The sequence below is a fragment of the Acidobacteriota bacterium genome (assembly GCA_019347945.1).
In the GTDB taxonomy this organism is placed as follows: domain Bacteria; phylum Acidobacteriota; class Thermoanaerobaculia; order Gp7-AA8; family JAHWKK01; genus JAHWKK01.
On the sequence record JAHWKK010000013.1, the window covers coordinates 1 to 57,671 of the forward strand.

Genomic DNA, 57,671 nt, shown 5'->3' on the forward strand with positions numbered 1-57,671 from the left:
GAGGTCCTTCGCCTGCCCGCCCGACCGCCCGCTCAGGATGACGTTGGTTTGAGTACGCGAGTTCGGTTGTTTCCGCACTCACGGGTGTCATTTCGGATTCACCGTCGCAAGGCGCCGGTCACTTGCTCAGGATGACGAATGTTTAAATTTCGCGAGAGCAGCAAGTCTTTACCACGCTCCTGCCCTGATCCCTGATCCCTGATTCCTGCTTTTCCTGATCCCTGACCCCTGATCCCTGCTTTTCCTGATCCCTGACCCCTGACCCCTGATCCCTTCCTCTCCAAAAGCAATACTTCGCCATCCCGCATCGTTCCCCCGTCTCGATGGCCGAAAAGTCTTTTGTTGGCAAGCTCAAGCGCGGTCTGTTCATGACGCACACGGAGATGATCGAGCGCGTCCGCGACGCCTTCACGCCCGAGCTCGGTGTCGATCAGTCGGTTCTCGATGCGCTCGAGGAGAGCCTGCTCGGAGCCGACGTCGGGGCGGAAATCACGGTCGAACTGATGGACTCGCTCGAGGAAACGATCCGGCGCGGGGAAATCCGGAACATCGAGGATCTGACCGTAAGACTCAAGGCTGAAGCGCGGGAGCTCATCCCCGACAGGGCGATGAGAACGCTCGATCCTTCGGCCGAAAAGCCTTTCGTCGTTCTGGTGGTCGGAGTCAACGGGACCGGCAAGACAACTTCGATTGCAAAGCTCGCGCGCCTCTGGAAATCGGAGAACCGCGAGGTGATCGTGGGAGCAGCGGACACGTTCCGGGCGGCGGCGATCGAACAGCTGCAGGAGTGGACGGATCGGGTCGGGGTCCCGCTGGTACGTCACAAGGAAGGCGCCGATCCCGGTGCCGTGGCGCACGATACCGTCGCTGCCGCCAGATCGCGCGGATCCGACATCGTTCTGATCGATACGGCCGGCAGGCTCCACAACAAGGGACACCTGATGGCCGAGCTCGCGAAGATCCGGCGGGTGGTCGAGAAGGAGCTTCCCGGCGCACCCCATGAGGTTCTTCTGGTTCTCGATGGAACCACCGGCCAGAACGGCATCGCTCAGGCGAAGGCATTTCTCGAGTCGGCTGGTGTGACGGGGTTGATCGTGACGAAGCTCGACGGGACGGCGAAGGGGGGCGTGATTCTCTCGATCATGCGGGACTTCGAGATCCCCGTCTATTACGTCGGAGTCGGCGAGGGAATGGACGATCTCATCCCGTTCGACCCGGAAGCCTATCTCGATTCGATTTTCGCATCCGAGCACCCGGTTGCCGCGAGCTGATGCGATACCCATTCGAAAGACACGTACTCGTGTGCATCGGCGGTCGTTGCAACGACGAGAAGCAGGGGCAGAACCGGGGGGAGCTGATCCGAGCCGAGCTGAAGGATCTCAACAAGTCCCTCGGGCGGAAGAAACTGGTCCGCGTGTGCGGGGTCACCTGCCTCGACATGTGCGACGACGGTCCCAACATGGTGGTCTGGCCGGGCGGGGAGGCTTACAATCACCTGACGATCGAGACCGCGAAGGAGCACTATCTCCGCGAAACCGAGAATCTCGAGGCGAAGACGAAACCGCAATAACGGCAGCGCCGGGCGCGTTGGTGCGAGTCGGTTCCGCCCGATCCGATCCGTTTTTCCGAGGTGAATTTCTCTTGAGCGCCACAGGCACGACTCCACGTTCTCTTCGACGTTTCACCAAACTGACGGCGGTGTACGTTCTCTTTCTCGTCTTCGCGGGAGCGATGGTGACGAGCACCGACTCCGGGCTCGCGGTCCCCGACTGGCCTCTCTCGTACGGAATGGTATTTCCGCCGATGAAGGGGGGCGTCTTCTACGAGCATGGCCATCGGATGATCGCCGCGATCGCGGGTTTCCTGACCGTGATTCAGGCGATCTGGCTGCAGATGAGGGGCTCGAAGGTTCTGCGTCGACTCGGGTGGGCAACCGTCGGCGTGGTCATCGCCCAGGGCATCCTGGGAGGCGTGACGGTGCTTCTCAAGCTACCCACGTGGACCTCCGTTTCGCACGCGATGCTCGCCGAGGCCTATCTCTGCATGCATGTTGCGATGGCGTTTCTCGCTTCAGATGCTGCGGCTCGATGGAAGGCACGGGACAACGTCGAAGGATCGAATCGAGCGGCCCGGTTTGCAATCATTGCATTCGCGCTGATCTCGATCCAGATTCTTCTCGGCGCGATGACCCGGCATATGGGAGCGGGGATGGCGATTCCCGATTTCCCCCTGGCTTTCGGGCAGATCGTCCCGGCGTTCACGAGCGCGGCCATCGCGATACACTACGCGCATCGCGTGGGTGCTCTGATCGTTACCGTCTATCTCTTTCTGATTTTCCGGCCCGTTCTCGCTTCGGGAAAGCCCGCCTCGATCCGCTTTTACAGCCTCGCACTCGCGCTCGTAGCGGTTCAGATCGCGCTGGGCGCCTTCACCATCTGGACGGCGAGAGATCCGATCATCGCGAGTCTCCATCTTCTCGGCGGCGCATCGCTGCTCGTAACGACGCTTCTGATGGCGATGGCGCTGCGGACGGAGCCGTCACGAGAGATGAAATCGGCAGATGATGCGGCGACCCTTCCAACAGGGGCGATGGCATGAGTGACACTGCCGTTCTGGAGCGGGCAGGATTCGGAGCGCCGAGAGACTATCTGGAGCTCGCTAAGGCACGGGTTCTTTCGCTGATTCTGGTCGTCACCGCCGCGGGGTTCATCGTCGCGAGTCCGGTCAGCGTTTCGGTTCCGCTGCTCGTTCTCACGCTCGTGGGAACCGGGCTGGTCGCGGCGGGAACAAATAGCTTCAATCAGATCGTGGAGCAGGACTTCGATCGGCTGATGGAGCGCACGATGGGGAGACCGCTGCCATCAGGAAGACTGAGCGGGGCCGCGGCCGTCACCTTCGCCGTCTTCACGATCGCTCTCGGGTTTGCGTTGCTGAGCATCGGTGTGAACCTGCTGGCCGGCGCCCTGGCGCTGACGACGACCGTGGCTTATCTGCTCCTTTATACGCCGTTGAAGAGAAGGACCTCGTTGTCGACGATCGCCGGTGCGGTTCCTGGAGCCATTCCTCCGATGATCGGATGGGCGGCGGCCACAGGAGCGCTCGAGCCGGGCGCCTGGATGCTCTTCGCGATTCTCTTCGTCTGGCAGCTTCCTCATTTCTTCGCCATCGGGCACCTCTATCGGGAAGACTACACCCGAGGAGGATTCAGATTGTTGTGCGTAGTCGACGAGGATGGCCGCCAGGCGGGGCTGCAGTCGGTGCTCTACAGTCTGATTCTGCTTCCGCTCACCCTCGGGCTTCCGATGGTCGGAATCGGCGGAAAGTGGTCTGCAGTCGGAGCGTTCCTCCTGTCGGTCGGGTTCGTGCTGTCGGCCTTCGGATTTCATCGCGAGAGGAGCAGGGATCGCGCGCGAAACCTTTTCAGGGCATCGATCTATTACCTGCTGTTGGTGATGGTCCTGATGGTCGTGGGTACCTGGATGGGCGGTTGAAGAAATTCAGCGAGCTCCTCGCCGTTCTCGCCGTCTGTCTGTCGATCGCGATGTGTGATCGCGAACCCGATCTCGATCCGATCAAGTCACTTCCTTCTTTCGATCTCGTCGATCACGAAAACCGCTCGTTCTCTCTCGAGGATCTCCGCGGGCACGTTTCGATCGTCGATTTCATCTTCACCCGATGCGGGGCGACCTGTCCCGTGCTGACGGCGGAGATGAAGAGGCTGACGGATGATCTTTCCGACGACGATCTGCGGTTCGTCTCGATCACGGTCGATCCGGCCTACGACACGCCGTCGGTGCTCTCGGAGTACCGTCAGAAGGTGACGAACGACCCGCGATGGACTTTCCTCACGGGCGAACGGGATGAGATCGAGCGGCTTTCGATCGAAGGATTCAATCTCGCCGTCGGAACGTCGCAGAACCCCGCTGAGCCCATCCTTCATAGCAATCGCTTCGTCCTGGTCGATCGGGAGGGCGTGATCCGGAACTACTACGACTCCGGCAGGCCCGAGGTGATGGCCGATCTCCGGAGCGATGCCCGCTGGCTCGCGCGGAAGAGTGAAGAGTGAAGAGTGAAAGAGTGAAAGAAAAGAGTGAAGATCTGAGCGAGTTGGAGACGATCTACGCAACGCGTCTGGTTCTGTCGCCCGCTGAAGCGGGCTCGATATTTTGAGAGGCGCTGCCACTGTCCCCGGCTGAAGCCGGGGGCTATGATCTGTCGCCGCCTTCGGCGGCTGCGTCGGCTTCATCGATTCAGCGAGTTGGAGCCGATCTGCATTTCTCGTTTCGTTCTGTCGCCCGCTCCGCGGGCTCGAAAACGTTCATCTCCGATCAGCCCGCGCCAGCGGGCGACAGGTGCGCCGGCCATCTCCGAGAGACGTTGTTCGTTCTGTCGCCCGCTGAAGCGGGCTCGATATTTTGAGAGGCGCTGCCACTGTCCCCCGGCTGAAGCCGGGGGCTATGATCTGTCGCCGCCTTCGGCGGCTGCGTCGGCTTCATCGATTCAGCGAGTTGGAGCCGATCTGCATTTCTCGTTTCGTTCTGTCGCCCGCTCCGCGGGCTTGAAAACGTGCATCTCCGATCAGCCCGCCAGCGGCCGGAAGATCGAGCGGTCATCTTTGAGGCGTCGAATCTTTGCGAGACCGTTCATCCTCGCTCAGCCCACGGCAGCGGGCGAAAGGACGCCGGCATCTTCGAGGCGTCGAACCCTGCAGGAACGCTCATTTGCGATCAGCCCGCGGCAGCGGGCGGAAGACCTTAGCCCCCGGCTTCAGCCGGGGGATAGTCGTGCTTTCTTTAAGAGATGTCGAGCCCGCGGCAGCGGGCGACAGGTGCGCCGGCCATCTCCGAGAAAACGCCGGTCCGGGAAGAGTGAAGGGCCTCGTTTTCACTGCGCCTCGGGACTTTGAGGTTCGGACTTGCTCCCGCTTTTCTTCGCCGAACCCTTCTTCGCGCTCTTCTTCGCGCTCTTCTTCGTGGCCTTCTTCGTGCTCTTTTTCGTCGCGCTCTTCTTTGCCGGCTTTTTCTTCGCCGATTTCCGGGCGGCTTTCTTCGTCCCGCTCTTTTTAGCGCCGCTCTTCTTCCCCCCGGTTTTCCTCGGCGAGCCCTTGGCCGTCTTCGCCGGTTTGATCTCGCCGGTCAGCGCCGGCGGGGTTGCCGTCGACTTCATTTTGAAGAGATTCTCGTAGTAGTCGGTGGCGAACTTCGCGGTCGACCGTACCGCGGCGAAATTGATCACACCTCCGGCGACCCCGCCGATGATCGGTCCGATCGCGGTCGGCGCTTTTCGCGCGAAGTACCTGCCGGCCACCTTCTTCATCAGACCCTCGGAGGCGCGCTTCTCCAGGCCTTTCTGAATGAGCATACGCGCGCCGCGACGGCCGACCGACGCTCCTGTGGAGATCGCGAGTGTCCCGAGGACCTCTTTGAAGCGGTCCTCGAGGTGTGGCTCCTGTTCGTAGAGAAATGCGATGGAAAGAATCAACCTGCTTTGCTGGCGCACGAGGTTGAAGATGTCGGGACCCATCGCCAGAAGTCCGATGGCTCCTCCCGGCGCTCCCGCGGTGATGCCACCGACCGCGCTCTTGATGGCCGCCCGTCTCGTGAGGACCTTCGCAATCTCCCGCCGGCTGGCCTTCGGCATCTTCTCCTTGAGGGCTTCGACTTCCAGCTTGATCGCGTCTTGGTCGAGCTCCCTGAAAAGGAGCTCGAGCATCGTGTAAAAACCGTCATTCAGCTTGTTCGCGGTCGATTTTTTCAACGGAATCCTCCATTGCCTGGTTCAGTGCCGGCTTGATCGCTTCCTCGGTCTCGGTCCAATGCCGAATCCATTCCGGGAGGCGTTCGGACTCGACGACGATCCCCATCTCTTCGAAGAGCCGTACCGGAGGAACCGTCTGCCGCCGCTCGAGAAAGACCGCCTTCAGAAGGATCGTTGCCGCCGCCCGGCCATCGACCTCGAACCAGTGGACGATGTAGAGCCACTTCGCATCCCAGCCGACGATTCTCGTCCTCAGAGTGAACCGCTGGAAGAGGTCGATCGAGAACCTGAAACGAGCCATCGAGGTCGCGACGACCGGAAACCACCGGTTCTTCATCATGACCGAGGAAAACCCGTTTCCCATCGCCAGATCCAGCCGCCCCAGATCGGAGATGCTGAGATAGCGGCCGTTGTTGAGGTGAAAGTAGAGGTCGGCGTCGGTCGGCAGGACGCGCAGCCGGATGACGGAATCCTCGAAAAGCCCCCGGCGATTCTTTCGACGCAGGCCTCGTATCACCCCGAGAATGATTCTGAAGATGAGCACCATCAGTCGCCGACCTCGATCTTCATCCCCTTGAGATACCGTCCCTCGGGAAAGGTCAGCGGCACGGAGTGATCCGGCGATTCCTCGAGTCGCATCAGGATTCGAGTCTCCCGTCCGGCGTCGATCGCGGCGTCGGCGACGACCTTCTGAAAGAGCTCGAACGCGATGGCACCCGAACAGGAGAACGTGAAGAGAAGACCGCCCGGTGCGAGAAGCTGGAACGCGAGGATGTTGATGTCCTTGTAGCCCCGGCATGCGCGATCGACCTGAGCTCTCGCCTCCGCGAACTTCGGCGGATCGAGAATGACGCAATCGAATTTGCGTCCCTCGCTCCGCCAGCCCCGTAACCGTGAGAAGACATCTGCTTCGTGGTTCTCGAAATCGGCCGTCACGCCGTTCAACGCGGCATTTCTCGAAGCGAGCTCGAGCGCCGGCGCCGATGTGTCGACATTGACGATCTCCGAGGCACCGCCGATCGCCGCGGCGATGCCGAATGCGCCCGTGTAGGAGAAGCAGTTGAGTACGGACTTCCCCGCGGCGGACTGGCGGACCAGAGCGCGGTTTGCTCGCTGGTCGAGGTAAAAGCCGGTCTTGTGCCCCTCCCGGATGTCGACCAGGTAACGACAGCCCTCTTCGCTGATCTCGATCAGAGGCTCCGGCTCGCGGCCCGCGATGAGTCCCCGTCTCGGCTCGAGCCCTTCTTTTTCCCGGATCGTGGCATCCGAGCGTTCCCAGACGGTCGAGATCTCCGCGCGACCCATCAGCAACGCGGTGATGACGTCCCGATGGTGATCTGCGCCCGCGGAGAGAAATTGGCAGACCGCGACGTCGCGATAGAGGTCGACGATGAGGCCTGGAAGGCCGTCGGATTCCGCGTGAACGATCCTGCAGCCTCCTTCGGGTTGAAGCAGCCCGAGCCGGCGGCGCAGAGCGAATGCACTTTCGATACGGCGCTCGAAGAAAGACCGGTCGACCGCCTGATCCGGATCAGGCGACCAGATCCGGACCCGGATCGATGACTCGGATGACCAGGCGCCGATGGCCAGAGGCCGGTCGTTGCTGTCGCGAAGCTCGACGTTTTCCCCTCTGCCGGGGTTCCCCGACACGCTCGAGACCGCGCCCGAAAAAATCCAGGGATGACGCCGGATCACCGACTTTTCGCGGCCGGGCCGGAGCGTGACGACCGGAATGTCAGGACGCCGTGACGAGGTCACCCGACCCTCCCCGGGTTTTGACAATCGCTGAACCGACGAGGTAGAGGGCGAGGAGAATCAGGGCGAGCGACGACAGGCCATTGAGCAGCTCGACGCCGCCTCCACCGGGACCGGTGAGATATCCGATCGTCATCTTCGCCAGAGCCCACATGGTGATCACGAGAACGAAGAGCATCGGATAGAGGGTGAAGGCGATCCGCTTACGCGACTGGTGAAGCCAGTATGTGATCGTCAGGAGCGTCATAGCTGCGAGCAGCTGGTTCGAGGCTCCGAAGAGCGTCCAGAAATTGATCCAGCTTCCGGGTGCGGCAAACGAGACGAAGTACACCGGGAGGGCGATCGTCAGCAGTGTGCCCGCAACGGCCCCGGCCCGCGTCGTCGAGCGGAAAAGCTCCTGAACGATGTAGCGCCCCAGGCGCGTGCATACATCGAGCGTGTCGAATACGAACGTCGAGAACGCCATTGCGCCGAAGGTGATGGCGAAGTTGAGGTGCTCTTCGCCGATGATCAGAGTCAGGAAGCGGCCGATGCCGTTGCCGTAGACGGTTCCCGGCTTGAGTCCTTCGAGATCCGGCTGCGCGACGATCATGACGGTCACCAAAGCGATGAGGGCGACGAAACCCTCGGCGAGCATGGCCCCGTACCCGACCGGTCGGATATGGCTCTCACGGTCGATCTGTTTCGAGCTCGTACCGGAGCAGACCAGTCCGTGGAAGCCGGAGCATGCTCCGCAGGCGATCGTGACGAAGAGAAACGGGAAGAGTGTCCCGGTCATACCGCCGACGTCCCACGACTTGAACATCGGCTGCTCGATCTCGTAGCCGCCGAACAGCACGCCGATGACGCCGAGACCGAGTGCAAAATAGAGAACGAATCCACCGAGGTAGCCTCGCGGCTGGAGCAGAGCCCAGACGGGGACGAGGGAGGCGACACAGCAGTAAACGAGAATCAGAAGCGCCCAGCTCTTCGCGTCCATCACCAGAAGCGTCGAGATCCTGGTTCCGAGGAACACTAGGAAGAACGTCGCCGGTACGAAGATCACGGTCAGTAGCCAGAGGGGAGGGTCGAGAAACTTCTGGATGAAGCCCATGACGACGGCGAGGAGCAGGTAGAGAATCGACGCCGCGGCGACCGCCCCTCCCGGATTGAACTCGACGTCGGCGCCGGCGAGACTCTCGGTCACTCCGGTGAAGCTCCCGGCCGTGATGTCGGCGAATGCGACGATCACATAGACGAGAGCGATCCAGATGAACGCCATCATCGCCATCCCTGCTCGCGACCCGAGATGTTCGCGGACCATGTCGGCGATCGACCTTGCTCCGTGACGAACGCTGCCGACCAGAGCTGCGAAATCGTGAACCGCCCCGATCAGCACGACCCCGAGGGAGATCCAGAGGAGGCACGGAAGCCAGCCGAACGCCTGGCAGGCGATGATGGGGCCAGCGATCGGACCCGCCGCGGCGATCGCCGAGAAATGCTGACCGAACAGGTAGAAACGACGCGTCGGGACGAAGTCGACCCCGTCGTCGACGAGATGAGCCGGCGTCTCGCGCGTGTCGTCGAGCGCGAACTGGCGGGCGACCCATCTCCCGTAGACCGAGTAACCGAGGACAAGGAATGCAATGAACCCGATGGCGATCGCCGTCAGCATGCGGCGCTAAGATTAACGGGAGACGGAAGAAGAGTGAAGAGTGAAGAGTGAAGAGTGAAAAAAAGGCGAGACACAGTCACCTCCCACCGGGAGGGCGAGGCTCCTGCCGAGCCGCGATCCTCGAAACCGAACCTGAAACCCGCAATCATCACGGGCGGGGGGAGTTGCTCGATAGTAAGCCCTCGTCATCCTGAGACCAGCGAAGCACGGGCGAAGGATGCGGGCGGGGCTCGGGGTTTTCAGCAACAGTCTGTGAAAAATGAAGAGCGAAGGGGTCGTGTGGGAGGGGATGCCGTGTGGGAGGGGATGCCGGGTCCGACCGGTCCGACGTGCCTGACGTCTCTCTTCCTCTTGTTCTATACTCAGCCGACTCCAGGGGAGGGGCGACTCTGACAGATGGTTTTATTCAATCACGCTACCCGCGAGATGACCGCGAAGATCGTGTATTACGGTCCCGGTCTGTGTGGCAAAACGACCAATCTGATGGTCATTTTCGACAAGCTCGACGAGAAAAATCGGGGCAAGATGCTCTCGCTGGCCACCAAGACCGACCGGACCCTGTTTTTCGATCTGCTGCCCGTCGAGATCGGTAAGGTCGGGGCTTTTAATCTCAAAATCCAGCTTTATACGGTCCCGGGACAGGTCTTCTACAACGAAACGCGAAAGCTGGTGCTGAAGGGAGCGGATGCGATCGTTTTCGTCGCCGACTCGCAGGCCTCGATGGCGGAGTCGAACAAGGAGAGCTTCGCCAACCTCCTGGAAAACATGAAGGAGAACCAGATCGACTTCTCCCAGACTCCGATTCTGATCCAGTACAACAAGCGCGACATTCCCGGCGTCCCGCCGATCCCGAAGCTGCAGGAAACGCTCGGGTTCGAAGCGCTCCCCTGGGTGGAAGCCTCGGCGCTGGAGGGGACGGGCGTGATGGAGACATTCAAGGCGATCTCCAAGCTGACCGCTCGACACCTGGTCAACAAGGTCAAGGGGAAGGAGTCCAACGCCAAGACCCTCGGCCGAATCGAAGATGCGGAAGTGAAGAAGGGAAAGACGACGCCGGCTGCGGCGCCGGTTGCCACGGCCGGAGCTGCGCCCGAAACGGCCGCCGAGCCGGAAATTGAGGAGGCGCCGGAAGAGGGAGTCTCGATCGAGAGTCCCTTCGGCGATTCGATGACCCCTCCACCCGACGTCGCACCATTCGACGAGTCCGCCGTCGAGAAGGATTACGAGAACGTCGAGGAGGTCTCGCTCGATCAGCTCCTGGCCGAGCGGGAAAGACCGAAGACGCTCTCCGGGGTCGCAGTCCCCGCGGACGACGACGAGATCGAGGAAGTCGAGGAACTGACGGAAGTTCATCTCGAGCCGATGGATGACTCCTCCGGTCTGGCCGAAGAAATCAAGTCACTGAAGGCGGAGAATCAAAGATTGAAAAAAGGACTCAGAGCCGCAATCGCACAACTGGAGAAACTCGCAAAATGAACCGCACAGCCTGTCTGCTCGCCCTCCTGACTGCACTCTCTTTCGGCTGCGGCGGCGAGAAGGACGTCGCCGAAAGCCTCGATGACAAGAGCTTCCGGGACGTTCTCTCGGAAGCGGAGGAAGACGTTTACACCCCTCCCGAGGATGGAAAACTGACCCGGCAGCAGATCGAGATGTATCTCGAAGTTCGGGAGCATGAGAGGGCGATCGCGGAAGCAGCGAGAAAGAAGCTCTCGGAGACGGCGGAGAACATGAAGGAGCGGAAGGGCTCGTTCGGGGAGCTGATGGAGGGGATGAAGGGCTTCGGTGCCGTCGCCGACTTCGTCACCGCGGACATCCGCGCCGCACAGGACCTCGGTTTCAATACCGCCGAGTACCGGTGGGTCAAGGATGCGATTCACGAAAGCCTCTCGGCGGAAATTGCCAATCGAGCTCGCGTACAGTTCAGAAACCAGCTTGCAACGCAGAGAGCCGAGATGGAAAAGCGGCTGGCGGAAACCGACAGCGAGGCGGAGAAAAAGATGTACGAAGGCTTTCTCGCGCAGCTCGACGAGGCGGCCGTCGAGGATGACGAGCCGGAGAGTGAGGCGACCCGGTACAACCGGGCGCTGCTCTCGGAGTACGAGGATACGATCGAGACGCTGCGGCGGGAGCTCGAGCGATGGGGTGGGGAAGGCTCCGCCGACGACCTCGACGAGTCGCTTGCTTCCGAAAATTGAGCCGGTTCGAGCACGAGCTGGTCTGCTCGAGCTGCCAGTGGAGGTCCCCCCCGGATCGACTCTACGGCGTTTGCCCGGCTTGTAACGATGCCCCCATCCTCGTCGACTGGCATCTTCCCTCCGACCTCGCTCTGGCAGACGAGATCGACCAGAGGCGCCCGGCCGGCATATGGCGGTTCGGCGAGGTGCTTCCCTTTGAGGCCGACGGCATCACCCTCGGGGAAGGAGGGACGCCACTCGTTCCCACGCCCCGGCTCGGAGCCGAGCTCGGGCTGGATCACCTCTGGTTCAAGGACGAGTCGCGAAATCCGACCCGGTCGTTCAAATCGAGGGGAATGGCCGCCGCCGTGACCGCGGCGCGAGCACTCGGCGCGAAGGCGCTCACGATTCCGACCGCCGGCAACGCCGGCTGCGCGCTGGCTGCGTACGGCCGGAAAGCCGGCCTTCCCGTGTTCGTCGCGATGCCTCGCGACACCCCCACCTCGATTGAGCAAGAGTGCCGCGAGTACGGAGCGATCGTCGAACGGGTCGAGGGGGTCATCACCGATGCCGCGATCCGTTCCCGGCAGTGGGCCGAAGAAAATGGGGGATTCGATCTCTCCACTCTGAGGGAGCCCTACCGGGTCGAGGGGAAAAAAACGATGGGTTACGAGCTCTTCTTCGACCTCGGGCGACAGCTCCCCGATCTGATTCTCTATCCCACCGGTGGGGGGACCGGGCTGATCGGCATGTGGAAGGCCTTCGGCGAGATGGAACGGCTCGGGTGGCTTGGACGGCATCGCCCCAGGATGATCGCCGTGCAGGCGGCGGGGTGCGCTCCGGTCGTCGAGGCGTTTCACAGCGGTGCGGCGAGGATGACCCCCTGGGAGAAGCCACAAACCGAGGCCTGGGGCCTGCGCGTCCCGCGCGCCTTCGGAGACCGGCTGATGCTTCTGGCTCTGAGAGAGTCCGGCGGTGACGCCGTCGCCGTCCCGGAGGAGAGTATCGAGCCCGCCGCCGCGCGAATCCGGGAGCGGGAAAAGATCGATGCCGGCCCGGAAACGGGGGCCGCGCTCGCAGCTCTGGAACAGCTCGTCGCGAAGGGAGTGGTCGAACGTTCGGAGAAGGTCGTCGTCTTCAATACCGGAGGAGACAAATACCGCGCGTGACTGTCTGGTATCTGGACGGATTGTGAAATTCAGACAGAGGGGTATAATCCTAAACATCTGATGTAAACTTAGTTAAGCTGTTTTCGAGTCGGCGGCGAACGTGAAGTATCGGGGTGGTCATGAGAGCCACCACACGCCGAACCAACTTCCTTCTTCTCTTTGTTCTTCTTGCCGTCAGTGCGGGAGTCCCCGCGATGGCCGGCAGCCGGGACAGCAACTCGATCGGTGTCACCGCCCGGGTGATGCCGTATTTCGAGTCGGAGTCGATCGACAGTGTCGAGACGCTCCTGATCACGGAAGAGGACGTCGCGCGAGGATTCATCGAGGTCCGGACGGCCAGCACCGTGAAGGTTCGAACCAATGCCCGGCACGCACTGGTTTTCCGGATTGGCGACGCGCGGTTCTCTGAGGTGCGGATCGGCGGACTCGAGCGGGAAGTGGTCGTGAGTCGGGCGGGAGGCTTCGCGCCTCAGCCGCTGAGGCTCGGATCGACGACTTACGAGCTGGACTATCGGATCGCGCTGAACGACCTGGTCGCTCCCGGAACGTATGAAATTCCGGTGTCGGTTCAGGCCCGCAGCCTCGGACAGTAAGCGGGTTGCCGATGGCCGGTTGCCAGTTGCCGGCAGAGGGCGGTCGCGCATCTCTCAGTCATCAAGCCCGCACCGCGGGCGACAGGTCTTAGCCCCCGGCTTCAGCCGGGGGACAGAGAGCGGCTTCTGTTCCGAGCCCGCTTCAGCGGACGACAGAATCAAGCTCCCCCATGCGTAATCGTTGCAGGCTCCCTAAAACAAACGCAGTCGGGGAAGCCGCCGAAGGCGGCGACAGGTCTTAGCCCCCGGCTTCAGCCGGGGGACAGATCAGCGGCTTCCCTGTTCCGAGCCCGCTTCAGCGGGCGACAGAATCAAGACACATCGAACGGATCGTTGCAGCTCGCTCGAACCAACGTTGTTGGCGGCAGATGTCAGCTTCGGGGTTGTCGGTCGCTCTGCCGCCCGCCTGAGGCGGGCTCGATGTCCTTTTGGGGAGCAACCTCTATCCCCGGCTGAAGCCGGGGATAGGATCTGTCGCCCGCTGGCGCGGGCTGAGCGGAGGTCAAGATCTCGCGAGCTTCAGGGTCCCGAACCGGTTGTCGAGCTCTGTCGCGCGTCTGAGGCTGGCTGGCGAGGAGAGGGCTTCAGCCGGGGGACAGATGAGCGGCTTCCCTGTTCCGAGCTCGCTTCAACTGGCAACTGGCAACCGGCAACTGGCAACCCCCACTTCCGACGCTTCACCTCGCAATGGTTACCTTGTAGAATCCCCCCGACACACCCAGATGGCGCTCGAGTGAAGGGGGGTAGGCATGCGGTTCAGGTTGATGTCGTTGGTACTGGCACTGGTGGTGGGAGGTACTGCACTCGCACAGCAGACCGGACGCATCGAGGGGACGATCACCAGGGACGACGGAAGTGGGCTCCCGGGTGTGATCGTGGTGGTCGACGGTACGAACGCGGCCACTCTGACCGATTCGAACGGGAGGTTCTCTCTCACGGCGCCGGTCGGGACCCATACGGTGCTTCTCACGGGCGGCCAGAACGTCGAGGTCGTCGAGGGCGTCACGGTGAGGGAGGGACAGACAGTCCGGATCGATCGGGAGGTCGTATGGGATCTGTCGTTCGCGGAGACGATCACGGTCTACTCCGCTTCGCGTGAGCCGGTGCGAATCGTCGAGGCGCCGGCGGCCGTGACAGTCGTGGCGCAGGAAGACATTCAGCTCGCGGCTCCCACAGGGCAGCTCCCGAGCCTGCTCGAGGACGCCCCGGGCGTGGATTACGCGCAAAGCGGCCTCTACGACATCAACTTCAACGCGCGTGGCTTCAACAGCTCGCTCAACAGACGAATCCTCACACTGATCGACGGCCGCGATCCCTCTGTGCCGTTCCTCGGTGCCCAGGAATGGGCAGCGGTCTCCTTTCCAATCGATCTGATGGCCTCGGTCGAATTCGTCAGAGGTCCCGGATCGGCGCTTTACGGCGCAAATGCCTACAACGGCGTGCTCAACATGGTAACGGCCCGTCCCGGAGACAACCCGGGAGGAAAGTTCACGCTCACGGGCGGCGACCTCAGCACGGTTCGAGCCGACCTCCATCACGCGGGTTCGTTTACGGACTCGACCCATTATCGAATCGTCGGCGGCTACATGCAGAGTGATGACTTCACCCGTTCGCGGAACGTCTCGGTCGAGTACGCTCAGTGTCCGCCTGGAACGCCCACCGGAACTCCGAACTGTCTCCCGAGAGAGGCCGTGCCGCTGGTGCTCACCGAGAACGAGATCATGTTCACGGGGCTTCGGCTCGACCAGGACTTCAGCGGAAACCTTCTGACGCTCGAGGGAGGGTATGCCTCGCTCGAAGGGCCCACGTTCCAGACTGGTATCGGCCGCGTCCAGACGACCGACGTCGCCCGACCCTGGGTTCGCGGTAATTTTTCGACTGACAACATGAACGCGCTGGTCTACTGGGATGGCCGAAACGCGGACAACCAGGTGGCACTCGCATCGAATGCACGACTGTACGAGGATTCGTCGAACCTTCATGGAGAGCTTCAGGGCAACGTTGGTCTGTTCGACGGGCGCGCCCGGCTGATCGGCGGTGTCTCCTACACACAGGAGGAAGTCGATACCGCGAATCCACAGGGATTCCACACGCTGATGGCCGAGGCGAAGGACGAAGACATGCAGGCAGTCTTCGCACAGATGAATCTCGACGTTACCGACAGCCTCAGGCTCGTCGTGGCCGGGCGGTACGACGACAGCTCTCTTCACGATTCGCAGTTCTCACCGAAAGCGTCTCTGGTCTACTCTGTCACTCCCGATCACGCCGTCCGTCTCACATACAACGAAGCGTTCCAGGTGCCGAACTACTCGGAGTTCTTCCTTCGAGCTCCCGCCGCGGCGCCGATCAATCTTTCTGCGCTCGAGGCTGCCTTCGGACTTCCCGCCAACACGCTCGGATTCGCGTCGATCCCGATCCTCGCTCTCGGCAACGACGACCTGATCGTCGAAGAGATCACGAGCTACGAGGCGGGATATGCGGGGATTTTCGGCAGCAAACTCTTTCTCACGCTCGACTACTACCAGAATCGTCAGGACAACTTCGTCACGGATCTTCTCCCCGGAGTGAACCCGGACTTCGCACCATACGCGCCGCCCGGCTTCCTGCCGCCGGCGCTGCAGGCGGCCCTGCTCGGCGCTCTTCAGGCGAATCTCCCGGCGAGAGTCTTCGCGGGCTTCACCAATCTCCCGGACGGTTCGCCCGCCGTCGTGTTCTCTTACACGAACGCCGGCAAAGTCGAGACCGAGGGATTCGAAGTTGCAGCGAATTTCTATCTGACCAATCAGTGGGTTCTCGATGCGAACTTTTCCTGGTTCGACTATGAAGTCGTCGAGGCGGCGCCCGATCTGCTCTTCCCGAATGCGGCGGAGAGAAAGATCAACGTCGGGCTTTCCTACCGCGGGATCCGATGGGACGGATCGCTTTCCTATCGATGGGTCGGTGGTAATCCGGGTGACGTCGGAGCGTTGGGGAGCGTTTTCGACACATCGGACGACGCTTTCATCTGGGCAACCGGCGTTTTCATTGGCGTGGTTCCCTCTTTCGACGTCATTTCTCTGGCCGGCAGCTACCACGTGAACGATGCGTTCACGATTGGCGCAAACATTCACAATCTCGCCGACAGCGACCATTACGAGTCGTTCGGCGGTGACCGGCTCGGACGCCGCGCGCTCGGCTACGCCTCGTACCGCTGGTGATCGACCCCGGCCGCCTTCGCTTCGGCGAGGGCGGTCAGCGTGGCTTCGAATGGGCAAGGGAAAACGACGCAAAAGAGACGAATCGGATCGCCCGTCTCTCTTTTTCATGATCGCACTCGCTCTCGGAATCCTTTTCCTGGTTCTTATCTACATCTTCGCTTCGCTGGGAAACCCGACGCCGTAGGCCGATAGAGACACTCGCCGGGTCATGGATCGTGGAAACATGCGAAGTCCCCTCCATGTTCTGTATCAGTGATCGAGGTCTCGCCTGACATCGAATGAACGGTGTCCGGCGAGCTCGGAACTGGAGGCTTTGATGGCCCGATCGATCGTTTTGCCCGTTGTGATTCTGCTCATGGTCGTCGCCAGCGCCGCGCCTGCGAATGAGAAAGCCGGGACGCGTGAGGAAGCGATTGCGATCGTCGAGAAGGGTGCCGCCCTTCTGCGCGATGCCGGACCGGCGCGACTGATCGAGGCGGTCAACGCCGGCGAGGATGGCTTTCGCGACCGTGATCTCTACCTCTTCGTCCTCGGTCCCGACCAGAAGATCGTTGCCCACGCGTTCGACAAGGGGAGGATCGGTTTGGCCGCCAGCGAACTGTATGACGGCGATGGTCAGCCCTATGGAAAGCTGTTTCTCAAGCTGGCGAACGAGAAGGGACAGTGGGTCGATTATCGAATCCACAATCCGATGAGCGGCAGAGTGGCGAAGAAGTCCACCTTCGTCAAGAGAGTGGGGGACTACATCCTGGGCTGCGGCTATTACGAATAGACCTCGATATTGCCTCTGAGATCCTCGATTCCGATCGATCCGGATTTCAGCGGACCGAGAAGCGCGATTGCGACTTTTTCAGGGTCGACGATCTTGCGGGCGACGGCGCGCACGTCGTCCATCTCGACGGCGTTGATCCGATCGATGATCTCCTCGGGCGTGTACTGGCGATGGAAATAGTGTTCCTGCCGGAGAATCGCGGACATGCGGCTCACGGTCGATTCGAGTGAGAGAAGAATCGACCCTTTGACGTAGCGCTTGGCAGCAGCCAGCTCCGCTTCGGACACACCGTCATTGCGAACCGAACGGAGCTCCGCCATGGTCAGCTCGATCACGCGGCGAACGTTCTCGGTCGAGCAGGCCGCGTAAATCGCTTCGAAGCCGCTCTCGGCGTGGGCGGTGTGGTAAGACGAGATCGTGTAGACGAGCCCCTCCCTCTCCCGGACATTCTGGAAGAGCCGGGACGACATCCCCCCACCGAGGATCGTCGAGAAGAGCGCCGCCGCGTAGCGCTCATCGTCGGTCTGGCGGTAACCAGGCATGCCGATGACGAGGTGCACCTGCTCGAGATCCGGCTTTTCGACAATGCGAACGAACTGTCGGGTCTCCGGATTCACCTGCGGAGCGAGATGACCAGCAGGCTCGGCCGCAGACAGCATCGAGAGCCGCTCGAGCAGGTACTCGGGCTGGATGTTGCCCGAGGCGCAGAAGATCGTGTTCGCCGGCGTGAACGAGCGGCGGAAGTGGCCTTCGATCGCTTCGCGCGTGAGCGTCCGAACCAGTTCCGGCGGACCGAGTATCGGCCGCCCGAGACCGTGAGCCGGCCAGAAGTCCTCCGCGAAGATCTCGTGAATCAGATCGTCCGGAGTGTCTTCCACCATCCGGATCTCCTCGAGAATCACGCTTCGCTCCATCCGCAGATCCTCGTCGGTGAAGGAGGGATTGCGGACCAGATCGGTCAGCAGCTCCAGCGCCTCCGGTGTCTGCTCATCCAGGACGTGAGCATGAAAGGTGGTGTACTCCTTTCCGGTGTAGGCGTCGACTTCGCCGCCGAGCTCGTCGATCTCCCGGGCGATCTGCTGGAGGGATCGGCTGGGCGTTCCCTTGAAGAGGAGGTGTTCGAGAAAGTGCGTCGCGCCGTACAGCCCCTCCGGCTCGTTCACCGATCCGAGGCGGAACGAGTAACCGAGCGCGACCGATCGGACGAAGGGCAGCGGCTCGAGAATGACGGTCAGGCCCGAGGGGAGAACGTGACGTTGTAGCGTGTCCGCGGCGAGAGCGAGGGCCATGAGAGCGTAAGTTTACTGCAGGGATCAGGGATCAGGGATCAGGGGTGTAGGGGTGTACTCTCGGCAAGAACGCTCGTCTCCTGAGCTCGTATAAATGGCGCTGCTCGCCGGTGAGGCGGAAATGACACCCGGATCCCGGAAAGGTCCGCATCCGCATACTCAAACCGACGTCATCCCGAGCGGGGGGTCGAGCGGGCAAGCGAGGGACCTCGCAGGTTGGTACGACCTCAAGCGAAGCGCCTCGTGACTCGGCGCTCCACGTGGCACGATTGAAAACAACTTTATACATCCTCTGCCTACGGATTCGGATTCGGGTTGGGTTGAGGATTCTGACCCTGCGGCAGATTCCGTGCGGCGATCGTCTCGGTCGTGATCAGCCAGTCTTCGTAGCTGCTCGCTCCGTCGTATTCGACAATGCTTTCGCCGCTCTGAGGGGGGCGGACGCCGACGAATGGTCCGGTGTGCTCCGACGAACCGGAAAGTCCGGGATTGGTGGTCTCGAGCGGCTGGCCTGGCTGCCCTTCATCAGGCTGAGGGGCTCCTCCTGGCTGGGTACCGGGCGGGACGAGAATCCAGTCCTCCTCTCCCGACAGCGGATTTGGCCAGCGCTGTCTGAGGACTCGCGGATTGTTGAATTCCTCGAGCTGATCGAGCGAAGTCGGAAGCCCGCCGTTTCTCTTGTTGAATTCGCTGATCGCGGCAGCGTACTGCTCCATCACGAAAATCGTCTGGTACTCCCTTTCCCGCTGCATGATCAGCGACCACTGCTGCGGGACGGTGTACGCGACGAAGACCATCAGAATCGACAGGATCACGAGAACCGCCGCGAGCGTGAAGCCACGTTCTCCGTCGCGGGGTCTGGGTGCGCCGAGGCTCACAGATCTCCGTATGGAATCGAGTCGGGCGGCAGCGTCTCTCCCTCGGCGCCGCTTCGAACGTCGACGACTCCTGGCCCGGCCGAGGCGAATGGATCGGAGAAGTCGTCGCTGAAAGGATCGGAGGAATCGAACGACGGCTCGTCGAAAACCTCGACCCAGGTCGTGTTCGACTCCGTGATCGGATCGGACGGAATGCGCTGCAGATAATCGGGTGCGAGATCCTGGATCGATCCAGGATAGCGCTGTTTGTCGGCGTAATAATCGTTGATCGCCTTCCGGATGTCTTTGAGGTTCGCCTGCAGCACGACTTCGCGCGCGCGACGCTGGTGGTTCTTGACGCTGACCATCGCCATGCCCGCGAGGAGGCCGATGATCGATACGACGATCAGAAGCTCGATCAGAGTGAATCCGCGCTGTCCCGATTTTCGATGCTGGATCAATTCAGTCACCATTCACTGTATTTGGTACGGCCGTCGAGTGCGGTGCGCTCCGAGGTCGAGTGGACGTCGAAGACGTTGTTGCCGTCGGTGAAATTGGAATCGCGTTCATCGGTAGTCGATCGGGTCGTCCACTCCGCCTTGCCGGTCATCGGGTCGATGAGATCTCTCTCGCGGAGGAGTTTGACCGAGGTTCCGTCCTTGAGCTCGATCGGCTCGACGAGGACTTCCAGCTCTTTCGGCCAGCCGTCTGCGCCGTGGACCTCGATCTCGTTGATCATCTGATTCACACGCAGCTCATGGTAGCGATCGATTGCCCTCGTGATCGTCCGCAGCCGGTCCCGCAGCTCGACTTCCTTCTGGCGCTGGAGCGTGAACTTGGCGACGGGAAGCGCAAGCGACGCGAGGACCCCGATGATCGCCACGACGGTGATCATCTCGGCAATCGTGAATCCTTCCTCGCCGTGCGTCCGCTTCCGCATCATCGGTAGTTCACCTCGATCGCTGCTCCGCTGACGACGGCCGGAACGATCTCGTCCTGCTGATTTCTGAGCTCGAGCGCGGGTACCTCCAGCCAGCTCGAGCCGGCGAGAACGGCCCGGAAGTTCACCGCTGCAACCTCGCCGCCGGGAGCGAAAGCCAGCGGGCTTCCATCCGCCGAGCGGATCGTGATGATTCCCTGGTCCGACTCGATGTTCACCAGCGGAGGCGTCGCAGGATCGTGAAGAAACGCTCGTCCGAAGCTCACCGACGTGATGTCGATGGTCGACGGGTCGTACTGCAGACGCAGCTCTGATGTCGTGAGCCCGTCGAGATCAAGCCCTACGATCAGCCATGAACCCTCCTGACCGGCGCCAAAGGAGGCGCTGGCGGGCTGGATCGCGACCCGAGGGGTGCGATTCGCAACAATTGACGAGGACGGCGAGTCGCGCGGTTCGGACTCTTCGGAGATCTGCTGCGGCAGCGTCGCGGCGGCCGAAGCCTCCACTGGTTCCGGCTCGGATGCGTCGGGGACGTAGTTGGCGGCGACGATCCCGGACGCCGAAGCAGTTGTCGTGACTGACGTCACTGGCGCCCCTCGATCCGTGCCGAGCTCGGAGCTGTCCGGGACTGGCGGATACGGTTCGGTCGGCGGAGTCGGGGGAGGGACCGAAGGCCCTTCCTCCGGAACACGCGGAGCGGGGGGAGGCGCGACTTCCATTCCCGGAACCGGCTGCTGCTCGAACTGCCTTCGTGTCGGGGGGTCGAACGGATCACCACTGGTCATCGACTCCATGCGAGGTGTCGTCCCCCGGAAGGTGAGGTTCGTCTGCGTACCGACCCACATCGGCGCCAGATCCTCTTCGGTGATGTCGGGAATCCGAATGATGTGAGGGGTCATCGTCAGGACGAGATCGGTCGCCTGGCTTCTCGCGCTGCTGTTCGAGAAGAGCCGTCCGATGAGTGGCAAATCGGACAGGAAGGGGATGTCCTGATCGCTGTCGGCCTCGTCGCGGCGGATGAGGCCGGCGAGGAAGTTGGTCTCCCCGTCCTTGAGCCGGATCGTCGACTCGATCGAGCGCGTTCCGAAGGTCGGCTGATCGCCGGTGCCCTGCTCCGCGATGTTCGAGACCTCGACCGAGAGCTTCAGCGTGATCTCGCGGTTATGGTGAACGCGGGGCTCGATCGTGATTTTGATTCCGACGTCGCGGTACTGAAAGGAGGTCGGGGGGGCGAAGACCTGACCCGTGCCGGGCTGCTGAGCGATCGCGTTGTACGTCGTGACTGCGATCGGAACCTGCTGCCCGATGAGCAATGTCGCCGACTGGCCCTCGCTGATCCGAAGCTGAGGCTTTGCGAGAAGGGTGGCCTGACCGGAGGTCTTCATCAGGTTGTAGGTAACGGTGGGAACGGTGAGTGACCAGTTCCCGGAAGTGAGATCCCGAAAGCCACCGAGGGGAAGCGCAGTGATCGCCGTTCCCGCCTCGTTCGAAAGACCGGCGCTGATCGAGTCTGCGCTGAGATCGAGTCCGATCTCCCGCAGCTTGCTGGCGTCGATCTGAAGCAGTTCGACCTGTACGACCACCTCGGCCTGCGCCTTGTCATTCGCCTCGATGATCTTTTCTGCGATCAGAACCCGGTCCGCGGTATCCCGGATCGTGATGGCGTTCATCGCCTTCAGCGCGAACACGTGACGCGCTTCGAGCATCGTACGGACGATGTTCTGTACCTGTTCTGCGTCACCGTTCGAGAGGTAGAAGGTCCTGATGACCAGATCCTCGTACTCCCGTCTCGTATTCGCGTTATCCGGGATCACGAGGATCGTCTGCTCGTCGAGCACCTTGTAGAAGTGGGTCGACGCCTGCATGACCCGTTCGAGCGCTTCCTGAGCGGTGACGTCGCGAAGCTCGATCGAGATATTGTCGTCGGGGAGACGCTGATCGAACATGATGTTGATGCCGAAGGCGCTTCCGAGCGCCCGATAGATGTCCTTGACCGGTGTCTCGCGTGGAAAGGAGAGCGAGATCGGCTGGTTCGATGCCGGATTGAGAATCGGAGGCCGTGAGGTCTCGGTGACCCGCCGCTTCATCTCTTCGATGTCCTGGTACTGCCGGGTGCTCGCTTCCCTCACGGAAGCCATCGCCTTCGCGAGCTCGATCGCAGCGTACTGATTGGTCGGATCGAGCTCGACCGCGAGCCGGAGCTCCAGAACCGCCATGTCCGGATGGCCCGCGGATCGAAGCTGTTTCCCTTTTGCGAAGTGCTGCCGGGACGCTTCGAGGCGTGCGTGCTGCAGAGCGGCGCGGAACTTGACGTTGCCGGGATCGAGTCGCAGCGCCTCTTCATACGATTCGACGGCACGGTCCCAGTCGCCGGCGAGCTCGTACTCCTGCGCATTCTGCCATGCGCGAAACGTAGTGCATGAGAACGTCATCGCCGCGATCAGCGCGACGAGCAGAGCCCGGATCAGTCGTGATTGAAATGGCACAGTGGGTAAATCCTTTCCTTGCTCAACTTTGGGACGAGCGGGATCTGAATAGGTCACGGTCATTCGCCGATTTTCACTCTCGTCGTACGATCGGGAGCATATCCTTTGTAGCCGATGTCGACCGATTCGAGCCCTATCCTTCTCAGGATGAACTTCTCTCCGAAGGTCTGACCCTCGAGAACGTTCACGATCTCACCTCCGCGTGAAAAGACGGCAATCTGGTTGGGCTCGGTGCCGAATCTTCCGAGATACTTGAAGTCGAATTTCGGCAGCGGCGGGGGAGGTGGGATCTCCTTTTCCGTCTCACACGCCGTCCCGATCCCGTCCCGATCGATGTCCCTCTGGTCCGGATTGGGAAGGTCGGGGCAGTTGTCGACGGCGTCCGCGATCCCGTCCCCATCCCGGTCCGGCGGAGGAGGTGGGGGCTCGGGGGGCCGTTCGACGACCGGTTTCGGTGGGGGAGGGGCGGGGGGCCGGACGAAGTCGAAGAGGTTCCGGTCGCTGTGAAACGACGAAGGCTCCCGCGTGAGGCGATCGAGGTCGACGCGGCTCTGACCCGAGGCTGGGCTGGCCGCGACGAGCTCCCCGATGTCGTCCGTCCGCTCGATCCTCGGACGCTCGGCGATTTCCGGTTCCTGAAGCAGGCCCGTCGGGTTGGCGAACGCGTAGATCGCCACCAGCGCCAGGATGATGGCGACGAACAGGCTCCAGGTCTTCCAGTTCTTCCAGTCCATCAGGTTTCGCCCAGCTCCAGCGCATCGTCCGATTTGAAGAGCGTTCTGATCTGCAGGCTCAGGCCCAGCTCGTCATCGTCGGTCGAGGAATCGTTGAAGCTGATGCCGTCGATGATCACGAACTGAGGAGACAGTTCGATCAGGTTGATCAGTCGCCGGACTTCCTCGTAAGTGCCCGTCACCGCGAATGAGACCGTCATCGCCCTGGCTCCGAGGATGGCAGACTCGCGTTCGCCGACCTGGTCCCAGTTGTAGTTCCGCGTCGCCGGCTGAAGTCCGCTGCGCCGGGCGAGCTCCTGAAGCTCGATGATCATCGGTGCGAGCCTCTGCGGTTGCGTGGCCCAGTGTTCGTCGTAAACCATCTGGAGATCACGGACCGTGACGTCTCGCGAGGCGAGGAAATCGGCCGCGGCGTCTCTCCGCGCTTCTGCCTCGAGAAGCTCGGTACGGGAACGCTCGAGCTCTGCATTGAGGGTCTCGATTCGCTTCTCGTAGCGCACCCTGTAAGTGATGAAGAACGCCACGTTGAGGACGAGCAGGACGCCGAGCGAGATCAGCAACCATTTCCGTTCCTTCCAGATCACCGGGCCACCACCCCCGGCGGATCGGGCCGGTACGTCACGTTCAAGGTGAAGGCGACGCTGCCATCCTCCGACGTTCTCTCCGTCGTGGGGTACGGCTGAGCGAAATGCGCATCGGCGGTCATGTTTCGAATCATCTCGACGAACGCGTCCTGATCCTTCGCCACGCAGCGCATATTCAAGGAGATCGGTCCTTCCTCGCTGATCGACGGGAGCAGGGCCTGAACCCTGGCATCGGCGGGAACCACCCGCTCGAGGTGATCGAGAAGCTGGCTCCACGAGAAAGCTCGCTCACGGATTCGCGCGTTGACGTACTCGACACGCTCCTGGATCAGAGCCTCGTCCCGTCCCTCCTGAAGAGCTTCCAGCTCCTCGGCTTTCCGAATCGTTTCGGCGGTGCGCGCGGATATCTCGGCGATCTCGGCGCGGGTCTCTTCCGTTTCGACGAAGTACTCGATCGCGGCATCGACGTTATTCGCCAGCAGAGCCAGAATTAGAATGGCCGCGGCGGCGACGACCATCCAGAATCCCCGCGTCTCCTTCCACGGCTCGGAGGCCAGATTCAGATGGAGCGGTCTCACGCGGCGAAGACTCCCAGGGCGGACATGACCGTCGTAGGGGAACTGTCGAACTCCGAGGAACCTTCAATCCCCAGATCCGAAAGTGTGGGGCGCTCCGCGGCCGTACCGACCTCCCTCGAGATCAGTTCCACCAGCTCGTCGGTTGCGTCCTCCCCTGCAACCCACACCCGGGCGAAATCCGACACCCCACGCTGGGATCGAAGAAACGATGCGGAAAGACGGAGCTCGGTGGTGAGCGATTGCATGCCGTCGATCTTCTTTGACCTTAGAAAGAGCGGTTCGTCATCACGGAAGAGAATCATCGTCAGCTCGCCGGACTCCACGATCACCAGCAGGCGTGCGCCCTGCTCGTCTTCTCCCATGGCAATTGCGTTCCAGAGATTGAGCCCGATCGGCTCGACGAGGATCGGGGAGATTTCCGCGGCACGGATCGCGCTCTCGATCGCTTCGATCGACTTCTCGAGACCGAACAGAACCAGTACCTTGGTACGGCCGGAGCTTTTCGAGATCACCTGCCAGGCGAGGCGGACCTGCTCCTGGCGGTTCGGCATCGACTTCCGGAGCACCCAGCGAACCGCTTCTTCCTGTCGCGCGCGCGACTCGGGGAGGGAGTCGAGCTCCACGATCTGGGTCCGGAACCAGGAGTCGGGAAGAAGCACCGAGACTCGATCGAAGCGCCGGCGCGCCCGAAGTCGCTCGATCGCCGAGCGAAGCACCTCGGGATCGGTCAGCGCAGGCGTCCACGACTGGTCGAACGGACTCTCCGGAAATACGGTCTTCGAAAAACCGGAGACCGTGACGGATTGACGCGACTGGACGAACCGGATGTGCCGGACGTCGTCCCTGTTGATCACAAGGACATCTGGAGGAAAGGATCTCATCGTGTATTGAACGGTTCGTCGTCAGTCGACGAACGTGACCTTGTTGACCTCGCGCAGCGTCGTGACTCCTTCGAGCACCTTCTGGACGGCGGTCTCCCTGAGAAACACCATTCCTTCATCGGCCGCGGCTTTCTTGATCTCCGATGCCGGGCGCTTCTCCAGGATCAGTCCTCTGATCCGATCGGAGAGGTCGAGAAGCTCTGCGATCGCAAGCCGACCGTGATAACCGGTGCCGTTGCACTCGAGACATCCCCTCCCTTCGTAGAAGGTGTAGTCGGCGTATTCGCTCACGTTCAGAGCGGACTCCTCCAGCTCCTTCGGATGCGCCTTGACCGGTTCTCTGCAGTCGTCGCAGATTCGTCTGACGAGCCGCTGGGCGAGAACGCAGTTGAGCGCCGAGACGAAGTTGTAGAGCTCGACCTTCATGTTGAGAAAGCGTCCGAGGACGTCGACCACGTTGTTCGCGTGAACGGTGGTGAATACCAGGTGACCGGTGAGGGCGGACTGGACTGCGATCTGAGCCGTCTCCTCGTCACGAATCTCACCGACCATGATCTTGTCGGGATCGTGTCTGAGAATTGCGCGGAGGCCCCGGGCGAAAGTCAGCCCCTTCTTCTCGTTGACCGGGATCTGTGTGATCCCGCGGAGCTGGTACTCGACCGGGTCCTCGATCGTGATGATCTTGTCGTCGGGGGACTGGATCTCGGAGAGCGAGGCGTAGAGCGTCGTCGTCTTCCCCGATCCGGTCGGACCGGTGACCAGCACCATTCCGTACGGCTCCTTGATGAATTTCCTGAACTTGTGAAGCATCCCCTCATCGAACCCGAGGATGTCGAGGCGAAGGTTCTTGAACTCCTTGTTCATCGACTCCTTGTCGAGAATACGAATGACCGAATCCTCCCCGTGAACGGTGGGCATGACCGACACACGGAAATCGATCGTGCGGGTGTTGATCCGGAGCTTGAACCGCCCGTCCTGAGGGACTCTCTTTTCCGCGATGTCGAGCTCGGACATGACCTTGATGCGCGAGATGATCGTGGAGTGGTGCTTCTTGTCGATCGGTTCGAGCGCCTGATAGAGAACGCCGTCGATCCGGTACTTAACCACCAGCTCGTTGTCGCGCGTCTCGATGTGGATGTCGGAGGCTCGCCGCTGAATGGCGTTGAAGATGATCGAGTCGACCAGCCGGATGATCGGAGACGAATCCTCCTTCGTGATCGTGTCGATCGTGAGCGTCTCGCCCTCTTCGTCCTCGGTGAGCAGCTGCATCCGGAAACCCTCGGTGGCCTCGTCCAGCACACGCTGGGTCGATTCCGACTTCTGGAGCTTCTCGCGGATGGCGGAGGGGGATGCGACCTTGACTCGAATCGGTGAGCCGAGATGAGCCTCGATCTCGTCGAGCCGGAGGACGTCGGTCGGATCGCCCACGACGACCGAGATCTGGCCATTCTCGCGCCGCTCGGGGATGAACTGGTAGCGGATCATCAGATCGAGCGGGACCTCCTTGAAGAGGTCATGATCGATGTGGAAATGATCCAGATCGACGAAGTCGAATCCGTACTCCGAGGCGAGCTCGCGCGATCGCGCGGCCTCCGCGAGGACGTCTTCGTGATTGATCATCGGGGTTTCAGACACGTTGCACCTTCATGACCTCGAACAGAGGGAGATAGAAAGCGATGAGAAGGGCTGCGATGAACAGCCCGAGAACGACCAGGATCAGGGGCTCGAACAGGGCCATCATGCGGGACAGTCTGCTCTCGATCTCCTCATCGTAAAACTCCCCCACGTTCTCCAGCATTTCGACGAGGGCGCCGGTCGACTCGCCGACCTTGATCATCTCGATCGCGACGTTGGTCATGACCCCGGTCGATTCGAGCGAGTGCCACACCGGCGCTCCCTCCCGTACATTCTGAACGATCCCGCCGATTTTCGTCGCAGCGTACCGGTTGGAGACCGAGTCCGCGGCGGTCTCGAGCGCCGGGACCATCGGGATGCCTCCGGAAAGGAGCGTCCCGAGCGCCTCCGAAAACTGCATCACCGAAAAGCTCCGGAGAAGCGACCCCATGAAGGGGATCTTCAGTTTGAAGTGGTCGAACATGATCCGGCCGCGGTCGGTCGCAGTCCACCTCCTGAAGAGCCACCACGCGGCGATGAGGCCTGCGAGGATTAAGAAGGTGTTGTCGCGCATGAAGAAGGAGACCGCGATCACGAGCTTCGTGAACGCCGGAAGCTGGGCCTCCATCCCCTCGAAAAAGCTCGTGAAATTCGGGATCACGCGCGTCAGCATGATGAAGATCATGATGACCGACAGCGAGATGAGGACGGCAGGGTAGACGAGCGCGCCGGTTACACGCTTCCGGATCGATACGATCAGCTTCTGATAGGCGAGGAACCGCTTGAGAACTCCCGTCAGGTCTCCCGACCGTTCACCGGCCCGGATCGAGTTCGAGTAAATCGGGGGGAAGATGTTCCCACGGGCGGCAAATGCGTCCGACAGCGCGACCCCCGACCGGACCTCGTCGCGGATTTCCCGCAGGACCTCCTGGAATCTCGGCTCGGACTGCCGCTCGAGCAGCAGGTCGAGCGACTGTACGATCGGAAGCCCCGCCCGGACCAGGGCGAGCAGCTCCTGGTTGAACAGGAGGAACTTCTCGGTGGAGATGACCTTGCCGAATCGAACCTGGGGAAGAAGGCTCGCCCTTCGTCCCTCGAAGACGTGAAATCCCTCGCCGCGGAGCAGGGTCTGGGCACGCTCGAGGCTCGGCGCCTCGATCTTCCGCTCCACGACCTCCCCCTCGGGCGTTCCCACTCTGAACACGTACGCAGTCATCTGATCCTTGCCGTCCGCTTGTTCGACGGGCCAGCGCGTGAAACGTTCGGGGACGGCGGGATTATTTTCTTCAAAAAACAGGGGTTGCCGGAACCTCCGGCAACCCCGGCTGCTTCTCGGGTGTGGACCGGGTTTCTTACAGGTCGGTCTCCATGCTGCTGATGATCGTCCGGGGGAGGTTTTCGAACCGGTCTTCCCAGTCGCCCTGGGCGAGCCGTCCGTCGAAGAAAATGTCTGGCGTACCGGATCCGCCGACCAGCCCCCAGATCAGGAGTGAGCCGTAATAGATCGGGTTACCGGTGCCCCCGTATTTTCCCTCGTTGTACATGACGCCGTCGAGAATCGGTCCCTTGTTTGGATCGAGCTTCATCAGAGGTCCGACCCTGTCGTACGCATTGGACGTGCAATCGGCCTGGCTCGATCCGGCGCTGCACGTGACCTCTACCTGATTGTCGTGCACCTTCGGCATCCGCGTTTCGGAGCCCGGCGGCTCCCATCCGACCTGGAACACCGCCGGAACTCCATTGCTGTCCTGAGCCAGGGTGGCCGGCTGAATGAGATTCAGGTAGGGTTCGTGAGGGTCTGAGCAGGTCGTTCCAATGTTGGCCGTGCCACAGGCGTCGGAGTAAGGGACGGGAAGATAGACGGAGTTCGCCATCAGCGTCGTGGTCGTCCCTCCATCGGTGATCACGACGTTGGTCGGCGGTCCGAGGGCGACGACGATATCGAACCTGTCGTTGTCGTTGAGATCCTGGTAGTCCCATTTGTAGTTCGTGTAGTTGACTTTCCACGGATTGGCTCCGGGTGAAGTGCTGCAGAGAATCTGATTCGTGGCATCGAGTGGATCGTGGCAGAAGCCTGTGCCGGTGACGGTGTCGTACTCCTGGAACCCCTCGTCCCGGAAAGGCTCGAACGGGGCGTTGTACCAGTAGTCGGGCCCGTTCAGTCCGGCGATCTCGAGCTCGGTGGAATTCACGTAGATGAAGCCCCTCATCAGAAGGTCGTTGCCCTGCAACTTGATCTGTGGTGTGAGGATGGACTCATTCGTCGAGCCATCGGCGTTTTGCGGATTCGCCGCGGTCGTCGTATCGAAGAAAAAGAAACCCTCCTCACCGGTGGTGAGCGTGTCGACCCATCCCCTGAAGTCTCGTGATTCCCCCCTTGGGTTGTAGTACTGGCCGGTGCCGGCGTTGTAGCGGAGGTAGTTGATTCCCTGCTGGGTCGCTCCGGTCATTGCGATCTGTTTCCAGAAGGTGTAGACGGGCCTGGTGAAGATCACCTCTCTCAGGTTCGGGGGGTTGTCCTGGATTTGTCCCTGGAACTGCCCGGAGTAGCCGGAGGCTGCACCATCAACGGTGCCGTTCTCGTCGTCGGTGATCGAATCGTAGAGCCACGGCTGGGTGGTGCCGTCCATGGCCGGGGTGCCGCCGGAGTAGGTGAGGTTTCCACGCGCTCGGGCCTGATACCATGGATCCTCGAACGTCTTTCCGATCAACTGATAGAAGTAGTCGGGTGTCGTCCCGTCGTCGTAGTACGGGTCGTAGCCGTGCTCGTACTTGATCTCGTCCCACGCGTCGACCCACGGTAGCGCCGACCAGTAACGTTTCTGGCCGAGATCCCCCAGCGAGATGACCTTTCCCCAGTGGACTCGGAAGGCTCCGTTCTGGCTGATGCCGGCGTTCGACTGCAGCGGTCCGTCGGGACCAGGGAAGGGAAATTCCCCGACGACGGCTTTGACGGTGCGTGTGGAGATCAGCGGCGTGGTCAGGTCATCGGGAGCGCGATGCTTCTCCGATTGAACCGCGATCGTGGCGATCCCGTACCGGGTGCCGCCGTCGTGGAAGTCGAATCCGTTGGTATGGGTGACGATCGTCGACCCGACGATCGGGGGGGCGTAGATGGCGATCCGAGTCACCTGGCCGCCCGATTCCGGGTCGTGGAAGAGGACATCGTTGAAATTGTCGAGAAAGTCCCGCCCCTCCTGATTGCTTCGATCGATCAGGATATCGGCACTCTCTTCGTCGACACCGTAAAAGCGGTCCGTAGTGGATGCTGTGAAGGGGGAGTCGAACAGCATCTCTTCGTCATCCCAGGGACGGTAGAAGTCGCCGGTATGTCTTTCCTTCTTGAACGCCGCTTCGTTGGCGGCGTTGTTGACCGGCATGATGCCGTTATCGATCGCCCAATCCGGACCATTGAACCATTCCGCGACGGTCCGCGTCCCCGCCTCGGCGACCTGGAGGGTCTGGAGGTAGTTGCGCTCGTTGACCGAGATCGCGCTCTCGGTCTCGGATACCGCAACGAATCCGAGCCCGAGAAGTGTCAGCCCCACCATGACCATCAGGCTGACGAGAAGAGCCGAGCCCTTCTGATTCTCTTTCACACTTCTGTTTTTCGATCGCATTGTTTTGTTCTCCTCGCCTCAGGGGATGGTGCAGACGCCTGCCGTCTGAACGACGGTGCAACTGTCGGTCGAGACTCCGTCGGTGTATTCTGCGCAGAAGCTCGTGAGATCAGTGACGGGACGATTGTTGGTTTCGAAGCGCAGATCCATCGTGGTCGAGCCGTTGCTCGGAACCACGACCGTCGTCGCCGGCGTGATCGTCAGAGCTCCGGCTGCGCTGTTGAACGAAGTCACTGTGCCGTCGGCGTAGGTGACTGTCTTGAAGGTGCTGAGGTTGGCTACGCTCCAGGCGATGTTGAAGCGCTGGAGCGTCACATCAGTGCCGCACTGATTCTTCAGCGTGACTATGTAAACGGTGTCGCCAGTCTGGGAGGTACTCGTGATGATCGTCGCGTCGAAGACAGTGCCGAAGGCGTCTTTGAAGGGAATCAGGCAGCAGCTCGAGACCGACCCTTCGACATACCTGGTGATCGTGGTCGCGCAACCGAGTGTGTCGGTCAGGATCATGTCGACCTTGTACCAGGTACCGGTGGTCATCGGTGCGGAGAAGTATGCCGTGACTCCGTCGGGCTGCAGGGTCGCGCTTCCGCCGGCGACGTTGCCGCCGCCCGGATCGGTGACGACCATCGAGACGGTGGCGACCTGTTTGCTGGCCACGACCTCGAAGTCCGCCAGCGACGATCCGCCGCTCATGTCGACCAGATAGGGGCTCGCGCCGCTGAGGCCGTCTCCTTCGATCGTCGTCTCGAGAAGTGTGACGGTCGCCGAAACGCAGGGGAACTTCGCTTCGGGCGAGGAATAGCCGCTCTTCAGAACGCCCCCCACGCAATCACTCTGTCGGACTGCCGCAACATAGTAGGTGTAGTAGTCACCCGTGGCTGGTTCGGGAAGGCCAGCATCGACGTAGGAGTACTGCCCGCCGGCCGAGGGGTTGGTGTCGGTCACCGGGATCACAGTCTGGGAAGTTTCGGTGCCAGTCGCGGCGACGTAGAGGTACCGGACGATCTCGTATTCTCCGACGAGGATCGCCTTGCCATTCACATCGGTCGTGACGCGATCCCATTGGAGGGTGACGTCGCAAACTCCTCCGGTGCATGACGATCCGGCATCGACTGTCATGACGTTGCCGGGAATGGCCGGCTCCACCGATGCCGTCGAGACCGACGCGCTACTCACCGCGGAGTAATCGCTGTAGGCCTGGGCCGTGTCGTTAGCGGAGTTGAGGGCCGGGTCGGAGGCACATTCCTCCCTGATCCGGGCGCGATAGTAATACGTCGTGCACGAAACCTTCGGATCGTCATCGAGCACCTGGCCGTCCGACGGGACGACTCCGTCATAGATGAGGTCCCCCTGCCCGAGGGCGGGGTCGAAGGCCGGATCGGTCGATCGGTAAACTTCGTAGTACTCGAGCTCCTGTGCCGACTCGATGTCGACGGCGCTGTCACCGCAGGCGTTCACGGGAGGATTTCCATTGAAGTCGACGTTGAAAGCGGGCAGCTGGAGAGTCACCGTAATATTGTCGTCAGTCGGTGGAACCGTGCCATCGCCGGTCACAGCGGTGATGATCGGAACATCCGGCTTCGTGTAATTGATCGGCTGTACCGAGGACAAGCTTGGGTCCGAGCGTTCGCTTCCATAGCTGTTCTTCGCGACGACAATGAAGTAGTAGCTGGTATTCGGATCGAGACCGCCGACGAAACCGAAGAGGTTCGAACCGGCCGAGACGGGACTCGAGCCGAAGGGTCCGGCAGGGTTCGTGTCGTAGAGAATCGAATAGGAGTCGACGATGCCGTACTCCGGAGCCTTCCAGTCGACCCGGACGACGCCGCAGCCGATCGAGCATACGTTGGTGATGAACGGGGCGCCCGGGGGCGTCGTGGTCGGCTCCTGCAGGCCACGACGCCCGAGGTTGCGAGGAATGACGTTGCTCTGAAGCTGATACTGCCGGTGCTGGGCGGCCGAGGCCACCGAGTCTGTCTGCGCGGCCTCGATCGGGTCGTTCCAGTTCTTATCAGCGAACTCGGTCATACCGATCAGCTCGACATGAATCGACTGAACGGTTTCCCGCAGATTCCGGGCTTCTTCAGCGGTGGCCGAGGTCGTCACACCGGTTCCGCTCACGGTGTACTGCCCCTCCCCGGCGTTGGGCGTGATGACATTCGCCGCGAGCGCATCCGAGAAGTAGGTGAAATTCAGGGTCCGGATATTGGTCGCCACGGGAACTCCCGCTTCGGGGGTGCCGTCCTCTTTCAGAGTGTACCGATAGAGCGTGTAGGGAGGATTCTCGCAGCCCTTGCCGTCGTTGCAGAGGTCGACACCGGAGATGGTCACGAGCGACTCGCTCGATCCCCCGGGGTACGCAGCGCGAGGTTTCGCAACGTCCGCGTAGAAGGTGATGCTGTCGGTGTTCGCGGATGGGTCGTCGGATACCAGAGCATAGGTGACGATCTCGTCATTACCGGTGGTGACGACTGGAAAGAAGTCGTCGTCTTCCGCCGTCGTGTTCCAGCCGGGCTGATACTCGAGCTCGACACCGTTGTCGGATCCGGGGTCGGTTTCATAATCGAGGTTTGCGCGAAAAGTGATCGCGTGCTCTCCGATGTACTCGAGCTGTTCATCCGGCTGCTGGAGTGCAACCGAGCCGGTGGGAAGTCCGTCACGGTCGAAATCGAAACCAGCCATCCGGATCTCGGAAACGAGCGTCTCGAAAGCGACCCGTGTGTTCTGTTGCAGATCACTCGCTTCCATCGAGTCTCTAAAGATGATGTTGCTGCGGTCGTAGATCATCAGCGTGGCCACGAAAATGATCGCGAAGATCGCGACGGCGACCATGATCTCGGTCAGAGTGAAACCTCTGGCTTGGCGTCTCATGTCTGGCCTCCTCACAGCGTCCGGTCGACTTTCGTCGTATCGAACATCACGAATCGATCGCGCAGTCGTTCGTCCCATTCGACGAAGACCCTGATCCTGAAGATAGGGACTTCATCGAATTGGAAAGGCGCGGTACCTGTGGGATTGACCGCGCTGATGATCACATTGATATCGCCGTTGCCGAGCCCCTGCAGTGCCAGGAGATCACTCCAGTTCTGCAGATACCCGTTTGCGTCCTTCGTTGCGTCCCCTTTGTCCGTCGACGCGACTCGAATGACGCTGTTCGGATATGTCTGGCCTCCGAACGTGACGTCGGCCCCGGTGACGTCCGTCAAGCCGAAGGAATCCTCGACCGTCACACGCGTGATCGGGGAGATGTCCTCCATGATCCTCGTGCCGACCGAGATCGCCCGAGTCATCTGCTTGCCGCTGTAGACGTTTCTCTGTCCCATGAAAAACAGACTCATGATCGAGATCAGGACCATGCCGAGAATTGCCATCGCGATGAGAACCTCGACCAGGTTGTAGCCGAGTTGGGACCGCCTCTTATGTTCTTGTCTCACGTTCTCACTCCATCCTGATTCGTCCGGACCTGCTGACCGTGACGGTGTAGATTGGCCTTGCGACGTCAAGATCGGTTCTCACCTGTAGAGTGCTCTCCACACTCGGCATCGAAACCGATCCGTTCGTTAGAAAGATGATGTCGAGATAGTCGTCGGTGTCGGCGCTGTCGGGGAACGTCGTGGTGCCGAAGTAGACCGTCTCGAACATCTCGGTCTGCCCGACTTCAGTCCACGCGATCCCGCCGTCCGCACTCGTGTCGTAGACCCCATCGAAAAGTCTGTAGGTCCGCTTGTCGGTGCCCGACTCGAAGGCAATTTTCGTCGGGTGATACTCCGAGATCGCCGTCTGCCGCGCCTCCCTCAAATCCATCACGAACTCTCTCGCGGCGTTCTTGACCCTCTGCCCGCGCATGTATCCCACGAAATTTGGAATCGTTACCAGTGAGACGAGTCCGATGATCGCGACGACCACGAGCGCTTCTGCCAGCGTATATCCGGCCTGACCTCGGTTTGTTCTCTTCATCGGACCTCCTGGGCATCCCCCATAACGCATTGGAGGTGCCACGCTCGATATTCATTAGCAAACGTCGGCAAAAGTGTGGGTTAGCTGACCACTTTCTCATCGATCATCGGTTTTGGAGCCGAGCGCATTGTTACTAAATGTACCAAGTCAGCCGCCGAAATGCAGCGGGAACTCCATCAAAACCGATGTCCCCCCCTCCGGACGGGCTTCCACCCGGACGTCTCCCTGATGATGGAGAAGGATCTTCCTGGTCAGGGCCAGTCCCATCCCGGTTCCCGCTGGCTTGCTCGTCGCGAACGGAAGGAAAATCCTCGGGAGGAACTCCGGGTCGATTCCGGGCCCGTTATCGTCGATCTGCACCGACGGAACCGGATCCCGGACGACCTTCACCCGCACCAGGGGCGAATCGGTCGATTCCACCGCTTCGGCCGCATTCCGGACGATATTCTCGATGGCGCTCGCGATGAGCACCCGGTCTCCGCGAACGCTCACTTCGGCGGCCTCGATCTCGACCGGTATCTCGACTTCGAGTCTGTCGACGACATTCCGGACGATCTCATCGAGGCGGACTTCCTCCATTTCCGGCTCGATCGGCCTGGCAAATCGGAGGAGAGAAGCCACGGTGTCCGAGATTCTGGTTCCCTCCGACTCCGCTTCGACGATCCGACGCTCCCGATCCTCCTCGGAACCACGCCGGGCCAGACGGAGGTAGCCGAGAAGAGTCGAGAGCGAGTTCCTCAGCTCGTGCGCGATTCCCGCCGAGATCTCACCGAGCGAAGCGAGCGCCTGAATGTCGTGCATCCGGCTTTCGAGACGTTTCACTTCGCTCAGGTCGCTGAACAGGGCGAGCATGCCGAGCGACTCACCGGTCTCGCTCCGCACGGGGACGGTGGTGAGTCCGATGGTGATCCCGGATGGAAGGAGCATCTCGTGCCGGGTCAGGGGCAGCTGTTCGAGATGGGAGCGCTCGAGCGTTCTCGCGAGAGCCGTATCGCCAAGCACATTCTTCAATGGGCGTGGCCCGTCGGTCGGCGATACGTCGAGGATCTCCTGTCCGGCGCGATTGATCCTGGTGACGTTCCCCTCACGATCGATTGCGATGAATCCGGAGCTCAGATTGCGAGTGAGCAGATTCGTGAGCAGGTCGAGGTCGTCGGCCCGGATCCTTTCGGACTCGTGCAGGCGGCGAAGCTCTGTTTCCTGACGCTTGAGAGTTTCGATGGAGCTCCGAAAGGTCTCGACCAGAAATCGCTCGTCGGTCGTCGCGGAAGCGCGCTCTCCAAGGAGCGCGGAGTCCCTCAGCATCGTATCGATCGGGCGCGTGATTCGAGGCAGGAGCACCAGGAGGAGCACCAGACTGCCGATCGTTGCGGCAATCACGAGCCCGGCGATCCAGAAAAAGCGACGCCTGGCCTCGTCGAAAGGGGAGGAGTCGAAATAGAGAAGGAGCCGTCCGTGGGAGCTGCGCTGTTCCACGACCGCGAGGCCAGGTCCGGCGAGCCCTGATCTGATTGTGCCACGGCCACTTTCCAGCTCGACGGCGACCGTTCCCGACTGCGCCCGGATCGAGTCGAGAACCCGTCGCAGGCGGTCGGGCGAGGGCTCCGAGACCGCTTCGACCGAGCGTTGCGCGGCGAGAGCGATCGCCTGCTGCTGTCGATGACTCGCCGCTCCCACCTCTGCCATCGCCGTCTGCAACTGAAGAAGAAGGAAGAGGATGATGAAGATCAGAAACCCCGTCAGGGCCGCGATGAACCACCGGACATTCCGGCTGAAGCTCACCGGACCGACCGTCCGCCTGGTTTTCTCCGTCGGAGCTCCGTTCTCGCTCATAGGAAGAGGATGTCGTAGATCTCCGGACCGAAAAAGATGACCCCTAGAAATGCCAGTCCGAGAAACGGGCCGAAGGGGAGCGCCACGCGCAACCCCTGCCGCTGACTCAACCCGAGGCTGATGCCGAACACCGCGCCGAGGATCGAGGCGATGAAGATCACCGGGACGATTGCCTTCCATCCCGATACGGCACCGATCATCGCCAGCATCTTGATGTCTCCGCGACCCATGCCCTCCGTTCTCCGCAGCAGCCAGTAGACCAGCGAGATCAGGATGAGGATGCCGGCGCCGACCGCGGCTCCGATGAGCGAATCATTCAAAGAGGTCGACAGCAGCAGGCGCGAATGGAACCGGCCGATCTCGAGCGCGCCGATGAACAGCCCGATGATGAACCCCGGGAAGGTCAGTGCATTCGGAAGGAGCTGGGTATCGAGATCGATGAAGATCAGAGCGATCACGATCGCGAGGATTGCGGCGAGCATGAGGCCCGGTACGGTCGCTCCCGCGAACAGATACGCGGCGACGAACGCGGCTCCGGTCGCAATCTCGACGAGCGGATAACGGATCGAGATCGCAGCTCCGCACGCCCTGCACTTTCCGCCGAGAATGATCCAGCTCAGAACCGGCAGATTGTCGTACCAATGAATGCGCTGCCCGCAACCGGGGCATCGGCTCGGGGGAGCATTCAGCGACTCACCGATCGGAAGCCGGTGGATGACGACGTTGAGAAAGCTTCCGATGATCAATCCGAGTACGAACGCTGCGCCGATGAAAATCGACCTCTCCACGGAGTGGATTGTTGCACACGGTCAGCAGGCGGGAGTGGCATCGCGAGGGCTGGTGGAGCCGATGGGGATCGAACCCACGACCTCCTGAATGCCATTCAGGCGCTCTCCCAGCTGAGCTACGGCCCCACACGCGACGCTGCGACCGGTCACTAACCCGGCACAACGCAGTGAAATTTCTGGGCGACGGGGATTTCGTGGCCCTCCATATGTGTCACGATCATCGTAACGATGTTTGCGGATTCACTCATCGAATCGACCAGCAGGCGAAGGCCGGCCGGCTCGGTCGCGACCACCGGCCTCTCCATCGGTCTCCACGCGGCCATTCTTGGAGCCCTGATCGCAGCCGGACTCTCGGCTCGTGAGGCGGAGAAGCCGATGGAACCGATTCGCGCATATCTCGTCGGTTCCGAACCGGCTCCTCCACCGCCCCCGCCTCCGCCCCCGGCGGCGGTCGAGTCGAGGCCGGAAACGGTGGTCCGTGAACGCGTGCCCGTCGACACGAGCTTCGTGCAGCCGACCGAGATCCCGGAAACCATCCCCGAGACCGAGCTCGTCCCGACCGAGACCACCGATCCGGCGGGGGTGCCGGGAGGCGTCGACGGCGGAGTCGAGGGAGGCATCGTCGGGGGAGTCGTCGGCGGGATCATCGGTGGGGAGATTGGAGGCGTCCTCGGCGGCGTTCCGGGCGGGCGGGGCGAAGGTCCCTACAGGCCGGGCAACGACGTCTCGGCGCCTGTGGCGATCTACAAAGTCGACCCTCCATACACCGAGGAGGCGAGGAAGGCCCGCGTTCAGGGAATCGTCATTCTCGAGGCCGTGGTGGACGTCGAAGGAAACGTCACCGATATCGAAGTTCTCAAGCCGCTGCAATACGGTCTGGACGAGACGGCCGTCGAAGCTCTGAGACAATGGAAATACGAACCTGGTAAGAAGGATGGTCAACCCGTCCCGGTTCTGATGACGGTGAGCGTCAGCTTCCGTCTCCAATAAAAGCGAGGAGTACACAAAACCAATGCAGGAAGCATTCGCTTTATCGACAATCTGGGAGACCATGGGGTGGACGGTACGCGGCGTCGTGCTCGTGCTCTTCCTCATGTCCGTCTGGTCGCTCGGTCTTTCGATCGAGAGATACATGAGGCTCAGGAAGGCGCGGGCTCAGTCGCTCCGGCTGGTCGACAGGATCGGCAAACTGCTCGATTCCCGCAGACTTGCCGACGCGGAATCCGAGGCGCGGAGAAGCGACTACGACAAGAGTCATCTGGCGAAAATCGTCGCGGCGGGGATCGCCCGCTACCTGGAGCTCAGGGGTACCGATCGGGAGGAATTGAACCCGGCGGGGGCTGCCCGGCGGGCGATGGCGCGGGAGCAGGCTTCGATCAATGCCGACTTCCGCCGCGGACTGACCAGCCTGGCCACCATCGCGACGACCGCTCCGTTCGTCGGACTTTTCGGAACCGTCGTCGGGATCATCAACGCGTTTCGCGGCATGCACGCAACAGGATCGGGGGGGCTCGGTGCGGTCTCGGGCGGCATTGCCGAAGCGCTCGTAGCCACGGCCTTCGGGCTCTTCGTCGCGATTCCCGCCGTGTGGCTGTACAACTATTTCATCGGACGGATCGACCGGTTCGAGGCTGAGATGGACAACACTTCCTCCGAGATGGTGGACGTTTTCGTGGAGGACAACGCTCGCACCGAAAGGCCGCACGCGGTCGACGGAACCCGGGAGACGGCCGGCTGATGGCATTCAGCTCCGGATCGGGTAACGGCGTCCGAGGTGACATCAACGTCACTCCTCTGGTGGATGTCGTGCTCGTTCTGCTGATCATCTTCATGGTGGTCACGCCGATGCTCCAGCAGGGAGTCGAGGTCCAGCTGCCCGCCGGCCCGCACGCGGATCGGAAACCGGGAGAAGAGGACGACCTCGTCGTCTCGATCAAGCAGGATGGAACGGTCTTCGTCGGACAGAGCTGGATCGCCGATGCCGATCTCGCCGGGTTTCTCGGCGAGAAGAAGGGTTACGGGGATCCGACCGTGATGCTCAAGGCCGACGCGAGAATCGAGTTCCGTCGCGTCCGCGAAGTCATGAAGGCAATCAACGAAGCAGGGCTGAACAGAGTGGCCGTCCTGACCGAGCAGCGGAGTGGAATCGAATGAGGATACTCAGTGAATTCGAGCACGACGACGATCCCTCCCCCCGAAGAGGGCGAACTGCTCCTCAGGGCGAGATCAACGTCACTCCACTGGTGGACGTCGTGCTCGTTCTGCTGATCATCTTCATGGTCCTGACGCCCGCTCTTCAGATGGGGATCGACGTCGAGATCCCGCCGAAGGTCGAAGTCGAGAATCCCGAGATGGTCCCCGACGAAGAACAGCTCGTCGTCCGCGTTGCCGCTGATGGGTGGTGGCTCAACAGGACGTCGTTCGCGACGCGCAACGAGCTTCGGGACGCGCTCGCGCCCATCCTCGCTTCACGCGAAGAGTCGGAACGGGTGGTGTTTTTCGATTCGGCCGACGAGCTTGCATTCGAGCGGGCTGTCGAAGGACTCGATGTCGCCAGGGCGGCGGGTGCGACGCGGATCGGATTCCTCACCGAGCCCGTCGGGAATCGGCCAGCAGCCGGGAGCCCGTAAGCGCCCGCTGTCGCGTCGCAGAATGGATCGGAATCCTCGCCGCGGAATCCGCGGGGGTCCGAATCGTTTCTTCTCCGTGCCCGGATACGGAGGCGAATGGGGTCTGGCGGCCCCCGCGGTCTTCAAAACCGTTGCGTCGGCGCGAAGGCGTCGATGGGTTGGTTCGATTCCGACACGCCTCCGCCATTTCACCTGAATTGAGGGTTCGGATGGCCGAAGTCGCAGCCCTCATCCCAGAGCTCCGGCTGGTTGCCGTGGGCGGGGACGCCGCCGGCATCCGAGAGCATTCTCGCCATGTGCATCAGGTTCCAGCTCATGAACGTCGTGTTCCTCTGGGTGAAATCGTTCTCCGGTCCGCCGGAGCCGTCATCGAGGTAAGACGGACCCGGGCCCGCCTCGCCAATCCAGCCGGCGTCGGCCTGCGGGGGGATGAGATATCCGAGATGCTGGAGTGCGTAGAGGATGCTCTGACTGCAGTGCTTGATGCCGTCCTCGTTTCCCGTGACGATGCAGCCGCCGACCCGGCCGTAATAGATGTACTGCCCCTTCTCATTGGTTCGCGCCGATTCCGCGTAGAGTCGCTCGACCAGGCGACTGCAGACCGAAGAACGCTCGCCGAGCCAGATGGGCGTTCCGATCACCAGAATCTGGGCGGACATCACGCGCTCGCGCAGCTTCGGCCAGGCATCGTCGGGCCATCCATCGCCGGTCATGTCCGGCTGGACGCCCGGCGCGACCGGGAAGTCGACAGCTCGGATGTAGTCGACCGTAACGCCCGCCTTCTCCATGATTTTCATCGAGACCCGCATCAATCCTTCGGTGTGAGACTGACGCGGAGATTTCTTGAGAGTGCAGTTGACGAAGAGCGCTCGCAAATCGCTGAAATCGGTTTCGATGGTCGGGCAGGGCTGCGGTCCTTTGTCCATCGGTGGCCTCCTTCCTTCAATTGGCTGAAGGCAGTGTACGTCCGACGGCAGCACGGCCGCTTGCGAAGCGGCGGACCACTGTAGCGCCGGTTGGCGGGGTGAGTCGGACCCCTGCCGGAGTCGCTCAGGCGCGGGGGTCCGAGAACTCCACGACCGTTCCCTGCTCGATGGAGTCGGCAAGCGTTGCGGCGTCCCAGTTCGTCAGCCGGATGCAGCCGTGCGACGAGGTGTATCCGATCGTCGAAGGTGCCGCGGTCCCGTGGATTCCGTAGTTCTCTTTGCTGAGCTCCATCCAGACGATCCCGACTGGAGAGTTCGGGCCGGCGGGGAAAATCGCGGTCGGCTCATGATCGGGAACCTCGTGAAAGAGCTCGGGCTGATAGTGGTACGTCGGATCATGCGCGATTCCGACGACTTCCAGCGTCTCGGAAGGGGAGGGGTCGAACTGTGAGCCGACGGTCACAGGTGCATGAAAGACGATATTGCCCGATTCGTCGAGCCCGTGGAGGTACTGACCGCGGACCGAGATGTTGATCCTGGCGACATTCACGGGCTGATTCGATCCGGCGTTGGGAACGTACAGCGGCTGGCCTGCCGAAAGGTTTTCGAGATTGGCGTCCGGATTCAGGGTTCGGAGGAACTCTTCGGTGGTCTGAAACTTTTCGGCGATCCCCTCGAGATGACTCTCATAGCAGAGGCAGTCGAACTCGGCCTTGCCGTACGGATCCTCCGGGATGCTCACGGTCTTCTTTGCCAGATCGGAGCTGCTGATGTTGTAGCGGGAGATCGGATTGACGTTTCCCGAGTGCTCGACGAGCTTTCGGAACGTCGGTTCATCGATCGTTCCCGTAGGTTCGATCCCGTTCTCACTCTGAAACCACCACGCAGCAACAGCGGTGTTTTTTCCCCATTTTCCGTCGATGACGCCCGGAGAGAATCCCGCGCGGTCGAGCAGAAGCTGGGCCCTGAGGACCGAAGGCCCGGAGACATCGCCCTCGATCGGGACGCGGACGGGCATGTTGGTGAGCTGGCTGGGATCGAGGTCGTCGAACGACTCCGCGGCCGCGCCCCCGGGTGCGAACCTCACCGCGGCGGCCTGTTCCGCGTACTGACCCCGCCGGGCCTCGCGTGCGCGTCGACGGTTGAAGGATTCGACGTTTCTCCATTCCGTCGAGCGGCGCTGGCGCTCGATCTCTTCCGGGCTCGGATCCTCACCGAGATAGGTAGAGACCGACGTCGACTCCCTCGGATCGGTGGCGGTCGTTGCAGGGGCCGTCTCCTCCTGTTCCCCGCCACAGGCGAACAGCGTGATTGCGATGGTTGCGATGGCTGAGTGAACCAGTGCTCTCGTCATGAACGGGCACTGAAGCAATGTTTTTGCCGGGTGGCTGGCAACGGCACATATAATCCGCGGATGATCGAGCGAATCGACGAGGCGGTCGCCTGGATCGGCGCCCGTGTCGATGCGCGGCCGGACATCCTCGTCGTCCTCGGTTCGGGTCTCGGCGGCGTCGTCGACGGGCTCGAAACGGAGCCGGCGATTCCCTACTCCGAGATCCCGCACGCGCCAGTGGCCAAGGTGCGGGGCCACCACGGACGGATGGTCTTCGCGAAGTCCGGCTCGAAAAAAATCGCCATTCTTCAGGGTCGCGCTCATTACTACGAGGGTTTTTCGATGAGCGAGGTCGTCTTTCTGGCGCGAGTCGTCGGACGGATGGGCGCAAAGTTCGCCATCGTGACGAATGCGGCCGGGGGCATCAACGTCGACTTCGCGCCGGGAGATCTCATGCTGATCTCCGACCACATCAATATGTTCGGCGACAACCCCCTGCGAGGCGAGAATCTGGATGCGCTCGGGAGCCGGTTCCCCGATCTCAGCGAGCCGTACCCGGAGGCCCTGCGAGGTATCGCCAAGGAGATCTGCGAGCAGAAAGGGTGCGGGATCAAGGAAGGGATCTACGCTGGCCTCCCGGGACCCTCGTATGAAACACCGGCGGAAATCCGGGCGCTTCGGACTCTCGGTGCCGACGCCGTCGGGATGTCGACCGTTCCGGAGGTCATCGCGCTGTCGCACATGCAGATTCCCGTGATCGGAATCTCCTGCATCACGAACATGGCGGCCGGGATCCTTCCTCGTAAGCTCACTCACGAGGAAGTGATCGAGACGACCGCGAGAGTAGAGCAGGAGTTCGGCAGCCTGCTGATCGACCTGATCGCGCGCCTTCCCAACGACTGATGAGGAGGAGTACGGCTTGGAACGGATGACTGGATTGCTTGGGATCGGTGTGATCATTCTGATCGCATGGGGCCTTTCGCTGGACCGTCGGGCAATTCGCTGGTCGACGGTGGGGTGGGGGCTGGGGTTGCAGGTCGTTCTCGCGATCCTCGTTCTGAAGGGCGCAGCGATCGCGAGGGCGCTCGACTGGTTTCTTCCGGGGGTGAGCCGGCCCATCGCGGCATTCGTGGTGATCTTCCTTCTCGGCGTGGCGGTGGTCGTGGCGAGAAAGCTCCCTCCGCCGTCCCGAAAGTCCTTCTGGCTGGTCGTTGGCGTGCTGGCGGCTTTTGCGGCGCTTCGCTTCAACCTGCTCGCATACGCATTCGCGACGGTTCGCGACATCGTGACGCAGCTGATCGGATTCACCGAGGAGGGAGCGGATTTCGTTTTCGGCCAGCTCGGTCACGGTGATACATCCACAGGCTTCATCTTCGCGACTCAGGTGCTTCCGACGATCATCTTCATCGCTTCGATCTTCGCGGTGCTCTATTACGTCGGAGTGATGCAGGTGATCGTTCGATTCTTCGCGAAAATCATGACCCGTTTCCTCGGCGCATCGGGGGCCGAATCGACCAACGTCGCCGCCGCCATCTTCATGGGACAGACCGAGGCGCCCCTCACGATCCGCCCCTATCTCGACCGATTGACGCTCAGCGAGCTGATGACGGTCATGGTCTCCGGCATGGCGACCGTTTCGGGTGGGATCATGGCGGCGTACGTCATGGTGGCCGGCGTCGACGTGCTCCATCTGCTGACTGCTTCGATCATGGCAGCTCCGGCGTCGATCGCGCTCGCCAAGATGATCGTTCCCGAGACCGGCGAACCGGAGACCGGGCCGAATGTGAAAGTGGAAGTCCCGAAGACCGACGTCAACATCATCGACGCTGCAGGACGGGGCGCGCTCGAAGGACTCCATCTCTCGCTCAACGTCGCGGCCATGCTGATCGCGTTCATTGCATTGATCGCGATGGTGAACGCGGCCTTCCTTTGGGTTCACGAAAGCCTTGTTGCAGCTGGTGGAGGATTCGCGGTCATAGGAGCTTATTTTCCCGCGAGCTTCGAGGTTCTGCTCGGCTGGCTGTTCCGTCCGATTGCGTGGACGATGGGAGTGCCGTGGGGTGAGACCCAGACGGTCGGAAACCTGCTGGGCCTGCGGATGGTGCTCAACGAGTTCGTTGCCTTCGTCAAGCTCGGCGAGGTGGCGGGCACGCTCAGCCCGCGCAGTTTCATCATCTCCACATACGCGCTCTGCGGATTTGCGAATCTTTCGTCGATTGCGATCCAGATCGGTGGCATCGGCGCGCTCGCTCCGGGCCGTCGAGGGGATCTTGCGAGACTCGGCGTCCGGGCAATGCTCGCGGGGACGCTGGCGAATTTCATGACCGCCACGATTGCGGGCATGCTGCTCTGACTCGGCGAGCGTGGCAGATCGAGCGCAGAAGGTGGAACTGATCGTCGACGACGAGAGCGAGGGGGAACGTCTCGACAGTTTCATCGCAACCGGTCTCGCCGGTGTCAGCCGCTCGCAATCCGCACGACTCATTCGGGACGGTCGCGTGGAACTGGCCGGCAGCGCCGAGCTCAAGAGCTCACGGAGGGTTTCGCCGGGAGAGCGATACGTAGTCGATCTGCCCGAGCCGGTGAGCTCGGAGGTCGTGGCGGAGGAGATCCCTGTCGAGATTCTGTACGAGGACGATCGGTTCGCCGTGATCGACAAGCCCGCCGGGATGGTCGTTCACCCCGCTCCCGGGCATCCCGGTGGAACTCTCGTCAATGCACTGTTGTACCGGCTCGAGGGACTCAGCGGTATCGGTGGCGTCCTCAGGCCGGGGATCGTTCACCGCCTCGACAGGGACACCTCGGGGGTGATGATCGTGGCCAAGTCGGACGAAGCGCACCGCCAGCTCTCCGAGGCCTGGCATACGGAGGCGGTGAGGAAGTTCTACAAGGCTGTGGTCTACGGGGCGCCCAGGCCCTCCGGGGGATTGATCGATCGACCGATCGGACGGCACCGGAGCGATCGGAAGAGGATGAGCACGCGCCCGGACGGGCGGCCGGCACGGACGAGATACGAAACATTGAAGAGTTTCGGATGGGTGAGCCTGCTCGAGTGCGAGATCCTGACCGGCAGGACTCATCAGATCCGGGTCCACCTCCAGTCGATCGGCCACCCTGTGGTGGGCGACCCGCTTTATTCGGGTGCGCAGTGGAAGGGCATTCAGAACCCGGAGACACGGAAGGCCGTCAGAGAGATGGAACGGCAGGCGCTTCATGCGCACAGGATGGAGCTCTCCCTTCCGGGCGTGAAGAGGTTGGTCCTGACTTCGCAGGAGCCGGAGGATTTTCGCCGGCTCATCAGGAGTTTGGAAGATGCTGAGTCGGATCGGGATTGAATATCCAGAATCAGTTAGAATTCGAAGGAATGGCCTCGAGGGGCAGGAAAGGGATTGAACGGATGAAACCAATGATCAAAGCGGTGTTGGCGATGTCGATGCTGCTCTTTGCGGGAAGTACCTTTGCTTCGAACTTCAGGGCGGCCGACATCGTGTACCTCCCGGCGATCGTTCGCGGTGAGGGGGCGAACCAGTCGTTCTTCAAGACGGATCTGTTCATCAACAGCCTGGCGAGCGACACGATCGAAGTGACGATCGCGTTTCTGCCGATCGGTGGAGGAGACAACCGGCAGGCGGCGAACGACACCCGTACCGTCGGAACGATTGCTCCTGGCGACATGATTATCGTCACGGACGCAGTGCAGACGATCCTGGGTGTGAGCGCTTTTGGGGGTCAGGCGATTCTATACGCCTGCCGTGCCGGGGGCGATTGTGTGAACAACGAGAATGATCTGAGGAACATCACGGTACAGGCCCGCGTCTACACCGAGGCGACGGGGACGGCCTGCCCGAACAATCAGCCCACCTGCTCGTTCGGTCAGCTCTTCCCCGGCCAGCCGTGGTACGCATACATTTCGGCCTCGGCCGCGGCCGACCAGCTCGACCGTGCATTGATCACCGGGATCATCGCGAACGACAATTTCCGCAGCAACATCGGAATCGCGAACGCGAGCGAGTTCTCGTCGACGACGATCCGCGTGGAGTTGTTTGATCAGAATGGAAATCGAATCGGCACGTTCAACGAGAATCTGGCTCCGCTGGGAATGAACCAGCGGGGGATCACGAACATGTTCCCGGGCTTTACGGGTCGCGGGTATGTCGTTGTGACCCAGACCGGCGTCACTCCGACCAATCCGGGCGATCCGGAAGTCGGGGATGGGATTCCGGGGTTCTTCGCGTACGGATCGGTCATCGCGCGGAGCACAAACGACCCGATCACGCAGGAAGCGATGTTCATGGTTCCGATCGATCTCAGCGTCTATTCTCCCCAGAATCCGCTGAGCAAAGCGGGGGACGAGCCGGTGAAGTTCCGGCGCGCCGTCCGACACCGATAAGGATCACAAACGGAGTCGTCTCCGGGCGGACGATCGGGCGTGGAATCGCTCGACGGTCCGCCCGGTTGTGAGTCGTGTGCCCGGCATGCTAGTCTCGCCGGGAGGGCTTTCGGACGACGAAAGCGGCCGTGCGGCCGCTTTTTTTGTTCTGAGGGGAAAATTTCGAACGGATTCGAACGGAAATGGACGTGCCAGAGCAGCTCGAGCGGGAGATACAGAAGGTTGTCGAGTCCGAAGGGCTCGAACTGGTTCACATAGGGATCGCCGGGTCCGGCGGTCACCGCGCATTGAGGATCGACATCGACAAAGAGGGGGGCGTCACGCTGGGCGATTGCGAGCTCGTTTCGAAACAGCTGGGACCTCTGCTCGACGTCATCGATGCATTTCCGGGTGCATACGATCTGGAAGTCTCCTCTCCCGGTATCGATCGGAAGTTCTACCGAAACGAGGATTACCAGCGCTTCCTCGGCAGTCTGGTTCGGGTGAGGACCAGTGCACCGGTGGGCGGGCTTCACGTGATCGTGGGGCGTTTGAAGTCGTTCGAAAACGGCAGGATCGTCGTCGTCGACGAGAAGTCGAAGAAGCTTAAGGAGTACGAGATCGAGCTCGATCAGATCAAAGAGACCAGGCTCGAACCAGACTTTCGGGAGCGCAACTAGACAATGTTCAACGAGAACCTCATCAGGGAGCTCGCCCACCAGAAGTCGATCGACGTGGACAAGGTGGTCGCGGCGCTGGAAGATGCTCTGGGCACAGCTGCCCGGAAGTTCTACAAGACTCGCGAGCCGGTCCACGCGATCCTCAAGCGCGACGAGACGGGTGGCGTCGACATTTTCGTCGAGAAGCACGTCGTCGAGACCGAGGAAGAGATCGAGGATCCGCTCCTCCAGATCACGCCGGAAGAGGCTGCTCGCTATCAGTCCGACGCGAAGCCCGGCGACGTCATTCGGATCGACTACATCGAGAAAGCCGTCGTCGACGTCGTGGCCGACACGCACACGGAGATCCGACAGTACGAGGCCCGCAAGATCGATCCGAAGTCGGAGACGGGCGACACGATCCGGATTCCGCTCGACAAGGGACTCGCCGAGCTCGGCCGGATTGCGGCCCAGAGCGCCAAACAGGTTCTCTATCAGAAGGTCCGCGAAGCGGAGAGGGACAAGGTCTACAAGGAATTCAGGGACCGGGTCGGCCAGATCGAGCACGGCTACGTCAAGCGGTTCGAGCGTGGCGACATGATCGTCGATCTCAACGGACGCACCGAAGGGGTGATCCCGCGCAGCCAGCAGTCGCGTGCCGAGCGCTACTCGCAGGGAGACAGGATCCGTGCGGTGGTCGTCGACGTCCACACACAGCCCAAGGGCCCGCAGGTCGTGCTGTCGCGGACCGATCCTCTTCTTCTGGTCAAGCTCTTCGAAATGGAAGTTCCCGAGATCTACGACGGCACCGTGATGATCAAACGTGCGGTCCGTGAGCCGGGCGAGCGCGCGAAGATCGCCGTAGCTTCCAAGGAGCGCGACGTCGATCCCGTAGGCGCCTGCGTCGGCATGAAGGGCTCACGGGTGCAGTCGATCATCCGGGAGCTGCGGGGAGAGAAGATCGACATCATTCCGTGGCACGAGGACATCGTTTCGTTTGCCCAGAATGCGCTCGCCCCGGCAAGGATCACGCGTGTGAGCGTGACCTCCGAAGAAGATGCGATCCGTCCGAACCTCGACGTCATCGTGGACGACGATCAGCTCTCGCTGGCAATCGGCAAGCGCGGCCTCAACGTCCGGCTCGCCGCCGAGCTGATCGGTGCGCGGATCGACATCAAGTCGGAGGACGAGGTCAAGGGAGAGGTCGCCGATGCGCTGACGCAGATGCTTCAGGTAGCGATGTCGGAGGCGAGGTCGGAGGTGAGCATCCTCGACGTCGACGGAATCGATCCCGAGATCGCCCGGCTGCTCGATGCCGCCGGTTACGACGACCTCGATTCGGTTCTCAATGCGACGGCCGAGGATCTCGCGAACATCGACGGAATCGACGTCGATGCCGCATCCCGACTGATCGAGAGCGCGCAGGAGTTCGACCGGGTCGCCGTAGGCGGCCAGGACGTTCCTCCGCTGGAAGAGCTGCAGAACGTTCTGATGTCGGTCGACCCGTACGATGACGAGGAGTACGACGAAGAGTGGAGCGAGGAAGAAGCCGACGCAGCCGATGCTGAAGCGGCCGATGCCGAGGAAGCAGAAGCTTCCGGCGATTCAACCGACGGGGAGGCGAGTGAAGTTGCCTCGCCCGGGGAGCTCGTGAGCGAGGAAAACGTCGAAAGCTCTCTGCCCGGCGAGCCGGCGATCGAAGAGGAAACGGATCGGGCCGGTTGACCGGGACCGGGCCGTCGGCAACATGGTAGTGAAGAGGAGTCGTTAGAGAATGGCGAAGATACGAGTCAGAGACATGGCGAAGCAGATGGGGATCCCGGCAAAGGATCTCGTGTTCAAGCTTCAGTCTCTTGGCGTACAGATCGAGAGCGAGGATGCCGCGGTCGACCATGCCGCGATCATCGGTGCGCTGTCGGGCCGGCAGGCGGTGAGGCCGCGTGCCGTGATCATGAGGGACGAAAAAGCCGTCTCCGAACCGCAGCGGGAAGCTCGCGCCCGGAAAGTCAGGCCTCCGCGTCCGATCGTCAAGCCCACCCGGCCGGTCGCGCCGCCGAAGGAAGCGCCCTCGTCGCCGGCTCCGACCGATCAGGCCCCGGCCGAAGGCCCCGTCATTCAGGAGTTCATCGAGGCGGCGGAAGCCGAGGCGAAGGAACGCGCCGCTCAGGAAGCGGCCGAGGCCGAGGCTCGGAAAAAGGCGCCGAAAACCCCCGTTGTCAAGAAACCTGTCCGGATCACGCCGCCGCGACAGCCCGACCGTCCGACCCCGTCCGAAGCTCCCGCCGTTGCCGATCGAGGCAGAACCGGTCCCACAGGACCGCGCGCGCGCGCGATGACCAGGCCACGACCGGACTACGGAGATCAGAGACCGGCTCAGAGACCCGCGCAACGCCCGTCCTCGAGATCCGGCGAGCGCCCGTCCTCGAGACCCGGCGAGCGCCCGTCCTCCAGACCTGGCGAGCGCCCGGCGTCCCGAGTGGCCCGGCCGCAGCGGAGTGCTCCTCTCTATCCGGGTGAGCCTCAGCCGGTTCCGACCTCGGCCCCCACCGCCCGCCGTCGCAAGGAGAGCGAGGGCGACCGGATCGAGAAAAAGCAGCAGCACGCCGGCCGCCGCAGAAGATCTGCCGAAGCGCGAAGAGAGACCGACGAGTCGCTCTTTCACAAAGGCCCATTCTCTGCCCGAACCGTTCTGGAAGAAGACCCCGAACCGCAGGTCCCGGTTCAGCCATCGAGCCGGAAGGACAAGAGAAAGCAGGCCGGTCCGGTCACGGACAAAGGTCTGGAGTTCGAAAAGCCGAAGGAGAAGATCACGTTGTCAGAGGGTGTAACCGTCAAGGATCTCGCCGACAAACTGAACGTTCGCGGAGGCGATCTGCTGACGCATCTGATCAAGAAGGGGCGAATCCTCACGATCAATACCCCGCTCGAGTCCGAGCTGGCTCTGGAGATCGCCAACGAGCTCGGGATCGAAGCGGAATTCGTCACGTTCGAGGAGGCGATCGAGCTCGAAGAGATGGAGCGGGAGGGGGAAGGCGACGTCGGTCTCGAGCCGCGGGCCCCGGTCATCACGGTGATGGGACACGTCGATCACGGAAAGACATCGCTACTCGACGCGATCCGGAAGACGAAGGTTGCCGAAGGCGAAGCCGGTGGTATTACTCAGCACATCGGTGCATACGCGATCGAGCAGAATGGTCAGAAGATCGTCTTTCTCGATACTCCGGGTCATGAGGCGTTCACCCTCATGCGGGCCAGGGGAGCGAGCGCCACCGACATCGTCGTGCTCGTTGTTGCAGCCGATGACGGCGTGATGCCACAGACCCGCGAGGCGATCGATCACTCGCGGGCCGCCAGGGTTCCGGTGATCGTTGCGATCAACAAGGTCGACAAGCCGAACGCCAACGTCGAGCGCGTGAAGCAGGAGCTCTCGCAGAACGGCATCCTCGTCGAGGACTGGGGTGGCGACGTCACCTCGGTTCAGGTCTCGGCGCTGAAGAAGACGGGGATCGATGAACTCCTCGAGGTCATTCAGCTCACGGCCGAGATGCTCGAGCTCAAGTCTTCGCCGTCACGTGCAGCGCGCGGAGTCGTTCTCGAGGCGAGCAAGGAGCAGGGACGCGGAAACGTCGCGACCGTGCTGGTCCAGGACGGGACGCTTCGGATCGGCGATCACTTCGTCTCCGGGCTCGTGACCGGGAAGGTCAAGGCGATGACCGACGATCTCGGCAAGCGACTCAAGGAGGCACCGCCCGCGACGCCGGTCAGCGTGATGGGCTTCGACGAGCTTCCGGACGCAGGCGACCGATTCATCGTCGTCGACGAAGCATCCGAGGCCCGGACGATCACCGAACAGCGTCAGGAAAAGAAATCCCGGGAAGCTGGCGACAGGCGTGGCAGCAAGATGTCGCTCGATTCGCTCTATGCGAAGATGCAGCAGGGCGAGGCCAAAGAGCTCAATCTGATCATCAAGGGCGATGTCCAGGGATCGGTCGAAGTCCTTCGCGATTCGCTCGAAAAGCTGTCCACCGAGAAGGTCAGGGTGAAGGTGATGCATGCGTCGGTCGGAGCCGTCAGCACCAACGACGTGCTTCTCGCGACCGCCTCGAATGGCATCATCATCGGTTTCAACGTCAGACCCGAAAAGAATGCCGCGGATCTCGCGGCCGAGGAAGGCGTGGAGATCCGGCTTCACACGATCATTTACGAGCTGATCGACGAGATCAAACTGGCGATGGCCGGCTTGCTCGAGCCGATCCGAGAAGAGGTCTACCGTGGCCGTGCCGAAGTCCGCGATCTCTTCAAGGTTCCGAAAGCCGGAACGATTGCAGGATGCTACGTCGTTGACGGAGTCATTCCGCGGACAGCCCAGATCCGGCTCCTTCGGGACAACCGAGTGGTGCACGAAGGCAAAATCTCGTCGCTGCGTCACTTCAAGGACGACGTCTCGGAGGTTCGGCAGGGCTTCGAGTGCGGAATCGGCATCGAGCGATACAACGACGTCAAGGTCGGCGACGTCATCGAAGCATTCGTCACCGAGGAGCGAGCTGCCTCGCTCGAGTAGTCATCGATGTACGTGGGAGTTGCGCTCTTCGAATTGCTGATTCCTCAGGCGCACTCGCTCAAGGAAAAGCGCTCGGTGGTGCAGAAAGTGAAGGGCCTTCTCAGGAACCGGTATCTGAGCGCTGCCGAGGTCGGGGCTCTCGAGCTGCATCAGCGATCGAGGATCGGTGCCGCGATCGTGACCTCCGACGCCGATCTCGCCCGAAGGGTTCTCGATGAAGCCGCCGAGGCGATCGACGAGGCGACTGGCGGGCTCCTGCATGGACACACGGTCGAGATTCTTCCCTTCGATGCCGACATCGGAATGGGCTCCTCGATCGAGAATCTGTTCAACGGAAACCAGGAAGACGGAGAGCGATTCGATGACTGAGATGAGCCGGATGCTTCAGAGGATTCGAGAAGGATCGAATTTTCTCATCACTTCCCACCGGGGTCCGGATGGCGACGCTCTCGGGAGCTCTCTGGCTCTGAAGGGAATTCTGGAGAAGCTCGGGAAAAGGGGACGCGTCATCGTGCGGGACCGGTGGGCCGATCCGCTTCAGTTCATCCCCGGCGCCGAGTCGGTGGAGATTCTCGACGCGCTCCCCGAGGACTATCCCGATTCGTGGGACGCCCTCTTCACGATGGAATGTCCGGAAGCGGATCGTTGCGGATTCGCGATCCTGCCAGGCCCCGTCATCAATGTGGATCATCACGTCGGCAACGAGATGTATGGCGAAATCAATGTTCTCGACATTGATGCGCCGTCCGTGGGGGAGATGCTTCTCGAGGTAGCGACCGGGCTCGGCGTCGAGATCGACCCGCCGATCGCGACCGCGATTTACGTCTCGCTTGCGAGCGATACCGGTTTTTTCCGGTACACGAACACGACCCTCCGGGCGTTCGAGGCCGCGACCCGACTCGTTCGCGCTGGTGCTGATCCCGGACAGATCTCGCTCGAGCTGAACGAGAGCCTCCGCCCGCAGGCCCTCACGCTTCTCGGAGCTTGTCTCGATACTCTGGAGATCCATTTCGACGGGCGCGTTTCGATCATGCACATGACTGATGAAATGCTCGCCCGGACCGGCGCGGATTTCGAGGATTCCGATGGGATTTCGGCCTGGGGACGGCGGATCGCCGGCGTGCGCGTTGCGGCCTTTCTGAAGGAGACCGAGGGAGGAACGCGGGTTTCGCTGAGAGCCAAACCTGGGGCGGACGTCTACGAAGTCGCCCGGCGCTTCGGGGGCGGTGGTCACCGGGCGGCTTCCGGCTGCTTCATTGCGGAACCGATCGAGCAGGCGAAAGCCAACCTCCTGAAGGTACTCGGCGAGGCGATCGAGCCGTGAGTCTCGACGGGCTCTATCTGGTCGATAAGGAAAGCGGGATCACTTCCCACGACGTCGTCGCGAGGTTCCGGCGCGCTGCGAGGATGAAGAAGGTCGGTCATACGGGCACACTCGATCCGCTGGCGACAGGTCTGCTGATCCTCTGCCTCGGTTCGGCCACGCGCCTTCAGAGCTATCTGACGGGGCTCGGCAAGACCTACGAGGGGGAGGTGAGGTTCGGCTGGGCGACCGAGACCCAGGATGCCGAAGGGACACCGGTCGGTGAGCGAATCGAGGACGTCGACGCGACCTCTCTCGACCTCGAAGGGATCTTCGCCGGATTCAGAGGCGAGATCCTTCAGACGCCGCCGGCGTACTCGTCGAAGAAGATCGGAGGACGCCGCGCGCACGAGATGGCTCGGAGCGGCGAAGCTCCTGAGCTGGAGCCGCGGAAGGTCGATGTGAAGGACCTGACGATTCTCGCCGTCGACGGGCCGGTTGTCCGGATACGGATCGAATGCTCCGCGGGAACCTATGTGCGGACCATCGCGCACGATGCGGGTGTCGCCGCCGGAACGGGGGCGCACCTGATCTCGCTTCGCCGTACCCGGATCGGTTCCTATGATCTCTCGGCGAGCATACCCTCGGGGAATCTCACCGGAATGTCGCCCGAGGAGATCGCGGATAACGCGGCATTCAGGAGCATGCGGGAGATCGAGCTCCCGCTGCCCGGCCTGATGCTCGATCCGATGCAGATCCGGGCGGTCCGGCATGGCCAGGAAGTAGTAGTCAAGCCGCCGGGCGAAGACCGTGAAGCGGAATATGCGGACGAAGTCGCTCTTTCCGATGCGCGAGGGACATTGCTCGGAATCGGGCGGGTCAGTCGCGTGATGAAGGAGGGGGGACCTCTGGTGGTCCAGCCGAGGGTAATTCTGCAGAGTTGAACGACGCCGGCCCGGCGGAATTGATCTCGACGAGGGTGGTGTTAGAGTGTCGAGTTTGAGACGAATAGACTAAGCATACGGAAAATCAGGAGATTGAAGTTGACTACGCTGAAGGAAAAGTCGGAAATCATCAATGAGTTCCGCACGCACGAGAGCGACACGGGTTCACCCGAGGTCCAGATCGCTCTGCTGTCGAATCGTATCGGTTACCTGACCGAGCATTTCAAGACCCACGCGAAAGACCATCACAGCCGTCGTGGCCTTCTCAAGATGGTCGGCCAGCGGCGACGCCTGCTGGATTACCTCAAGAAAAGAGACCTCGAGCGCTATCGCGCCGTCATCGAGCGTCTCGGAATCAGAAAGTAAATAGACCCGGTTGCATGAGCTCCCCGGAGCCATGAACACGCCACGACCCGCGCGGGACTCGTCCCGCCGGGAGTCTCGTGTATTCGTGCACGCCTGACCGGGCCAACACGCGGAAAGAAAGAGAAAGCGGAAAAAATATGGATAGAGATGTTGTGAGGAAAGAAGTCACGCTCGGTGCAGCAACGATGTCATTCGAAACGGGGAAGCTCGCGAAGCTGGCGAGCGGTGCGGTCAGGGTTCAGCTGGGAGACACCGTGGTTCTCGCGACGGCCAGCTTCAGGGATCAACCCGGTCCCGGCGACTTCATGCCGCTGACCGTCGACTACAAGGAGTACACCTACGCCGGCGGACGGATCCCCGGCGGATTTTTCAAGCGTGAAGGCCGGCCAACCGAGAAGGAGATTCTCACCGACAGGCTGATCGACCGTCCCCTTCGTCCGTCGTTCGCACCGGGATACCGGCAGGAGACCCAGATCATTGCCATGGTTCTCTCGGCTGACGGCGAGAACGATCCCGATATCCTGGCGATCAACGGCGCCTCGGCCGCCCTCATCGTTTCGGAAGTCCCGTTCCCGAATCCGATTGGCGCAGTCCGCATTGGAATCGTCGATGGAGAGATCGTCGTCAATCCCACCAATGAACAGCGTGATGTCTCGGATCTCGATCTGGTCGTCGCCGGCACCGAGCACGCCATCGTGATGGTCGAGGCAGGCGCACGGGAAGTCTCGGAATCCACCGTTCTGGACGCGCTCGACGCAGCTCACCGGGAGATCCGGAAGATCGTCGAGATTCAGAAGCAGCTCCGGGCCGAGGCTGGCAAAGAGACGATCGAGGTCGCGGCGAAACCGAGATACGACGAGTCGGTGTACGACGATTTGAAGAAACGCGTCGGATCGGAGGTTCGGGAAGCCCTTCTGACCGAGGGGAAGTCGCAGCGTCGTTCGGCGATGAACGCGCTGCGTGAACGCGTTGTCGAGGGTCTTGATCCCGAGACTCAGGCAGAGGAGCTGCGAGCTCGTGAGGCCGCGCTGAACGATCTGAAGACCGAGATCACACGGAACCTCATCCTCGATGAACAGAAACGACTCGACGGGCGAAAGCCGGATGAGATCCGGAAGATCTCAATCGAGACTGCAACCCTTCCCAGAACCCATGGCTCGGCAATCTTCACGCGCGGCGAGACCCAGGCTCTGGTCACGATCACCCTCGGTACTCCCCAGGAGGCGCAGAGGGTCGAGGATTTCGAAGGGGAAACTTTCCAGAGGTTCATGCTGCATTACAACTTCCCGCCCTTCTCGGTCGGGGAGGCGCGGTTCATGCGGGGACCCGGGCGACGGGAGATCGGTCACGGAAGTCTTGCCAGGCGAGCGCTCGAGCCGGTTCTTCCGGCCGAGGATGATTTTCCCTACACCATCCGTTGCGTATCCGACATCCTCGAGAGCAACGGTTCTTCGTCGATGGCTTCCGTCTGCGGGGGCTCGCTGGCGCTGATGGACGCGGGCGTTCCGATCCGGAAGGCGGTTGCCGGCGTTGCGATGGGCCTGATTACGGGCGAGGGAAAGACGGTCGTCCTGACCGACATCGCCGGCGCCGAAGACCACGAAGGGGACATGGACTTCAAGGTCGCGGGTACTCGCGAAGGCATCACTGCACTGCAGATGGACATCAAGGTCACCGGAATCGAGCGGGAGGTACTGGCCAGAGCGCTCGAGCAGGCTCGCGATGGCCGGATGTTCATTCTGGACAAGATGGCCGAAGTGATCGATCAGCCCCGCACGGAGCTCTCCGAGTTCGCGCCACGGCTCTACACGATCCAGGTTCCCAAAGACAAGATTCGGGACATCATCGGGTCGGGTGGAAAGACGATTCGCTCGATCGTCGAGCAGACCGGGACCAAGATCGAAGTCGACGACGACGGAAGCGTCATCATTGCCGCGGTCGATGCCGAGTCTGCTCAAAAGGCGATCGACATCATCCGGGGGCTCACGGCCGACGCTGAGATCGGCAGAAACTACAGCGGCGAAGTGAAGCGAATCGAGCCGTACGGAGCATTCATCGAAGTGTTGCCCGGAAAGGACGGATTGCTGCACGTTTCCGAGATCTCCCACTCTCGCGTGGACAGTGTCGAGAGTCTCTACGCGCTCGGTGACATCGTCGAGGTACAGGTGGTTGCGATCGAAGAGGGAACGGGCAAGATCCGGCTTTCGAGAAAACCGCTTCTTCCGCCGCCGACGCCGGAGGAGAAAGCGGCCGCCGATGCCGATCGCGCCTCGAGGGAGAGGTCTCGTGGTGATCGCGGCCCAAGGGGTCGTGGTGGCGATCGGGATCGTGGTGGGCGCGGTGGAGGCGATCGCGGACGGGGAGATCGCGATCGCGGACGTGGAGATCGTGACCGTGGTCGCGGCCGCGGACGTGGAGATCGTGATCGTGGCGGTTCCGGCGGCCCTCCGCGTGGAGATCATAAAGGCGGCAGCGACGATTCGAGCAACTGACTCTCCTCGTTGGAAGAAATCGGAAAGACGCTCCGAACGGAGCGTCTTTTTTTTGAACCGCCGATTCTTCGTTCTCTCGGCTAAAATGACCGAGGGTGGGGACGCAGGGCCTACAGCTTTCGGTTCTTGTGAGTTACGCGGCGATTCAGGCCCTTGCGCCGATCGGTGTTTCCCTTCTCCTCTTTCACTTCTATCGCCGGCACGGGAAGCGATACATGCTTCAGTGGTCGAGAGCGTGGCTTGCATTCGCCGTCATCAGCCTCGGTGCCTGGTTTTCCTTCGTATATCTCTCCGGTGTTTCGCTGCTGAGCCCTCTCAAGTGGATCACCACCTTCGTGGCGTCACAGGCCGGGTTTGCGGCGGCGGTGTTCTTCTTTTTAGGATCGTGGGAGCTCTCGCAGGGGCGGCCGATCAGGCTGCTGGCTTCCAGGCGGATTTTTCAGGTCGCCGGGATCCTGAGCCTCGGTCTGCTCGTCTGGCTCACGACGCTGGTTCCTGCTCAGGCCTTGATTCACTTTGCGTTCACATCGAGTCATTCGGTCATTTTGGCAGCCGTCTTCATTGGATGCGGCCTGTTGTTCGCGCGCCCTCGTGAAGGCGCAGTTTCGAGCTGCGTTCTCCTCGTCGTCATGTTCGGTTTGATGGGAGCGGCGGAGCTCGTCGGCTTTCTGAGGGACATTTCGCGGCTGAACGAAAACCCGGTCGCCATCTACGCTGCCTCGAACACGTCGGTGATCATGACTGCGTTTTTCCAGGCGATGCTCGGGCTCGCGATGATCACCTCGCTGCTCGATGACGAACGACAGGCGGCGGTGGAAGCCGCGTCGCAGGTCGAGCATATGGCCTATCACGATGA

General features: G+C 61.7%; 51 protein-coding genes and 2 tRNA genes (1 of these 53 running past the window's edge). 29 read left to right on the forward strand and 24 right to left on the reverse strand.

The window, feature by feature from the left end; all coding sequences use genetic code 11:
- Nucleotides 1-323: 323 nt before the first annotated feature.
- From ftsY to KY459_09810, 5 genes are all read left to right on the forward strand, one after another.
- Complete coding sequence (ftsY, locus tag KY459_09790; GenBank protein ID MBW3565004.1) at nucleotides 324-1,271, forward strand: signal recognition particle-docking protein FtsY; 948 nt, start codon at nucleotides 324-326, stop codon at nucleotides 1,269-1,271.
- Nucleotides 1,271-1,570 carry a (2Fe-2S) ferredoxin domain-containing protein gene (locus tag KY459_09795; protein ID MBW3565005.1) on the forward strand — a complete coding sequence of 100 codons (300 nt, stop codon included), beginning with the start codon at nucleotides 1,271-1,273 and terminating at the stop codon, nucleotides 1,568-1,570. Before ftsY ends, KY459_09795 begins: the two co-directional genes overlap by 1 nt.
- 71 nt (nucleotides 1,571-1,641) lie before the next feature.
- Entirely contained in the window at nucleotides 1,642-2,598 is a 957-nt protein-coding gene (locus tag KY459_09800; GenBank protein MBW3565006.1) for a COX15/CtaA family protein, read from the forward strand.
- A complete protein-coding gene (gene cyoE, locus KY459_09805; GenBank protein ID MBW3565007.1) occupies nucleotides 2,595-3,491 on the forward strand; it encodes a heme o synthase in 897 nt (298 codons plus the stop codon). Before KY459_09800 ends, cyoE begins: the two co-directional genes overlap by 4 nt.
- Nucleotides 3,488-4,066 carry an SCO family protein gene (locus KY459_09810; GenBank protein MBW3565008.1) on the forward strand — a complete coding sequence of 193 codons (579 nt, stop codon included), beginning with the start codon at nucleotides 3,488-3,490 and terminating at the stop codon, nucleotides 4,064-4,066. The genes cyoE and KY459_09810 overlap by 4 nt, the downstream gene beginning before the upstream one ends.
- Nucleotides 4,067-4,884: 818 nt before the next feature.
- Here the strand turns inward: KY459_09810 and KY459_09815 are convergent.
- The 4 genes from KY459_09815 to KY459_09830 are packed head-to-tail and all read right to left on the reverse strand — an operon-like array spanning nucleotide 4,885 to nucleotide 9,166.
- Nucleotides 4,885-5,757, reverse strand: a complete 873-nt coding sequence (locus KY459_09815) for a hypothetical protein (GenBank protein ID MBW3565009.1) — start codon at nucleotides 5,755-5,757, stop codon at nucleotides 4,885-4,887.
- Nucleotides 5,726-6,304, reverse strand: a complete 579-nt coding sequence (locus tag KY459_09820; GenBank protein MBW3565010.1) for a thioesterase family protein — start codon at nucleotides 6,302-6,304, stop codon at nucleotides 5,726-5,728. The genes KY459_09815 and KY459_09820 overlap by 32 nt, the downstream gene beginning before the upstream one ends.
- The gene (locus KY459_09825; protein MBW3565011.1) at nucleotides 6,304-7,491 is read right to left on the reverse strand and encodes a class I SAM-dependent methyltransferase; all 1,188 of its coding nucleotides are present in this window, start codon (nucleotides 7,489-7,491) and stop codon (nucleotides 6,304-6,306) included. The genes KY459_09820 and KY459_09825 overlap by 1 nt, the downstream gene beginning before the upstream one ends.
- A 1-nt stretch (nucleotide 7,492) precedes the next feature.
- Complete coding sequence (locus KY459_09830) at nucleotides 7,493-9,166, reverse strand: carbon starvation protein A (GenBank protein MBW3565012.1); 1,674 nt, start codon at nucleotides 9,164-9,166, stop codon at nucleotides 7,493-7,495.
- Nucleotides 9,167-9,562: 396 nt separating this feature from the next.
- On the opposite strand from KY459_09830, the gene KY459_09835 reads away from it, so the two are divergent.
- The 6 genes from KY459_09835 to KY459_09860 all read left to right on the forward strand — a co-directional run bounded on the left by KY459_09835 (nucleotide 9,563) and on the right by KY459_09860 (nucleotide 17,071).
- Nucleotides 9,563-10,642 (forward strand): GTPase domain-containing protein, encoded by a 1,080-nt coding sequence (locus tag KY459_09835; GenBank protein MBW3565013.1) that lies wholly within the window; start codon nucleotides 9,563-9,565, stop codon nucleotides 10,640-10,642.
- Nucleotides 10,639-11,361, forward strand: coding sequence for a hypothetical protein (locus tag KY459_09840; protein MBW3565014.1), 723 nt, complete (start codon nucleotides 10,639-10,641; stop codon nucleotides 11,359-11,361). The genes KY459_09835 and KY459_09840 overlap by 4 nt, the downstream gene beginning before the upstream one ends.
- Complete coding sequence (locus tag KY459_09845; GenBank protein ID MBW3565015.1) at nucleotides 11,304-12,509, forward strand: threonine synthase; 1,206 nt, start codon at nucleotides 11,304-11,306, stop codon at nucleotides 12,507-12,509. Before KY459_09840 ends, KY459_09845 begins: the two co-directional genes overlap by 58 nt.
- A 119-nt stretch (nucleotides 12,510-12,628) precedes the next feature.
- Entirely contained in the window at nucleotides 12,629-13,102 is a 474-nt protein-coding gene (locus KY459_09850) for a hypothetical protein (protein MBW3565016.1), read from the forward strand.
- A gap of 764 nt (nucleotides 13,103-13,866) precedes the next feature.
- Nucleotides 13,867-16,299: a TonB-dependent receptor gene (locus KY459_09855; protein MBW3565017.1), complete on the forward strand. Its 2,433-nt coding sequence runs from the start codon at nucleotides 13,867-13,869 to the stop codon at nucleotides 16,297-16,299.
- A 316-nt stretch (nucleotides 16,300-16,615) separates the two neighbouring features.
- Nucleotides 16,616-17,071: a cache domain-containing protein gene (locus KY459_09860; protein ID MBW3565018.1), complete on the forward strand. Its 456-nt coding sequence runs from the start codon at nucleotides 16,616-16,618 to the stop codon at nucleotides 17,069-17,071.
- Here the strand turns inward: KY459_09860 and KY459_09865 are convergent.
- The 18 genes from KY459_09865 to KY459_09950 all read right to left on the reverse strand — a co-directional run bounded on the left by KY459_09865 (nucleotide 17,062) and on the right by KY459_09950 (nucleotide 37,358).
- The gene (locus KY459_09865; protein MBW3565019.1) at nucleotides 17,062-18,360 is read right to left on the reverse strand and encodes an insulinase family protein; all 1,299 of its coding nucleotides are present in this window, start codon (nucleotides 18,358-18,360) and stop codon (nucleotides 17,062-17,064) included. The genes KY459_09860 and KY459_09865 overlap by 10 nt on opposite strands.
- 296 nt (nucleotides 18,361-18,656) lie before the next feature.
- Complete coding sequence (locus KY459_09870) at nucleotides 18,657-19,238, reverse strand: type II secretion system GspH family protein (GenBank protein MBW3565020.1); 582 nt, start codon at nucleotides 19,236-19,238, stop codon at nucleotides 18,657-18,659.
- Nucleotides 19,235-19,687, reverse strand: coding sequence for a type II secretion system GspH family protein (locus tag KY459_09875; protein MBW3565021.1), 453 nt, complete (start codon nucleotides 19,685-19,687; stop codon nucleotides 19,235-19,237). Before KY459_09875 ends, KY459_09870 begins: the two co-directional genes overlap by 4 nt.
- A complete protein-coding gene (locus KY459_09880; protein MBW3565022.1) occupies nucleotides 19,684-20,157 on the reverse strand; it encodes a type II secretion system GspH family protein in 474 nt (157 codons plus the stop codon). The genes KY459_09875 and KY459_09880 overlap by 4 nt, the downstream gene beginning before the upstream one ends.
- On the reverse strand, nucleotides 20,157-22,643 hold the full coding sequence (locus tag KY459_09885; protein MBW3565023.1) for a hypothetical protein: 2,487 nt from the start codon (nucleotides 22,641-22,643) through the stop codon (nucleotides 20,157-20,159). Before KY459_09885 ends, KY459_09880 begins: the two co-directional genes overlap by 1 nt.
- Before the next feature lie 59 nt (nucleotides 22,644-22,702).
- Nucleotides 22,703-23,377, reverse strand: coding sequence for a thrombospondin type 3 repeat-containing protein (locus KY459_09890; GenBank protein ID MBW3565024.1), 675 nt, complete (start codon nucleotides 23,375-23,377; stop codon nucleotides 22,703-22,705).
- On the reverse strand, nucleotides 23,377-23,961 hold the full coding sequence (locus KY459_09895) for a hypothetical protein (protein MBW3565025.1): 585 nt from the start codon (nucleotides 23,959-23,961) through the stop codon (nucleotides 23,377-23,379). The genes KY459_09890 and KY459_09895 overlap by 1 nt, the downstream gene beginning before the upstream one ends.
- The gene (locus tag KY459_09900; protein ID MBW3565026.1) at nucleotides 23,958-24,539 is read right to left on the reverse strand and encodes a hypothetical protein; all 582 of its coding nucleotides are present in this window, start codon (nucleotides 24,537-24,539) and stop codon (nucleotides 23,958-23,960) included. The genes KY459_09895 and KY459_09900 overlap by 4 nt, the downstream gene beginning before the upstream one ends.
- Complete coding sequence (locus KY459_09905; protein ID MBW3565027.1) at nucleotides 24,536-25,420, reverse strand: hypothetical protein; 885 nt, start codon at nucleotides 25,418-25,420, stop codon at nucleotides 24,536-24,538. The genes KY459_09900 and KY459_09905 overlap by 4 nt, the downstream gene beginning before the upstream one ends.
- A gap of 21 nt (nucleotides 25,421-25,441) precedes the next feature.
- Nucleotides 25,442-27,040 (reverse strand): GspE/PulE family protein, encoded by a 1,599-nt coding sequence (locus tag KY459_09910; protein MBW3565028.1) that lies wholly within the window; start codon nucleotides 27,038-27,040, stop codon nucleotides 25,442-25,444.
- A gap of 7 nt (nucleotides 27,041-27,047) precedes the next feature.
- Complete coding sequence (locus tag KY459_09915; GenBank protein MBW3565029.1) at nucleotides 27,048-28,250, reverse strand: type II secretion system F family protein; 1,203 nt, start codon at nucleotides 28,248-28,250, stop codon at nucleotides 27,048-27,050.
- A 136-nt stretch (nucleotides 28,251-28,386) separates the two neighbouring features.
- Complete coding sequence (locus KY459_09920) at nucleotides 28,387-30,654, reverse strand: hypothetical protein (GenBank protein MBW3565030.1); 2,268 nt, start codon at nucleotides 30,652-30,654, stop codon at nucleotides 28,387-28,389.
- A gap of 18 nt (nucleotides 30,655-30,672) precedes the next feature.
- Nucleotides 30,673-33,525 (reverse strand): prepilin-type N-terminal cleavage/methylation domain-containing protein, encoded by a 2,853-nt coding sequence (locus KY459_09925; protein ID MBW3565031.1) that lies wholly within the window; start codon nucleotides 33,523-33,525, stop codon nucleotides 30,673-30,675.
- An 11-nt stretch (nucleotides 33,526-33,536) separates the two neighbouring features.
- Entirely contained in the window at nucleotides 33,537-34,088 is a 552-nt protein-coding gene (locus KY459_09930; GenBank protein ID MBW3565032.1) for a prepilin-type N-terminal cleavage/methylation domain-containing protein, read from the reverse strand.
- Nucleotides 34,089-34,092: 4 nt separating this feature from the next.
- Nucleotides 34,093-34,611: a prepilin-type N-terminal cleavage/methylation domain-containing protein gene (locus tag KY459_09935; GenBank protein MBW3565033.1), complete on the reverse strand. Its 519-nt coding sequence runs from the start codon at nucleotides 34,609-34,611 to the stop codon at nucleotides 34,093-34,095.
- Between the two features lie 147 nt (nucleotides 34,612-34,758).
- A complete protein-coding gene (locus KY459_09940; GenBank protein MBW3565034.1) occupies nucleotides 34,759-36,444 on the reverse strand; it encodes a hypothetical protein in 1,686 nt (561 codons plus the stop codon).
- Complete coding sequence (locus tag KY459_09945) at nucleotides 36,441-37,232, reverse strand: prepilin peptidase (GenBank protein MBW3565035.1); 792 nt, start codon at nucleotides 37,230-37,232, stop codon at nucleotides 36,441-36,443. Before KY459_09945 ends, KY459_09940 begins: the two co-directional genes overlap by 4 nt.
- Nucleotides 37,233-37,282: 50 nt before the next feature.
- A tRNA-Ala gene (locus KY459_09950) sits at nucleotides 37,283-37,358 on the reverse strand.
- A 102-nt stretch (nucleotides 37,359-37,460) separates the two neighbouring features.
- Here KY459_09950 and KY459_09955 point away from each other — a divergent pair.
- The 5 genes from KY459_09955 (at nucleotide 37,461) to KY459_09975 (ending at nucleotide 40,048) form a co-directional block, all read left to right on the forward strand.
- Nucleotides 37,461-38,222 carry a TonB family protein gene (locus KY459_09955; protein MBW3565036.1) on the forward strand — a complete coding sequence of 254 codons (762 nt, stop codon included), beginning with the start codon at nucleotides 37,461-37,463 and terminating at the stop codon, nucleotides 38,220-38,222.
- Nucleotides 38,223-38,244: 22 nt separating this feature from the next.
- Nucleotides 38,245-38,970: a MotA/TolQ/ExbB proton channel family protein gene (locus tag KY459_09960; GenBank protein MBW3565037.1), complete on the forward strand. Its 726-nt coding sequence runs from the start codon at nucleotides 38,245-38,247 to the stop codon at nucleotides 38,968-38,970.
- The gene (locus KY459_09965) at nucleotides 38,970-39,386 is read left to right on the forward strand and encodes a biopolymer transporter ExbD (protein MBW3565038.1); all 417 of its coding nucleotides are present in this window, start codon (nucleotides 38,970-38,972) and stop codon (nucleotides 39,384-39,386) included. Before KY459_09960 ends, KY459_09965 begins: the two co-directional genes overlap by 1 nt.
- On the forward strand, nucleotides 39,383-39,862 hold the full coding sequence (locus KY459_09970; protein ID MBW3565039.1) for a biopolymer transporter ExbD: 480 nt from the start codon (nucleotides 39,383-39,385) through the stop codon (nucleotides 39,860-39,862). The genes KY459_09965 and KY459_09970 overlap by 4 nt, the downstream gene beginning before the upstream one ends.
- Nucleotides 39,863-39,950: 88 nt before the next feature.
- A tRNA-Sec gene (locus tag KY459_09975) sits at nucleotides 39,951-40,048 on the forward strand.
- Nucleotides 40,049-40,050: 2 nt separating this feature from the next.
- Here the strand turns inward: KY459_09975 and KY459_09980 are convergent.
- On the reverse strand, nucleotides 40,051-40,788 hold the full coding sequence (locus tag KY459_09980; protein ID MBW3565040.1) for an NAD(P)H-dependent oxidoreductase: 738 nt from the start codon (nucleotides 40,786-40,788) through the stop codon (nucleotides 40,051-40,053).
- 124 nt (nucleotides 40,789-40,912) lie between these two features.
- Nucleotides 40,913-42,142 carry a L,D-transpeptidase gene (locus KY459_09985; GenBank protein ID MBW3565041.1) on the reverse strand — a complete coding sequence of 410 codons (1,230 nt, stop codon included), beginning with the start codon at nucleotides 42,140-42,142 and terminating at the stop codon, nucleotides 40,913-40,915.
- 60 nt (nucleotides 42,143-42,202) lie between these two features.
- Between KY459_09985 and KY459_09990 the strand changes: the two genes are divergently transcribed.
- The 13 genes from KY459_09990 to KY459_10050 form a co-directional block, all read left to right on the forward strand.
- Nucleotides 42,203-43,024 (forward strand): purine-nucleoside phosphorylase, encoded by an 822-nt coding sequence (locus KY459_09990; GenBank protein MBW3565042.1) that lies wholly within the window; start codon nucleotides 42,203-42,205, stop codon nucleotides 43,022-43,024.
- Between the two features lie 25 nt (nucleotides 43,025-43,049).
- Entirely contained in the window at nucleotides 43,050-44,474 is a 1,425-nt protein-coding gene (locus KY459_09995) for a NupC/NupG family nucleoside CNT transporter (protein ID MBW3565043.1), read from the forward strand.
- A 10-nt stretch (nucleotides 44,475-44,484) separates the two neighbouring features.
- Complete coding sequence (locus KY459_10000) at nucleotides 44,485-45,456, forward strand: RluA family pseudouridine synthase (protein ID MBW3565044.1); 972 nt, start codon at nucleotides 44,485-44,487, stop codon at nucleotides 45,454-45,456.
- A gap of 62 nt (nucleotides 45,457-45,518) precedes the next feature.
- Nucleotides 45,519-46,511, forward strand: coding sequence for a hypothetical protein (locus KY459_10005; protein MBW3565045.1), 993 nt, complete (start codon nucleotides 45,519-45,521; stop codon nucleotides 46,509-46,511).
- 182 nt (nucleotides 46,512-46,693) lie between these two features.
- The gene (locus KY459_10010; GenBank protein ID MBW3565046.1) at nucleotides 46,694-47,170 is read left to right on the forward strand and encodes a ribosome maturation factor RimP; all 477 of its coding nucleotides are present in this window, start codon (nucleotides 46,694-46,696) and stop codon (nucleotides 47,168-47,170) included.
- Between the two features lie 3 nt (nucleotides 47,171-47,173).
- Nucleotides 47,174-48,874, forward strand: a complete 1,701-nt coding sequence (gene nusA / locus KY459_10015; GenBank protein MBW3565047.1) for a transcription termination factor NusA — start codon at nucleotides 47,174-47,176, stop codon at nucleotides 48,872-48,874.
- Nucleotides 48,875-48,923: 49 nt separating this feature from the next.
- On the forward strand, nucleotides 48,924-51,710 hold the full coding sequence (gene infB / locus KY459_10020; GenBank protein ID MBW3565048.1) for a translation initiation factor IF-2: 2,787 nt from the start codon (nucleotides 48,924-48,926) through the stop codon (nucleotides 51,708-51,710).
- A 6-nt stretch (nucleotides 51,711-51,716) separates the two neighbouring features.
- Nucleotides 51,717-52,079, forward strand: coding sequence for a DUF503 domain-containing protein (locus tag KY459_10025; protein ID MBW3565049.1), 363 nt, complete (start codon nucleotides 51,717-51,719; stop codon nucleotides 52,077-52,079).
- The gene (locus KY459_10030) at nucleotides 52,072-53,034 is read left to right on the forward strand and encodes a bifunctional oligoribonuclease/PAP phosphatase NrnA (protein MBW3565050.1); all 963 of its coding nucleotides are present in this window, start codon (nucleotides 52,072-52,074) and stop codon (nucleotides 53,032-53,034) included. The genes KY459_10025 and KY459_10030 overlap by 8 nt, the downstream gene beginning before the upstream one ends.
- Complete coding sequence (gene truB, locus KY459_10035; GenBank protein ID MBW3565051.1) at nucleotides 53,031-53,957, forward strand: tRNA pseudouridine(55) synthase TruB; 927 nt, start codon at nucleotides 53,031-53,033, stop codon at nucleotides 53,955-53,957. The genes KY459_10030 and truB overlap by 4 nt, the downstream gene beginning before the upstream one ends.
- Nucleotides 53,958-54,056: 99 nt before the next feature.
- Nucleotides 54,057-54,323: a 30S ribosomal protein S15 gene (gene rpsO, locus KY459_10040; GenBank protein ID MBW3565052.1), complete on the forward strand. Its 267-nt coding sequence runs from the start codon at nucleotides 54,057-54,059 to the stop codon at nucleotides 54,321-54,323.
- A 137-nt stretch (nucleotides 54,324-54,460) separates the two neighbouring features.
- The gene (gene pnp / locus KY459_10045) at nucleotides 54,461-56,815 is read left to right on the forward strand and encodes a polyribonucleotide nucleotidyltransferase (GenBank protein MBW3565053.1); all 2,355 of its coding nucleotides are present in this window, start codon (nucleotides 54,461-54,463) and stop codon (nucleotides 56,813-56,815) included.
- A 95-nt stretch (nucleotides 56,816-56,910) separates the two neighbouring features.
- Nucleotides 56,911-57,671, forward strand: the 5' end (the start) of a protein-coding gene (locus KY459_10050; protein ID MBW3565054.1) for an EAL domain-containing protein. It continues 1,279 nt past the right edge of the window; 761 of the gene's 2,040 nt are visible here — the first part of the coding sequence; it begins with the start codon at nucleotides 56,911-56,913; the stop codon falls past the right edge of the window.

Coding starts and splice junctions, on each gene's coding strand:
- KY459_09880 (MBW3565022.1), bottom strand. CDS start 20,157: ATGCGGAAGCGGACGCACGGCGAGGAAGGATTCACGATTGCCGAGATG.
- KY459_09915 (MBW3565029.1), bottom strand. CDS start 28,250: ATGACTGCGTACGTGTTCAGAGTGGGAACGCCCGAGGGGGAGGTCGTG.
- KY459_09985 (MBW3565041.1), bottom strand. CDS start 42,142: ATGACGAGAGCACTGGTTCACTCAGCCATCGCAACCATCGCAATCACG.
- KY459_09795 (MBW3565005.1), top strand. CDS start 1,271: ATGCGATACCCATTCGAAAGACACGTACTCGTGTGCATCGGCGGTCGT.
- KY459_09865 (MBW3565019.1), bottom strand. CDS start 18,360: ATGGCCCTCGCTCTCGCCGCGGACACGCTACAACGTCACGTTCTCCCC.
- infB (MBW3565048.1), top strand. CDS start 48,924: ATGGCGAAGATACGAGTCAGAGACATGGCGAAGCAGATGGGGATCCCG.
- KY459_09845 (MBW3565015.1), top strand. CDS start 11,304: ATGGGGTGGGGAAGGCTCCGCCGACGACCTCGACGAGTCGCTTGCTTC.
- KY459_10005 (MBW3565045.1), top strand. CDS start 45,519: ATGAAACCAATGATCAAAGCGGTGTTGGCGATGTCGATGCTGCTCTTT.
- KY459_09860 (MBW3565018.1), top strand. CDS start 16,616: ATGGCCCGATCGATCGTTTTGCCCGTTGTGATTCTGCTCATGGTCGTC.
- KY459_09835 (MBW3565013.1), top strand. CDS start 9,563: ATGGTTTTATTCAATCACGCTACCCGCGAGATGACCGCGAAGATCGTG.
- ftsY (MBW3565004.1), top strand. CDS start 324: ATGGCCGAAAAGTCTTTTGTTGGCAAGCTCAAGCGCGGTCTGTTCATG.
- KY459_09965 (MBW3565038.1), top strand. CDS start 38,970: ATGGCATTCAGCTCCGGATCGGGTAACGGCGTCCGAGGTGACATCAAC.
- KY459_10010 (MBW3565046.1), top strand. CDS start 46,694: ATGGACGTGCCAGAGCAGCTCGAGCGGGAGATACAGAAGGTTGTCGAG.
- KY459_09990 (MBW3565042.1), top strand. CDS start 42,203: ATGATCGAGCGAATCGACGAGGCGGTCGCCTGGATCGGCGCCCGTGTC.
- KY459_09940 (MBW3565034.1), bottom strand. CDS start 36,444: ATGAGCGAGAACGGAGCTCCGACGGAGAAAACCAGGCGGACGGTCGGT.
- KY459_10025 (MBW3565049.1), top strand. CDS start 51,717: ATGTACGTGGGAGTTGCGCTCTTCGAATTGCTGATTCCTCAGGCGCAC.
- KY459_09970 (MBW3565039.1), top strand. CDS start 39,383: ATGAGGATACTCAGTGAATTCGAGCACGACGACGATCCCTCCCCCCGA.
- nusA (MBW3565047.1), top strand. CDS start 47,174: ATGTTCAACGAGAACCTCATCAGGGAGCTCGCCCACCAGAAGTCGATC.
- KY459_09935 (MBW3565033.1), bottom strand. CDS start 34,611: ATGAAGAGAACAAACCGAGGTCAGGCCGGATATACGCTGGCAGAAGCG.
- pnp (MBW3565053.1), top strand. CDS start 54,461: ATGGATAGAGATGTTGTGAGGAAAGAAGTCACGCTCGGTGCAGCAACG.
- KY459_09890 (MBW3565024.1), bottom strand. CDS start 23,377: ATGGACTGGAAGAACTGGAAGACCTGGAGCCTGTTCGTCGCCATCATC.
- cyoE (MBW3565007.1), top strand. CDS start 2,595: ATGAGTGACACTGCCGTTCTGGAGCGGGCAGGATTCGGAGCGCCGAGA.
- KY459_09850 (MBW3565016.1), top strand. CDS start 12,629: ATGAGAGCCACCACACGCCGAACCAACTTCCTTCTTCTCTTTGTTCTT.
- KY459_09960 (MBW3565037.1), top strand. CDS start 38,245: ATGCAGGAAGCATTCGCTTTATCGACAATCTGGGAGACCATGGGGTGG.
- KY459_09955 (MBW3565036.1), top strand. CDS start 37,461: ATGTTTGCGGATTCACTCATCGAATCGACCAGCAGGCGAAGGCCGGCC.
- KY459_09925 (MBW3565031.1), bottom strand. CDS start 33,525: ATGAGACGCCAAGCCAGAGGTTTCACTCTGACCGAGATCATGGTCGCC.
- KY459_09820 (MBW3565010.1), bottom strand. CDS start 6,304: ATGGTGCTCATCTTCAGAATCATTCTCGGGGTGATACGAGGCCTGCGT.
- KY459_09830 (MBW3565012.1), bottom strand. CDS start 9,166: ATGCTGACGGCGATCGCCATCGGGTTCATTGCATTCCTTGTCCTCGGT.
- KY459_09855 (MBW3565017.1), top strand. CDS start 13,867: ATGTCGTTGGTACTGGCACTGGTGGTGGGAGGTACTGCACTCGCACAG.
- KY459_09920 (MBW3565030.1), bottom strand. CDS start 30,654: ATGCGATCGAAAAACAGAAGTGTGAAAGAGAATCAGAAGGGCTCGGCT.
- KY459_09980 (MBW3565040.1), bottom strand. CDS start 40,788: ATGGACAAAGGACCGCAGCCCTGCCCGACCATCGAAACCGATTTCAGC.
- KY459_09905 (MBW3565027.1), bottom strand. CDS start 25,420: ATGAGATCCTTTCCTCCAGATGTCCTTGTGATCAACAGGGACGACGTC.
- KY459_09910 (MBW3565028.1), bottom strand. CDS start 27,040: ATGATCAATCACGAAGACGTCCTCGCGGAGGCCGCGCGATCGCGCGAG.
- KY459_10030 (MBW3565050.1), top strand. CDS start 52,072: ATGACTGAGATGAGCCGGATGCTTCAGAGGATTCGAGAAGGATCGAAT.
- KY459_09840 (MBW3565014.1), top strand. CDS start 10,639: ATGAACCGCACAGCCTGTCTGCTCGCCCTCCTGACTGCACTCTCTTTC.
- KY459_09995 (MBW3565043.1), top strand. CDS start 43,050: ATGACTGGATTGCTTGGGATCGGTGTGATCATTCTGATCGCATGGGGC.